Annotated in this window: 44 protein-coding genes and 1 pseudogene (1 of these 45 only partly in view); 15 read left to right on the forward strand and 30 right to left on the reverse strand. The window is 73.8% G+C overall.

The annotated features are described in order from the left end of the window. Positions 1 to 126, forward strand: the 3' portion of a protein-coding gene (locus ABZ719_RS15725; RefSeq protein ID WP_037860557.1) for a DUF5925 domain-containing protein. Its footprint begins 969 nt before the window's first position; only the last 126 of its 1,095 coding nucleotides appear in the window; its start codon lies off the left edge, out of view; its stop codon occupies positions 124 to 126. A gap of 65 nt (positions 127 to 191) precedes the next feature. After that, positions 192 to 974: a DUF72 domain-containing protein gene (locus tag ABZ719_RS15730; protein WP_366725726.1), complete on the forward strand. Its 783-nt coding sequence runs from the start codon at positions 192 to 194 to the stop codon at positions 972 to 974. Positions 975 to 1,241: 267 nt separating this feature from the next. On the opposite strand, the gene ABZ719_RS15735 is transcribed toward ABZ719_RS15730, so the two are convergent. Next, positions 1,242 to 1,613 (reverse strand): GntR family transcriptional regulator, encoded by a 372-nt coding sequence (locus ABZ719_RS15735; protein ID WP_366725727.1) that lies wholly within the window; start codon positions 1,611 to 1,613, stop codon positions 1,242 to 1,244. Positions 1,614 to 1,724: 111 nt separating this feature from the next. On the opposite strand from ABZ719_RS15735, the gene ABZ719_RS15740 reads away from it, so the two are divergent. Together ABZ719_RS15740 and ABZ719_RS15745 are read left to right on the forward strand one after the other, a co-directional pair. Further along, a complete protein-coding gene (locus ABZ719_RS15740; protein ID WP_366725728.1) occupies positions 1,725 to 2,654 on the forward strand; it encodes a GNAT family N-acetyltransferase in 930 nt (309 codons plus the stop codon). Next, entirely contained in the window at positions 2,635 to 3,135 is a 501-nt protein-coding gene (locus ABZ719_RS15745; RefSeq protein WP_366725729.1) for a DUF402 domain-containing protein, read from the forward strand. The genes ABZ719_RS15740 and ABZ719_RS15745 overlap by 20 nt, the downstream gene beginning before the upstream one ends. Before the next feature lie 5 nt (positions 3,136 to 3,140). Here the strand turns inward: ABZ719_RS15745 and ABZ719_RS15750 are convergent, their stop codons facing one another. Continuing rightward, positions 3,141 to 3,782 carry a class I SAM-dependent methyltransferase gene (locus ABZ719_RS15750; RefSeq protein ID WP_366725730.1) on the reverse strand — a complete coding sequence of 214 codons (642 nt, stop codon included), beginning with the start codon at positions 3,780 to 3,782 and terminating at the stop codon, positions 3,141 to 3,143. A 139-nt stretch (positions 3,783 to 3,921) separates the two neighbouring features. On the opposite strand from ABZ719_RS15750, the gene ABZ719_RS15755 reads away from it, so the two are divergent. Beyond that, on the forward strand, positions 3,922 to 4,059 hold the full coding sequence (locus ABZ719_RS15755) for a hypothetical protein (RefSeq protein ID WP_107474362.1): 138 nt from the start codon (positions 3,922 to 3,924) through the stop codon (positions 4,057 to 4,059). A 351-nt stretch (positions 4,060 to 4,410) separates the two neighbouring features. Here ABZ719_RS15755 and ABZ719_RS15760 read toward each other — a convergent pair whose 3' ends face one another. The 3 genes from ABZ719_RS15760 to dnaE all read right to left on the reverse strand — a co-directional run bounded on the left by ABZ719_RS15760 (position 4,411) and on the right by dnaE (position 10,456). Further along, entirely contained in the window at positions 4,411 to 5,283 is an 873-nt protein-coding gene (locus ABZ719_RS15760; protein WP_366725731.1) for an alpha/beta fold hydrolase, read from the reverse strand. 515 nt (positions 5,284 to 5,798) lie between these two features. Continuing rightward, positions 5,799 to 6,773 carry a hypothetical protein gene (locus ABZ719_RS15765; RefSeq protein WP_366725732.1) on the reverse strand — a complete coding sequence of 325 codons (975 nt, stop codon included), beginning with the start codon at positions 6,771 to 6,773 and terminating at the stop codon, positions 5,799 to 5,801. After that, positions 6,770 to 10,456, reverse strand: a complete 3,687-nt coding sequence (gene dnaE, locus ABZ719_RS15770) for a DNA polymerase III subunit alpha (protein WP_366725733.1) — start codon at positions 10,454 to 10,456, stop codon at positions 6,770 to 6,772. The genes ABZ719_RS15765 and dnaE overlap by 4 nt, the downstream gene beginning before the upstream one ends. Before the next feature lie 156 nt (positions 10,457 to 10,612). Between dnaE and ABZ719_RS15775 the strand changes: the two are divergent. Next, positions 10,613 to 11,617, forward strand: a pseudogene (locus tag ABZ719_RS15775) (DUF3533 domain-containing protein); the annotation flags it as partial. A 492-nt stretch (positions 11,618 to 12,109) separates the two neighbouring features. On the opposite strand, the gene ABZ719_RS15780 reads toward ABZ719_RS15775, so the two are convergent. From ABZ719_RS15780 to ABZ719_RS15810, 7 genes are all read right to left on the reverse strand, one after another. Next, the gene (locus ABZ719_RS15780; RefSeq protein WP_366725734.1) at positions 12,110 to 13,192 is read right to left on the reverse strand and encodes a S1 family peptidase; all 1,083 of its coding nucleotides are present in this window, start codon (positions 13,190 to 13,192) and stop codon (positions 12,110 to 12,112) included. 420 nt (positions 13,193 to 13,612) lie between these two features. Further along, positions 13,613 to 14,515 (reverse strand): S1 family peptidase, encoded by a 903-nt coding sequence (locus tag ABZ719_RS15785; protein WP_366725735.1) that lies wholly within the window; start codon positions 14,513 to 14,515, stop codon positions 13,613 to 13,615. Positions 14,516 to 14,766: 251 nt separating this feature from the next. Continuing rightward, positions 14,767 to 15,546: a DUF1684 domain-containing protein gene (locus tag ABZ719_RS15790; RefSeq protein ID WP_366725736.1), complete on the reverse strand. Its 780-nt coding sequence runs from the start codon at positions 15,544 to 15,546 to the stop codon at positions 14,767 to 14,769. 467 nt (positions 15,547 to 16,013) lie between these two features. Continuing rightward, positions 16,014 to 16,982 carry an LLM class flavin-dependent oxidoreductase gene (locus tag ABZ719_RS15795; RefSeq protein ID WP_366725768.1) on the reverse strand — a complete coding sequence of 323 codons (969 nt, stop codon included), beginning with the start codon at positions 16,980 to 16,982 and terminating at the stop codon, positions 16,014 to 16,016. 178 nt (positions 16,983 to 17,160) lie between these two features. Beyond that, a complete protein-coding gene (locus ABZ719_RS15800; protein WP_366725737.1) occupies positions 17,161 to 17,922 on the reverse strand; it encodes an amino acid ABC transporter ATP-binding protein in 762 nt (253 codons plus the stop codon). Between the two features lie 153 nt (positions 17,923 to 18,075). Next, positions 18,076 to 19,974, reverse strand: a complete 1,899-nt coding sequence (locus ABZ719_RS15805) for an FAD/NAD(P)-binding protein (protein ID WP_366725738.1) — start codon at positions 19,972 to 19,974, stop codon at positions 18,076 to 18,078. Then, the gene (locus ABZ719_RS15810; RefSeq protein ID WP_366725739.1) at positions 19,971 to 20,837 is read right to left on the reverse strand and encodes an amino acid ABC transporter permease; all 867 of its coding nucleotides are present in this window, start codon (positions 20,835 to 20,837) and stop codon (positions 19,971 to 19,973) included. The genes ABZ719_RS15805 and ABZ719_RS15810 overlap by 4 nt, the downstream gene beginning before the upstream one ends. Before the next feature lie 543 nt (positions 20,838 to 21,380). Between ABZ719_RS15810 and ABZ719_RS15815 the strand changes: the two genes are divergently transcribed. Further along, positions 21,381 to 22,340, forward strand: a complete 960-nt coding sequence (locus ABZ719_RS15815) for an ABC transporter substrate-binding protein (RefSeq protein WP_366725740.1) — start codon at positions 21,381 to 21,383, stop codon at positions 22,338 to 22,340. A 40-nt stretch (positions 22,341 to 22,380) separates the two neighbouring features. Here ABZ719_RS15815 and ABZ719_RS15820 read toward each other — a convergent pair whose 3' ends face one another. Beyond that, entirely contained in the window at positions 22,381 to 23,661 is a 1,281-nt protein-coding gene (locus ABZ719_RS15820; RefSeq protein ID WP_366725741.1) for a DUF5685 family protein, read from the reverse strand. 288 nt (positions 23,662 to 23,949) lie between these two features. On the opposite strand from ABZ719_RS15820, the gene ABZ719_RS15825 reads away from it, so the two are divergent. Then, positions 23,950 to 24,387, forward strand: coding sequence for a cell division protein SepF (locus tag ABZ719_RS15825; protein ID WP_037860600.1), 438 nt, complete (start codon positions 23,950 to 23,952; stop codon positions 24,385 to 24,387). Between the two features lie 61 nt (positions 24,388 to 24,448). Here ABZ719_RS15825 and ABZ719_RS15830 read toward each other — a convergent pair whose 3' ends face one another. Then, positions 24,449 to 25,648 carry an acyl-CoA dehydrogenase family protein gene (locus ABZ719_RS15830; RefSeq protein WP_366725742.1) on the reverse strand — a complete coding sequence of 400 codons (1,200 nt, stop codon included), beginning with the start codon at positions 25,646 to 25,648 and terminating at the stop codon, positions 24,449 to 24,451. 84 nt (positions 25,649 to 25,732) lie between these two features. Continuing rightward, positions 25,733 to 27,331 (reverse strand): MFS transporter, encoded by a 1,599-nt coding sequence (locus ABZ719_RS15835; protein ID WP_366725743.1) that lies wholly within the window; start codon positions 27,329 to 27,331, stop codon positions 25,733 to 25,735. A gap of 274 nt (positions 27,332 to 27,605) precedes the next feature. Between ABZ719_RS15835 and ABZ719_RS15840 the strand changes: the two genes are divergently transcribed. Both ABZ719_RS15840 and ABZ719_RS15845 read left to right on the forward strand, forming a co-directional pair. After that, on the forward strand, positions 27,606 to 28,829 hold the full coding sequence (locus tag ABZ719_RS15840) for a hypothetical protein (protein ID WP_366725744.1): 1,224 nt from the start codon (positions 27,606 to 27,608) through the stop codon (positions 28,827 to 28,829). Positions 28,830 to 29,121: 292 nt separating this feature from the next. Continuing rightward, entirely contained in the window at positions 29,122 to 30,156 is a 1,035-nt protein-coding gene (locus ABZ719_RS15845) for a phosphatase PAP2 family protein (RefSeq protein WP_366725745.1), read from the forward strand. A gap of 69 nt (positions 30,157 to 30,225) precedes the next feature. Here ABZ719_RS15845 and ABZ719_RS15850 read toward each other — a convergent pair whose 3' ends face one another. Then, positions 30,226 to 30,441, reverse strand: coding sequence for an I78 family peptidase inhibitor (locus ABZ719_RS15850; protein ID WP_366725746.1), 216 nt, complete (start codon positions 30,439 to 30,441; stop codon positions 30,226 to 30,228). 657 nt (positions 30,442 to 31,098) lie between these two features. Between ABZ719_RS15850 and ABZ719_RS15855 the strand changes: the two genes are divergently transcribed. Both ABZ719_RS15855 and ABZ719_RS15860 read left to right on the forward strand, forming a co-directional pair. Further along, the gene (locus ABZ719_RS15855; protein WP_366725747.1) at positions 31,099 to 31,935 is read left to right on the forward strand and encodes a hypothetical protein; all 837 of its coding nucleotides are present in this window, start codon (positions 31,099 to 31,101) and stop codon (positions 31,933 to 31,935) included. Positions 31,936 to 31,981: 46 nt separating this feature from the next. Beyond that, a complete protein-coding gene (locus ABZ719_RS15860; protein ID WP_366725748.1) occupies positions 31,982 to 32,353 on the forward strand; it encodes a hypothetical protein in 372 nt (123 codons plus the stop codon). A 286-nt stretch (positions 32,354 to 32,639) separates the two neighbouring features. Here the strand turns inward: ABZ719_RS15860 and der are convergent, their stop codons facing one another. The 5 genes from der to aroH all read right to left on the reverse strand — a co-directional run bounded on the left by der (position 32,640) and on the right by aroH (position 37,198). Continuing rightward, the gene (der, locus tag ABZ719_RS15865) at positions 32,640 to 34,124 is read right to left on the reverse strand and encodes a ribosome biogenesis GTPase Der (RefSeq protein WP_366725749.1); all 1,485 of its coding nucleotides are present in this window, start codon (positions 34,122 to 34,124) and stop codon (positions 32,640 to 32,642) included. Positions 34,125 to 34,201: 77 nt separating this feature from the next. Further along, positions 34,202 to 34,789: a lysophospholipid acyltransferase family protein gene (locus ABZ719_RS15870; RefSeq protein ID WP_366725769.1), complete on the reverse strand. Its 588-nt coding sequence runs from the start codon at positions 34,787 to 34,789 to the stop codon at positions 34,202 to 34,204. A 77-nt stretch (positions 34,790 to 34,866) separates the two neighbouring features. After that, positions 34,867 to 35,598: a (d)CMP kinase gene (gene cmk / locus ABZ719_RS15875; RefSeq protein WP_366725750.1), complete on the reverse strand. Its 732-nt coding sequence runs from the start codon at positions 35,596 to 35,598 to the stop codon at positions 34,867 to 34,869. Between the two features lie 155 nt (positions 35,599 to 35,753). Further along, a complete protein-coding gene (locus tag ABZ719_RS15880) occupies positions 35,754 to 36,839 on the reverse strand; it encodes a prephenate dehydrogenase (protein ID WP_366725751.1) in 1,086 nt (361 codons plus the stop codon). Continuing rightward, entirely contained in the window at positions 36,836 to 37,198 is a 363-nt protein-coding gene (aroH, locus tag ABZ719_RS15885; protein WP_037860616.1) for a chorismate mutase, read from the reverse strand. Before aroH ends, ABZ719_RS15880 begins: the two co-directional genes overlap by 4 nt. A 447-nt stretch (positions 37,199 to 37,645) precedes the next feature. On the opposite strand from aroH, the gene ABZ719_RS15890 reads away from it, so the two are divergent. Together ABZ719_RS15890 and ABZ719_RS15895 are read left to right on the forward strand one after the other, a co-directional pair. Continuing rightward, on the forward strand, positions 37,646 to 38,128 hold the full coding sequence (locus ABZ719_RS15890; RefSeq protein ID WP_366725752.1) for a Rieske (2Fe-2S) protein: 483 nt from the start codon (positions 37,646 to 37,648) through the stop codon (positions 38,126 to 38,128). A gap of 22 nt (positions 38,129 to 38,150) precedes the next feature. Further along, positions 38,151 to 38,855 (forward strand): nucleotidyltransferase domain-containing protein, encoded by a 705-nt coding sequence (locus tag ABZ719_RS15895; protein WP_366725753.1) that lies wholly within the window; start codon positions 38,151 to 38,153, stop codon positions 38,853 to 38,855. 188 nt (positions 38,856 to 39,043) lie between these two features. On the opposite strand, the gene ABZ719_RS15900 is transcribed toward ABZ719_RS15895, so the two are convergent. The 9 genes from ABZ719_RS15900 to ABZ719_RS15940 form a co-directional block, all read right to left on the reverse strand. Then, a complete protein-coding gene (locus ABZ719_RS15900; RefSeq protein WP_366725754.1) occupies positions 39,044 to 40,108 on the reverse strand; it encodes a pseudouridine synthase in 1,065 nt (354 codons plus the stop codon). Continuing rightward, complete coding sequence (gene scpB / locus ABZ719_RS15905; RefSeq protein WP_366725755.1) at positions 40,108 to 40,782, reverse strand: SMC-Scp complex subunit ScpB; 675 nt, start codon at positions 40,780 to 40,782, stop codon at positions 40,108 to 40,110. The genes ABZ719_RS15900 and scpB overlap by 1 nt, the downstream gene beginning before the upstream one ends. Continuing rightward, a complete protein-coding gene (locus ABZ719_RS15910) occupies positions 40,779 to 42,218 on the reverse strand; it encodes a segregation/condensation protein A (RefSeq protein WP_366725756.1) in 1,440 nt (479 codons plus the stop codon). The genes scpB and ABZ719_RS15910 overlap by 4 nt, the downstream gene beginning before the upstream one ends. A gap of 18 nt (positions 42,219 to 42,236) precedes the next feature. Then, positions 42,237 to 42,818 (reverse strand): hypothetical protein, encoded by a 582-nt coding sequence (locus ABZ719_RS15915; protein ID WP_366725757.1) that lies wholly within the window; start codon positions 42,816 to 42,818, stop codon positions 42,237 to 42,239. Then, a complete protein-coding gene (locus ABZ719_RS15920; protein ID WP_078884225.1) occupies positions 42,803 to 43,939 on the reverse strand; it encodes a ParA family protein in 1,137 nt (378 codons plus the stop codon). Before ABZ719_RS15920 ends, ABZ719_RS15915 begins: the two co-directional genes overlap by 16 nt. Positions 43,940 to 44,352: 413 nt before the next feature. Beyond that, a complete protein-coding gene (gene ald / locus ABZ719_RS15925) occupies positions 44,353 to 45,477 on the reverse strand; it encodes an alanine dehydrogenase (RefSeq protein WP_366725758.1) in 1,125 nt (374 codons plus the stop codon). A 134-nt stretch (positions 45,478 to 45,611) separates the two neighbouring features. Continuing rightward, positions 45,612 to 47,720 carry a tetratricopeptide repeat protein gene (locus tag ABZ719_RS15930; RefSeq protein ID WP_366725759.1) on the reverse strand — a complete coding sequence of 703 codons (2,109 nt, stop codon included), beginning with the start codon at positions 47,718 to 47,720 and terminating at the stop codon, positions 45,612 to 45,614. 441 nt (positions 47,721 to 48,161) lie between these two features. Next, on the reverse strand, positions 48,162 to 48,791 hold the full coding sequence (locus tag ABZ719_RS15935; protein WP_366725760.1) for an NUDIX hydrolase: 630 nt from the start codon (positions 48,789 to 48,791) through the stop codon (positions 48,162 to 48,164). Between the two features lie 89 nt (positions 48,792 to 48,880). Beyond that, on the reverse strand, positions 48,881 to 50,530 hold the full coding sequence (locus tag ABZ719_RS15940; RefSeq protein WP_366725761.1) for a CTP synthase: 1,650 nt from the start codon (positions 50,528 to 50,530) through the stop codon (positions 48,881 to 48,883). 514 nt (positions 50,531 to 51,044) lie between these two features. On the opposite strand from ABZ719_RS15940, the gene ABZ719_RS15945 reads away from it, so the two are divergent. Continuing rightward, positions 51,045 to 52,847, forward strand: a complete 1,803-nt coding sequence (locus tag ABZ719_RS15945) for a glycoside hydrolase family 15 protein (RefSeq protein ID WP_366725770.1) — start codon at positions 51,045 to 51,047, stop codon at positions 52,845 to 52,847. Positions 52,848 to 52,920: the final 73 nt, after the last annotated feature.

Raw genomic sequence — 52,920 nt, forward strand, 5'->3', positions numbered from 1 at the left:
GGCACGGAGGAGGGCGTGGGCCGCGAGGGGGCGACCCTGGCCGAGCTGTACGCGCTGCGCCGGGGCACCTCTCCGACGGCGCTTCCGGAGCCGCGGGAGGGCGCCGACGCGGGGCTGTACCTGTAGGACGCCGGCGCCCGGCCGGCGGCCCTTGGCCTGTGCCCCGCGGGCCGGGGTGTTCTCATGGGCGTATGACCCTGTTCGTCGGGACGTCGGGGTGGCAGTACAAGGACTGGCGGGGCGTGCTGTACCCGCAGGGGTGCCCGGTGCGCCGGTGGCTGGAGGAGTACGCCGCCGCGTTCGCCACGGTGGAGGTCAACAACGCCTTCTACCGGCTGCCGTCGCGGGAGACCTTCGAGGCGTGGCGGGAGCGGCTGCCGCCCGGCTTCGTGGTCACGGTCAAGGCGAGCCGCTTCCTGACCCACGTCAAGCGCCTCAAGGACCCCGAGGAGCCGGTGCACCGTCTGATGGCGCACGCCTCGGGGCTCGGCGACCGGCTCGGCCCGGTGCTGCTCCAGCTGCCGCCCACGCTGCGCGCCGATCCCGGCCTGCTGGACGCCTGCCTCGCGTGCTTCCCGCCGGGCACCCGGGTGGCGGTGGAGCCGCGGCACGAGTCGTGGTGGACGCCGCCGGTGCGGGCGGTGCTGGAGCTGCGGGGCGCCGCCCTGTGCTGGGCCGACGTCCTCGGCCGCCCGGTCACCCCGCTGTGGGTGACGGCCGGGTGGGGTTACGTCCGTTTCCACCAGGGCCGCGCCCGGGCGTGGCCGCACTACGGCCGCAGGTCCCTGGAGAGCTGGGCGGACCGCGTCGCCACGGCCTGGCCGGCCGTCCGGGACACCGACGTGTACGCGTACTTCAACAACGACCCGACGGGGGCGGCGGTGCAGGACGCGGTGGTGTTCGCACACGTGGCCCGGCGCGCGGGCCTGACGGTGACACGCACACCGGAGCGGGCGCCCGCGCGGCACCCCTGACGGGGGCGCGCACATCGACGGGGCGCGCACGTCTGACGTCGCACGCCCGGCCGGAGAGCGGGCGGGACCTGCTTCCCGTACCCCGGGGGGCGGGTCCTGCTTTCCGTGTCGCGCCGGCGGAGCCTGCTCCCCGGACTCCGGCCGGGGCGGGGCCCGCTTCCCGTACCGCAGCCGGCCGAGCCTGCTCCCCGGACTCCGGCCGGGGCGGGGCCTGCTCCCCGTACCCCGCGGGCGGGGCCGGCTTCCGGGAGTCCGGCCGGGCGAGGCCTACTGCTTCCCGTACGCCGCCCGCAGGGCGTCCCGTACGGCCGCGTGCGCCGTGTCCTCGTCCAGGCCCAGCCGCCGCACCCGTTCCGCGTAGGCCTGGGCGGCGGCGGCCGCCTCGCGGGCCGCAGCCGAGTCCGCGGCGGCCACGAACGTGCCGTTGCGCCCCCGCGTCTCGATCACCCCGTCCGCCTCCAGCGCGCGGTACGCCTTGGCGACCGTGTTCGCCGCGAGTCCGAGCGTCTCGGCCAGCCCGCGCACCGTCGGCAGCCGGTATCCCACCGGCAGCGCCCCCGACCGCGCCTGTTCGGAGATCTGTGCCCGCACCTGCTCGTAGGGCGGTGCGCCGTCGTCGACATGGATCCTCAAGGTCACGGAGTGATTGTCGCGCACCGGCGCACGGAGCGGCGGACCGGTCAGGCGCCGGGAGCGGCCGGCGGAAAATGGGAGGCGGGCGGCCTGTGCCGCCCCGTAGCGTGCGCGCCCATGACCGTGATCGTCCGTGAACTGCGCCCCGACGCGCCCGCCGACCTGGAGGGCTTCGCCCACGTGCGCAGGCAGGCGCTGCCCTTCATCCTGTTCACCCCCGAGTCCCTCACCCACACCCTCACCCGCATGCACCCCGACGCCCACTACCGTCCGCTGATAGCCGTGGCGGACGGCGAGGTGATCGGCACGGCGCAGGTCCACCTCGCCCACGAGAGCCCGGAACCCGGCCAGGGCAACATCAACGTGTACGTGCACCCCCAGCACACCGGACGCGGCGCGGGCTCCCTGCTCGTGCGCACCGCCGAGGAGTACCTGGCCGTCCACGGCGCGGTGCGGCTGCACTCCTGGGTGCTGGACGCGCCCGGCAACCGCGCCTTCGCCGAGCGGCACGGCTACCGCAGCAGCCGCTCCGCCCACTTCCTCCGCCTCGACCTGGCGGCCGGAACGCTCCCGCCGCTCCAGGACCCGCCGCCCGGCGTGGAGCTGCGCCGGGGCTCGGACTACGCGGCCGATCCGCGCCCGCTGTTCGAGCTGGACGCGGAGACGGTGGCCGACGAACCCAGCGACGTCGGCGCGGAGTTGACCGACTACGAGGCCTGGCTGGAGGAGACCTGGCGGCATCCGCTGCTGAACCGGGAGCTGACGTCCGTCGCGGTCGTCGAGGGCCGTCCGGCGGCCTTCACCCTCGCCTACACGGACGGCGGCACCCGTTACAGCACGGGCATGACCGGCGCCGGCCGCGCCTTCCGCGGCCGGGGCCTGGCCAAGCTCGCCAAGAACGACTCGCTGCACCGCGCCCGCGCGGCCGGCATCACGGAGGCGTTCACCGGAAACGACACCGGCAACGGGCCGATGATCGCGATCAACAAGTGGTTCGGGTACGAGGTCTGCGCGACGGAGGTGCGGTATGTCCGCGAACTCGCCTGAACCGCCCGGCACGGTGGACGTCGTCCTCGTCAAGGGCGGCCGGACGAAGATCCGTTACGCGGCCGTGCCCGTCGCGGACGACGGCGTGCGGATGGTGGTGCGCGCGCCCTGGGCGGGCGCGGGCGTACGCGACTTCGGCTTCGTGCGCTTCGAGCCGGGCGATGTCTTCACCGAGTACTACTGGCGGGACCGGTGGTACGCGGTGAAGGAGGTCCGCGACGGCGGCGGGCGGCTGAAGGGCTGGTACTGCGACATCACCCGCCCCGCCGTGCGCACGGGCACGGAACTGGTCGTGGAGGACCTGGACCTGGACCTGTGGCGCTCCGCCGACGGCACGGACGTACGCCGCCTGGACGAGGACGAGTTCGCGGCGAGCGGCCTGGCGCAGCGCGATCCTGCGGCGGCCGGCGCGGCGGTGGCGGCCCTCGGCGAACTGGAGTCACTGGCCCGCGAGGGCGGCTTCACGGCGCTGCTGGCCTGAGCCGGTCACGCCACCGTCGCCACCACGGCGTACCGCTCGTCGGTCACCGCCTTGCCCCAGAGCCGGGCGTCATCCGACAGGTGTTCGACCCGAGTGTGGTGTACGAGGGGCGTGAGGAGAGTGAGGAGCCGCTCGGTGGGTATGCCGACGGGCGTGACCGTGCCCCAGACGCCCTCGACGAGGACCAGCCGCCCGGCGGGCCGCAGCAGCTCCCGCCACTGCCGCAGGGCACCGGCGGGATCCGGCAGCGCCCACAGCACGTGGCGGACCAGGACGGTGTCGAAGCGCCGCGGGCCCACCGGCGGGCTCGCCGCGTCACCGACGTGGAAGGCGGCGTCCCGGCCGGTGAGCTTGGCGCGGGCCAGGGCCACCATGGCCGGGGAGCTGTCGACGCCGGTGACCCGGTGTCCCTGTTCGGCCGCCAGGAGCGAGAGGCTGCCGGTGCCGCAGCCGAGGTCGAGGAGGTCGGCGGGGTGCTCCGGCAGCCAGTCGCGCAGCCGCCGCGCCCAGGCGGCACGCACCTGCGGATCGCGCAGCCCGTGATCGGGCTCGTCGTCGAAGACGGGCGCCTGCGCGTCCCAGTCCACCGCCGCTGGAGCCGGGCTCCGGCCGGCCGCGTCACCATCGGTCGTCGTGTGTGCACTCATGGCCCCAAGAGTGACACCCACCACTGACACCCGGATCGTGACAGCCGCCACAGACAGACCCGCACCGATGAGCAACTCTCGCCCGAAAGGTCTACCTCCGTGAGAACACGGAACCCGGTAGACGTCGAAGGAGGCCCCGATGCGCCGTGTGACAGTGCAGAAGCCCCTGATGAGGAAGACGGACTCCCGCCGGATCCGCGAGGAGCCCGACGAGCGTCCCGCCGGCCGGCCCGAGGTCCGCAAGGACATCGCGCGCACCTGGTGGCCGGAGGGATGACCGCCCGCAGACGTCCCGGACGCGCCGCGGACCCCCTTCCGCCCGCCCCCGCGGCGGCCCACGCGCACCCCTGCCGCACCCCCTGTCCGAGCGCAGTCTCAGCGCTCCCTTAGAGCCGGGCGCCCCTTTCGTTCGCAGCTCTTAGAGCTGCGAGTGGAACGGCGCCCGGACCGGCGACGTGAACGGCCGGCACCCGGCCCGATCCCGGGCGGCAACCGAACCCTCCGCGGCGCTGCTGCTCTCCGTGCGGCGGCGCACCGCCGCCGCACGGCACGGCCGCTGAGGCGCGGGCGCGCGTACCGGGGCCCGTCCGGCGGCCTCCACCGGACGGGCCCCGGCGTGCGCGGCGTGTCAGCTGAACACGGACGCGCAGGTGGTGGCGGTGGCGTGGGCGGGGTCGAGCGCGTTGGCCACCTCGTGGAAGGCGATGCGGTCGGTCGTGCCGATGGCCACGTGCTCGGACAGGTCGAGCGGGCAGAGGTCCTGGAGCAGGACGTTGCGGACGTCGGAACCGGTGAGGTACTGGGTCCGCCAGGGGGTGGCCACCTCGTCGTACCGGGTGGCGATCACCGTGTAGTGCACGCCGGGCACGGTGTCGCCGCCCGCGTTGAGCCGGGTGAGGAAGGCGGACCCGGCGATCTGGTCGGCGAGGCCGGGGGTGGCCGCGGAGAGCAGGTCGCTCGCGCCGGGGAAGTACGGCAGCAGGTGGGTGAGGCCGCTGAGGGTGGTGCCGTGGCTGTCGGGCGCGACACCGACGAGGGCGTTCACCTTGGCCGCGCCGCCCAGGAACTTCAGGTAGTAGCGGGGCATCATGCCGCCCTGCGAGTGGCCGACCAGGTCGGCCTTGGCGGCGCCGGTGGCGGCGAGCACCTTGTCGACGAAGGCGGACAGCTGCCCGGCCGACTCGTCGATGGGGCCGAGGCCGTTGAAGACCGGGACGCCGGGCAGTTGCCCGTAGTCGAGGGAGAAGACGCAGTACCCGCGGCTCTCCAGGTACGGGGCGAGGGTGAGCCAGTTGTCGACGGAGTTGCCGAAGGTCCCGTGGACCAGGACGACCGGGCGGGGGTGGGCGGCCGAGGGCTTGCAGGCGTAGTCGTTCCAGCCGGTGCTCGGGGCGGCGGCGGTGCCGGACGCGGCGTGGGCCGTGGCGGCGGGGACGGTGGCGACGGCCGTGGCCAGCAGCAGGGCTGCGAGGTGTCTCAGGGCGCGCCTGAAGGGCAGCATCGTGTGGTCTCCTTGCGGCTCGAGGGGAGTGCGACGGCACTGAGCGCTGTGATCCGGATCACGAGATGCTGTTCACTCGTCAAGTTACGGACGAGTAGACCAAGGGGGAAGTTACACGTCAGTAAAGAATTCTCATGGCACACGACCGGGCAACGGTCGCACGGGGCAAGAGATCTGACTCCTCGTCATCGAAAGGGCGAATCGGACCGTGCGGCGCGATTCGCGGCGGCCGCTCCCCCGGGCGCGCACCAACGTCCTCGCCGGGACACCTCGGTCCTCTCTCGCACGGCCTCCGGGCCGGCTCCTCCCCCGCACGGCCTCCACGGCCGGCTTTGGCGCCGCACGCCTGCGGGCCCGGCCCCGAGCGGTCAGCGGGACCGGCCGGGCGCGCGCCCCCGAGCGGGGCGGCGCGCGGCGTACCCCTTGCGCGGGAGCGCGAGCCGCCTGACGGACGGCCCCGCGCTCCCCCCACCGCGGGCCGGCTCGACCGCCCCTCACCTCTCAAGCCTCACCCCTCACGCGGCCAGCGTCCCCGGGATCACCGCCCGGGGACCGAACCTGGCCCGCGCGCGGTCCGCGACCTCCTCGATACGGCGGAGCTTCTCGTCGGCGGGGTCGAAGGTGAGCTGGTGGGAGGCCTGTCCGGCGGGGGCCAGGCCCTCGGCGCGCAGGGCGAGCGCGCGGACCCGGGCGCGCTGGAGTCCCAGGGTCTTGTAGAGGCCGTAGGCGGCCCCGGTCAGCGTCGCCGAGTGGGCGGTGGGTTCCGCCAGCGTGCGCGTGCGGACGATCGCGGAGCGGTCGGCGTGGCGCACGGTGAGGGTCAGGGTGCGGCACACCTTGTCGAGGGCGCGCAGCCGGGCACCCAGGTCCCCGGCGGCCGACAGCAGCGCGGCGCGGTGCCGGCCGGGGTCGAGTTCGTCACGGTCGAAGAGGCGTTCGGCGGCCAGGGACCGGGAGACGGCGTTGGGGACGACCCGGCCGCGGTCCACGCCGCTCGCCCTCTCGCGCAGTTCGCGGCCCGCCTTGGCGCCGATCAGCCGCTGGAGCGTCGACAGGGGCGCGGCGGCGACCAGGCCCAGGGTGTCCAGGCCGTACTCGCCCAGGGTGCGGGCGGTCGCCGCGCCGACGCCGGGCAGCGCGGTGACGGGCAGACCGGCGAGGAACTCCGCGACGGCGGCCGGTTCGGCGGGGACCGCGCAGGTCAGTCCCGGCCGGGCGGCGCGCAGGGCCACGCGGGCCAGCATCGGGCCCGGCCCGGCGCCGATCACGCAGTCCACGCCGAACCGCGCCAGCGCGCGGACCCGGATCACCGACGCCAGCTCGACCGCGTCGCGCCCGAAGTAGCGTTCGGCGCCCCGCAGGTCGGCCAGCGCCCCGTCGGGCGGCAGCGCCTCGACCACCGGGGTGAACTCCTCCAGCAGCCCGAGCAGCCCGGGCAGGGCCGCCTCGTACATCGGTGGCAGCTGGAAACGTACGCAGAGAATGGTCATCCCGCGCTCCCTGGACTCTGGTGCCACAACTTCCTTCCGCTCGCGGGCCCTTCGCCCGCCGGGCGCAGATCCGCCCATGGGTTCATCTCGTAGCCGGTGGACATCCGGATACGGCGGTCGCGGGCGGCCTCCAGCGGGTCCGGCGCCGCGGACCCGGCGGGCGCGGGCCGGCCGTCCGAGCCGGCGAGCCGGGCCCGCCGCGTACCGTCACCGCCGCCCCGCCCCCTGCCATCACCGTCTTCCGGGGCGCCGCCGGCCGGGCCGCCGGGACCGGCCAGCCGGGCCGCCACCTGGTCCAGGCCGCCCTCGGCGCGCAGTTCGGCCAGTTCGGCGAGGTTCCAGGCGGCGGCGCCCACCACGCTGAGGCTGTGCGGGCCGCGCCGCTGCACCACTCCGCGCACCAGCAGCAGCCAGGAGTGGAAGACGGTGTGCGCGCAGGCGTCGTGGGAGTCGTCGAAGAAGGCGAGGTCGACCAGGCCGGTGCCGTCGTCCAGCGTGGTGAAGATGACCCGCCTGCCGGACCGGACCGGCGGAGTCTGGGTGGCGGCCTTGGCGCCCGCCACCAGCACCGTCTCGCCGTGCCGTGCCGTGCGCAGCCGGCGCGCGCAGACCACGCCCAGTTCGTCGAGGAACGTCCGGTGGTCGTCCATGAGGTTGCGCGAGGCGTCCATGGACAGCACGCCCAGTTCGGCGCTGAGCTTCTCGGCCTCGGACAGGTCGGGCAGTCCGGCCGCGGCCGTCTTCCGGCCGCCGGACAGGGGCAGTTGGCCCCCGCCCGCGCCCCGGGCGCCGCGGTGCAGCTCGGTCAGGTGCAGTTGCAGGTCGCGGCGGTTGGCGCCGAACGCGTCGAGCGCGCCCACCTGGGCGAGCCGGGCGGCGACCGGACGGCTCGGCCGGGCCCGTTCCCAGAAGTCGAGCAGGGAGGCGTACGGCTGCCCGTCCGCGATCCGCGCCGCCTCGGCCTCGCTGATGCCGTGGACGTCGGACAGCGCCAGCCGCAGCCCCCACGTCCCGGGGCCGGAGGGCGCCCCGGATCCCTTCGACTCAGACACCAGTTCGATACGGTGGGCGACTCCCGACCGGTTCACGTCCAGCGGCAGGATCGGCACCCCGCGCCGCCGCGCGTCCGCCAGCAGCAGCCGTTTCGGGTACATCCCGGGATCATGGGTGAACAACCCGGCGTAGAAGGCGGCGGGGTGGTGGGCCTTCAGCCACGCCGACTGGTACGTCGGCACGGCGAAGGCCACCGCGTGCGCCTTGCAGAAGCCGTACGACCCGAACGCCTCGACGATCTCCCAGGTGCGCTGAATCGTTTCTGCGTCGTACCCCTTCGCCGCCGCGTGCTGCGCGAACCACACCCGGATCCGGCCCTGCGACTCCGGGTCGGACAGCCCGCGCCGCACCCGGTCCGCCTCGTCGCGCCCGCAGCCGGTCATGAGGTGCACGATGTGGATGATCTGCTCGTGGAAGACGACGACCCCGTACGTCTCCCGCAACGGCTCCGCCAGGTCGGCGTGCGGATAGCGGGCGGGCGCCCGCCCGTGCCGCGCCTCGATGAACGGCCGCACCATGTCGGCGGCGACCGGACCGGGCCGGAAGAGCGAGATGTCGACCACGAGATCGTGGAAGGTGGCCGGCTGGAGCCGCCCCACCAGGTCGCGCTGGCCCGGGGACTCGATCTGGAAGCAGCCCAGCGTCTCGGCGGAGCGGATGAGCCGGTACGTCGCCGGGTCACCCTGCGGCACGGAGTCCAGGTCGACCCGCTCCCCCGTCGCCCGCTCCACCTCCGCGACCGCGTGCGCCATCGCCGACTGCATCCGCACACCCAGCACGTCCAGCTTGAGCAGCCCGAGGTCCTCCACGTCGTCCTTGTCGAACTGGGACATGGGCAGGCCCTCGCCGCTGGTCGGCACGACCGGCGTACGGGCGAGCAGGGAGGCGTCCGACAGCAGCACCCCGCACGGGTGCATGGCGACCCCGCGCGGCAGGGCGTCCAGGGCCTCGACCAGCTCCCACAGCCTGCCGTACTTCTCCTTCTCCCCCGCCAGCGCCCTCAGCTCGGGCAGTTCCGCCAGGGCCGCGCGGGCGTCGCGGGCGCGGATGTGCGGGAAGGACTTGGCGACGCGGTCGATCTCGGCGGGGTCCAGGGACAGGGCCGCGCCCACGTCCCGGATCGCATGCCGGACACGGTACGTCTCCGGCATGGCGACGGTCGCCACCCGCTCGGTGCCGAACCGGCCGATGATCTGCCGGTAGACCTCCAGCCGGCGCGCGGACTCCACGTCGATGTCGATGTCGGGCAGGACGAACCGCCGCCTGGACAGGAAGCGCTCCATCAGCAGCCCGTGTTCGACCGGGTCGGCGTGGGCGATGCCGAGCAGGTGGTTGACGAGGGAGCCCGCGCCGGAGCCGCGCGCGGCGACCCTGATGCCCGCCTTCCTCACGTCGTCGACCACTTGGGCGACGGTGAGGAAGTAGGAGGCGAAGCCGTGGTGGGCGATGACGTCCAGCTCTTCGTGCATCCGCTCCCAGTACGCGCGCCGGCCGGCGTAGCCGCGCAGCACCATGCCGGCCGCCGCCCGGGAGGCCAGCGTGCGCTGGGCGGTGCGGCGGGCGGCGCCGACCAGGCCCGGCTCGGGGAAGTGGACGGTGCCCATGCCGAGGTCGTCCTCCGGGTCCACCAGGCACTCGGCGGCCGTGGCCCGCGTCTGCTCCAGCAGCCGGTGGGCCGCCTCGCGCCGGAAGCCCGCGGCCTCGACGATCCGCTCGGCCGCGCGCAGCATCGCGCCGGGATCCTTCAGCCAGGCCTCACCCGAGTCCAGTTCCCCGGTGGCGCCGACGGGGACCAGCCGGCGGGCCGCGTCCAGGACGTCGGCGACCGGGCCCTGCCCGGGGTCGGCGTAGCGGACGGCGTTGCTGAGCACGGGCCGGACCCGCTGCTCGGCGGCGAAGCCGACGGTGCGGGCGGCCAGCCGCAGGGAGCCGGGGCCGGTGCCCGTGCGGCCGTGCCAGACGGCTTCCAGGCGCAGGGCGTCGCCGTAGACCTCGCGCCAGGGGACGAGGAGGCGCGCGGCCCGGTCGGGGCGGCCCGCGGCCAGCGCCCGGCCGACGTCGGAGTCGGGGCCGAGCAGTACGGTCAGGCCGTCGGCGTGGTTGTCGGGCCAGGGCAGGACCGGGGTGCCGGGGCGGGTGTGGGCGGCGGTGACCAGGCGGCACAGGTCGGCCCAGCCGCGGGCGCCGTCCCGGGCGAGGAAGGTGACGCGCGGGGTCGACTCGTCGATGAAGGCACCGCCGCGCACCGGCGTGCGGCGCCGCTGCGGCCGCTCGGGCCCGCCGTCGCGTGCGAGCCCTCCGTCCCGTACGGACCCGTCGCCCCGTACGGGGCCGCCGCCCCGCTCGACGCCCTCGCCCCGCGCCGTGAAGGCGCCGGAGTGCGCGCGGGGGCGGTCCGGGCGGACGCGCTCGGGTTCGGCCACCGCCAGGTCCGTGCCGAACAGCGGGCGGATGCCCGCCGCCGCACAGGCCTTGGCGAAGCGGACGGTACCGGCGAGGGTGTCGCGGTCGGTGAGGGCGAGCGCGTCCATGCCCCGCTCGGCGGCGCGCTCGGCCAGCCGCTCCGGGTGCGAGGCGCCGTAGCGCAGGGAGAACCCGGAGACGGTGTGCAGATGCGTGAAGCCCGGCACACGCACCTCCCGCACTCGTGAGCCCGCACGAACAGGCTCTCGAACATCAGTTCACTACTCTCCCCCCCACCATAAACCAATTTCCGAACGTGTGTGCGACATCCGTTCGGACGCCTCCCACCTGCGCAAACGCCCGCCGCCACGCAGCGTGAGGACATGACCCACCCGCACGCCCGCCGGCACCCGCGCCCCTTCCTCCAGGAGGTCAAGGACGCCGTCACCCCCCGGGCCACGCTGCTCGTCATCGGCGTGGTGGCGCTGCAGCTGCTGTTCATCGCCTCCTACGTGGGCGCGCTGCACCACCCGGAACCCAAGGACGTGCCCTTCGCCGTCGCGGCGCCCCCGGCAGCGGCCGGGCAGACGGTGGCCGGGCTGCGGCGGCTGCCCGGCTCCCCCCTGGACGCGCACGCGGTGGCGGACGAGGCGGCGGCCCGCCGGCAGATCCTGAACCGGGACGTCGACGGCGCCCTGGTCGTCTCCCCGGCCGGCACCGCCGACACCCTCCTGGTCGCCTCCGGCGGCGGCACCATCCTCGCCACCTCCCTGGAGCGGATCGTCGGCTCCGCGGAGCAGAGCCGGCAGCGGACCGTGCGGACGGTGGACGTGGCCCCGGCCTCCGCCGGCGACTTCAACGGTCTGTCGTCCTTCTACCTGGTCGTGGGCTGGTCCGTCGGCGGCTACCTGTGCGCCTCGATCCTCGCCATCAGCGCGGGAGCCCGGCCCGCCGACCCGCGGCGCGCGGCGATCCGGCTGGGTGCCATGGCGCTCGTCGCGGCCGTCGGCGGGCTCGGCGGCGCGGTCGTCGTGGGGCCGGTCCTGGGCGCGCTGCCGGGCGGCGTCGCCGCTCTGTGGGGGCTCGGGGCGCTGGTGACCTTCGCCGTGGGCGCCGCCACCCTCGCCCTTCAGGGGATCTTCGGCGTCATCGGCATCGGCCTGGCGATCCTGCTGGTGGTGATCGCGGGCAACCCGAGCGCGGGCGGTGCCTTCCCGCTGCCGCTGCTGCCGCCGTTCTGGAAGGCGATCGGGCCCGCTCTGCCGCCGGGCGCGGGAACCTGGTCGGCCCGCTCGATCGCGTACTTCCACGGCAACGCCATGACGTCCGCGCTGCTGGTACTGGCGGCGTGGGCGGCCGCGGGGGTGGTGATCACCCTGCTGGCCTCCGGGCAGCGGCGCAGGCGCGCGGGCGCGGCGGAGGGTGCGAAAGACCCCGCGGACCGTGCCACCGGAACGGAGTGGAAGGACGACCCGCACACGGCGGACACCGCCGGGACGGCCGGGCACGGCACCACCGCAGAGAGGGGCACGCACGGCACCACCGCCACACAGACCGGCACACACGGCACCACCGCACAGACGGGCAGGCACAACACCCCCGCACAGACCGGCACGCACGGCACCACCACCGAGACGGACGGCGCCGCCCGCGCCGCGCCCGCGCCACCCCCCGACGACACCTTCACCGACCCGGGCCCCGGCACCTCCACGGGCCCGCACCCCGGGACCGACCCCGGTCCCGGCCCGGGTCCCGGCCCGGGGACGGTCCCCGGCACCCACACGTGACAGCCCCGCCCTCGCAGGGGCGAGGACGGGGCTCCCACCGGTCCCGCGGGGTCGCCGGGGACCGGTCCCGTGGGGGGCCGTGGGGCCGGCCGGTCAGCCGATCGTGGTGCCGGTCGCCGACAGCGCCTCGGTGACCGGCTGGAAGAACGTCTCGCCGCCGGAGGTGCAGTCGCCGCTGCCGCCGGAGGTCAGACCGAGCGCGGTGCCGCCGTCGAACAGCGAGCCGCCGCTGTCGCCGGGCTCGGCGCACACATCGGTCTGGATGAGTCCTTCGACCGTGCCCTCGGAGTAGTTCACGGTGGCGTTCAGACCGGTGACCGTGCCGGTGTGCACGTGGGTCGTCGAGCCGCTGCGGGTCACCTTCTCTCCGACGGTCGCCTCACCCGCCCCGGTGAACGGCTGCGTGGATCCGTCGTAGAGATCGACCGCGCTCGGGTGGTCGACGGACGCCGTGTACTTCACCAGGCCGAAGTCGTCCCCGGGGAAGCTGGAGCGCTCGTTGCTGCCGATCACGGTGCCGTCGGCGTCCGACCAGGTGGAGATGGCCTCGGTGCAGTGGCCCGCGGTCAGGAAGTAGGGCTGCCCGTCCTTGACCACGTTGAAGCCGAGCGAGCAGCGGCCGCCCGAGCCGGTGATGGCGTCACCGCCCGCGACGAAGGGTTTGAACTCCCCCTTCGAGCGCCTGAGTCCGGCCTTGCCCCCCAGGTCCCGGACGACCTCGGAGAGCCTGGTCCAGGCGGCTTCGGAGACCGTTCTGTCGGCGGTGACCACGACCTTGTCGGTGACCGGGTCGGTCGCCCACGAGGTCCCGGGTATGGCCGCGTCCTTCGCGAGCCGGTCCCGGGCGCCGTCCAGTTCGGCGAGGGTGTTCTCCACGAATCTGGCCCTCGCCCCCGCCCGCTCGACCGTGCGCGCGGCGGCCCGGTCGAGCACGTTGACCACGAGGTGGCCCGATCCCGCGTCGTAGTACGCGCCGGCCGTGCTGCCGGTGCCGAGGTCCCCGAGCAGGGCCGAGGCGAGTTTTCCGGCCGCCGGGGCGGACAGCGTGCGGGCCGTGGGGGCCGTGCCGGGCTCGCTGGCGTTCGCACTCTGGAAAGTGACTCCCGTGGCGACGAGTGCGGCGACGCCCGCGGCCGCCACGGCCGTCCGGCGCCGGGGTGTGCGTCGGTGCTTCAACTGACGTCCTCCTGTGGGGGGAACGGCCCAGGAGGTTGTGGGGACCTCGCGGGGCCGAAGGATGGGTGTCCCCTGCTCGAGCGAAGCCGAGAGCCGAAGGGGAACCGGCGCCTACTATTCCGAGGCCCGCAGGGAGCACACAAGGTCGAGTTCTGGACGCGCGTACGGCAACGGGTGTGCGCCCCCCGCCGCTTGGGCGCCCGAGGTCGCACCACCCCCGTTCGCTCAGCAAATACTACGAGCGGGTAACCCGTCGACACCGCGTGAGGTCTACTCCTGTCCGGTTTTCGACCCCCGGGCCGGGCCGGGCAGTTGCCGCCCGCCCTGCGCAGGAGCGAGCCCCCGCACACGGGTCGTGTGCGGGGGCTCGCCCACCGCCGGACGCGGTCGGACCGGGACCGCGCCGGAGGAGGGGCCGGGTCAGTAGACGTGGACCCCGTACGCGCTCAGGGCCTCGGTGACCGGCTGGAAGAACGTCGTGCCGCCGGAGGTGCAGTCGCCGCTGCCGCCGGAGGTCAGGCCGTAGGCCGTGCTGCCGCCGTACAGCGGGCCGCCGGAGTCGCCGGGCTCGGCGCAGACGGTGGTCTGGATCAGACCGGAGACGATGTCGCCGCTGCCGTAGTTGACCGTCGCGTTGAGGGCCGTGACGCGGCCGCTGTGCGTGCCGGTCGTGGAGCCGCGGCGGTAGACGGTCGTGCCTACGGAGGGCGTCGCGGCGCTCGTGATGTCCTGGCTGCCCACGGCACCCGACTTGGTCACCGAGCTGTTGGTGTAGCGCACGATGCCGTAGTCGTTGCCGGGGAAGGAGGAGCCGGCGGTGGTGCCGAGCGTGGTGCTGTGCGAGGAGTTCGACCACCAGGTGCCCGCGCCGTCGGTGCAGTGACCGGCGGTCAGGAAGTAGTAGTTGCCGCTGGAGTCCTGGACGTTGAAGCCCAGCGAGCAGCGCCAGCTGCTCGCGTAGATGGCGTCGCCGCCGGAGATCAGCTTGTTGAACCTGCCCGGGGTGTGCTTGATCGTCAGGGCCCCGGAGTCGGTCCCGGCCTGCTGTTTGATCTTGTTGATGTCGGCCTGCGAGACCGTGCTGTCGACGGTGACGACGACCCGGTTGGTCTTGCTGTCGACGGCCCACGCGGTGCCCGGGACGTCCGCCTTGAGCACCGAGTCGCTCGCCTTGGTGAGCTGGGCGGTGCTGAAGGTGCTGGTGTCGGCCGCGTGCGCGCTGGGGACCGCGAACGCGGCGGTGGCCACGAGCCCGGCGGCGAGGGCGACCAGCCGGGTCTGTCTCGTGATGACGGGGCGGGGGGAAGTGCGCTTGATCCTCACTTTTCGTTCCTCCACAAAGGAAGTCGGGGGCCCGCGTGGGGTCGGGGCCCGTGAGGCGCAGAGCCAGGGGAGGAGTCCGGGTTCCAGACACGTTGTGCCCCTGACAAGCGCTGTGGGGGAGTATTCGGCCGAACGGCCGGTCGGCGCAAGAGTGCCTTTCGGCCGTGCGACTGTGTGCGGTTCGAGTGGACCGTGTGCGGTCCGGGTGGGTTTGACGGTGGGTCAGGGGGCGGGCGGCGGGCGCCGGGGGCTCAGCGCAGGGTGCGCTCCCCCGCGGGTATCGCGAGGTCCAGGGTGTTGCCCGGCGGCGGGAACGGGCAGATGAAGTGGTCGGCGAACGCGCACGGCGGCAGCACGGCACGGTTGAAGTCGACCGTGGTGCGGCCCTCGGCGTCCGGAGCCTCGGGATGCAGGAAACGGAAGCGGAAGCTGCTGTCCCCGCTGGTGGTGTCGGCGAACACCGCCCACAGGCCGCCGTCCGGCTGCCGGGCCGCCTGGAGTGTCAGGTCCCGGCCCTGGAGCGTGAACGCCAGTTCCCCGGCGAGAGCCAGACCGCGCTCGCGTCCGTCCGCGTTCGGCACGCGCACGGTGCGGCTCTCCCCGTACGGGGTGAAGCGCCCCGGTACCGACCAGCGCGGGTCGTACGCGGTGGCCGCGATACCGCGGAACGCCCGGCGGGCCGCGGACGCCGGGTCGAAGTCCCGTACGCCCCACGCCCCTTCGCGTACCAGCACGACCAGCCGGCGTTCGCCCAGCGCGACCCGCGCGTCCGCCGCCGGCGCCGTATCGGCGCCGAGCCGCACCCGTCCGGCGAGGGGCCGGCCGTCGACGGTCAGACCGTCCGCCTCGGCGGCGGTGAGCACGACCGTGTCGCCGTCGGCCGCCCACCTCCCGGGAACGCCCGGCAGCAGACCCTCCGGGTGGTCCTCGAGCCAGTGGGTGCCGGTCAGCGCGAGCGGCCCGTAGGGTGCCGACACCGTCGCGGTGCGGTCCTCGTGCCACTGCTTCCACCGGTCGGATGCGTCCGTCATGTGATCAACCCTTCCATGTGCGGCCGTGCGGCCAAACCGAGGCGGGGCGCGGCGTGGCGCCCTGGAGCGGATACGGGAGAACGAAGCCGGCGCCGGCGTCCTGGCGTACGGACGCGGGGGCACGGAGCGCCGGAGGAGGTGAGGGGCGGCGGGAGCCCCCGGCCCGGGCGACGGGGCGGCGGCCGGACCCTGGTCACCTGCACCCTCGCCCCGGGCCCGCCCACACCGCCCGCGGATCCGGCCGACCCGCCGACGGACCCCACGCCGGCCGGTGACGGCCCGGCACCCGCCCGGGACGGGCGCGACGGCCGTCGCCGGAAAGGGCCCGCGGCTCCGGCGCCCGGCCGAATCCCCCGCCCGGACGACGACCGGATGGCCCCGGGACGGACACGGCCCGCCGGCCGCCGCCGGGCCGTGGAGGGCGGGGCGCCGGCGGCCCCGCGGAGCGGAAGCCGGCGACGAGGCGGTCACGCCACACCTCCCGCCCCGGCCCGCCGGCCGGCGGGCCGTTCGGCGCCGCGACCGGCGGTCCGGCCGGTGCGGCCGCCGGCGGGCCAGGTCAGGCCCAGGTGCTCGCGCAGCGTGGTGCCCGGGTAGAAGGTGCGGAACAGTCCGCGGTGCTGAAGCAGCGTCACGGTGCCGTTGACCAGCCGCTCCAGGTCGCGGCGCGGGTCGGACGGCACGAGGTGGAAGCCGTCGACGGCGCCCTCGCGATGCCAGGAGGCGATCAGTTCGGCGAGGTCGACGGGGCCGCCCCGGTACAGCGGGCCCCGGGCGGTCCGCCGGACGCCTCCCCCGCTCCCGGATCCCCGGCCGTGCCCTGAGCGGGGGAACTCCCAGGCCCGTTCCGCCGCGTACTCGCCGTCGCCGAGGTCGACGGCGAGGTCCGCCAGGACCCGCAGGGCGGCGGGGTCGCGGCCGCACCGGGCGGCCTCCTCGTGCAGCCGGTCCCGTACGGCCGCGGCCTGCTCCGGGTGCGTCGCGCTCACCAGCACCACGTCGGCGTGGCGTGCGGCCGTGCAGCGCACGGCGTCCTCGGTGGCGGCGGCCACCCGGACGGGGTGCCCCTGCGGGGACCGGGGCGCGCCCGGCGAACCGCGGTCCGGACGGCCCCCCGGGCACGCGGCGCCGTCGTCGGCCCCGTCCGCGGCCAGGCCGGCCGGGGCCGTGATCCGCCATCCGGCCCGGCCCTGGCTGACCCGGTCGAGGGCCGCCACCGCGGCGGGGACGGCGCGCGGTCCGGTGTGCGTGCTCGGGACGGCGGGCACCAGGCCCACGCGGCGGGTGGCGGCCGCCACCCGGGACAGCACGGCGAACACGTCCGGGCCGGGGTGCGCCGGGCCGCCGTCGAGCGTCACGAAGTCCAGGCCCCCGCTCTCGGCCAGTCGCGCGGATTCCACGAAGGGCTCCGAGAACGGCTCCGGGAACGGCTCCATGAAGGGCTCCGCGAGGGGCCCCTCGCGGGACGTGGCGTCGTGCGCCGGCTGCCGGTCGAGTGCGGCGGCCAGGCAGAGCCTCGGGCCGGGCGGCGGGGCGGTCATCGCACGGACTCCTCTCCGTCACGGGCCGGGCGGGGAAAGGCCGGCGGCGGTCGCCGTCCCGGCGGGGCGCCGGTCACAGGACCTTGGAGAGGAAGGCGCGGGTCCGTTCGTGCCGCGGCCGGTCGAGCACCTCGCCCGGCGGCCCCTGCTCGACGATCCGGCCGGCGTCCATGAACACCACCATGTCGGCGACCTCCCGCGCGAAGGCGATCTCGTGGGTCACGACGATCATGGTCGTGCCCTGCCGGGCCAGGTCCTTGATGACGTCGAGGACTTCGCCGACCAGCTCCGGGTCGAGCGCCGAGGTGGGTTCGTCGAAGAGCAGCAGGCGGGGCTCCAGGGCGAGCGCGCGGGCGATGGCGACCCGCTGCTGCTGCCCGCCGGAGAGCCGGCCGGGGTATTCGCCGGCCTTGTCGGCGAGACCGACCCGTTCCAGCAGCAGCCGCGCGGACTCCACGGCCTTCGCGCGGGGCCGCTTCAGCACGGCGACGGGCGCCTCGACGAGGTTCTCCAGCACGGTCAGGTGCGGGAAGAGGCGGAAGTCCTGGAAGACGAAGCCGATCCGGGTGCGCTGTCCGCGGACTGCGCGCTCGGGCAGCTCGTGCAGGGTGTCGCCGGCCCTGCGGTAGCCGACGAGGGTGCCGTCCACGCTGATCGCGCCCCGGTCCACCTTCTCCAGGTGGTTGACGGTGCGCAGCAGCGTCGACTTGCCCGAGCCGGACGGGCCGAGGATCACGGCGACCTGGCCGGTGTTCACCTGGAGGTCGATGCCCTTGAGGACCTCCTGTGAACCGAAGCTCTTGTGGACGGACCTGATGTCGACCATGACGCTCATGGTGGGTTCCTTCGGTGCGGTGGGGCGGGAAGAGGGGAAGCGCGGGGGCCGGCCGTCGCCGGGACTCACCCCCGACGGCGTGCGGGGCGGCCGGGCTCCCCGGTGGCCTGCGGGACGGCCGGGCTCACCCGGCGGCGTGCGGGACCGCCAGGCTCACCCGGTGGCCTGCGGGAGCGGCATCGGAGCCAGGACGGAGGCCTGCGCCCGGGCCGGAACGGAGGCCGCTGCCGGAGCCGGGGCGGCAACCTCCGCCGGAGCCGGGGCGGCGACTTCCGCCGGAGCCGGGGCGGAAGCCGCCGCGGGCCCCGGTTCAGGAGCCGTCCCGCTCAGGAAACCCAGCACCGCGCGGGCGGTCGCGTCGTTCTGCCGGAACGCCGGGCCGCCGGTGCGCGGCCGGGTGAAGGCGCCGGGCGTGCGGCCGTCGGTGAACGGGCCGAGCGCGAAGCGCCGGGGGTGCGGGCGGCCGTCGCGGTCCAGGATCCTGCCGTCGGCGCGGTCGACCCGCAGCAGCCCGTCGGGGGTCTCGGCGGCTCCCTCGGCGTGCAGGGCGCGCAGCAGCCGGTCGCGGGTGCGCCGGACGGTGGGTCCGGGCAGCCGCGCCTCCACCAGCGCCCGTGCCTCGACCGTCGCGCCGGGCACGGTCGGGCTCGACGCCCGGAACACCCCGTCCTCGGCGGTGACGGTCATGTCGGCGCCGACGAACCGCAGGACGCCCGCCCGGGACAGGGCGAGCATCTGCCGCAGCCGGGGTCCGGGCGGCCCGGAGGCGAGGGAGCTGAAGAAGCCGTGCCACCAGGGTCCGGTGTCGCCGAGCCGCGCCAACTGGCCGTAGACGGACAGCAGTCCGAGGAAGAGACCGAGGTCGGCGCTGTGGGCGGGGTCGTGCCGCCGGCGCAGATCGGCCTCGATGTGTCCGCGCAGCGCCTCCTGGAGGTCCTCGGGCGTCTCGTGCCGGACGCCGTGCAGCGGGCGGTCGAGGGCGGCGAGGTCGAGCCGGTCGGCGGGGTCGGGCACGGCGGCGGCGACCAGGGCCCGGCGCCCGGCCCGGTCCGCGGCCGCGTACGCCCGCTCGAAGTCCGCCCAGGCCATGGCGGTCCGCTCGGGGTGGGCGGCGAACAGCCGGTGGTAGTGGGCGAATCCGAGTTCCTTCTCGGCCCACGGCCACAGATCGCGCCGGAAGTCGAACCCTCCGGGGCGGGCCGACAGCGCCCGGATCTCGGCCGGCCCGAGGAAGCGGGGCAGCGGCGGGCGTTCGCCGGTGAGGCCGTAGCCGATCTTCGAGTGGTACGGCACCCCGCGCCGCGATCCGACGTACAGCACGGGTTCCCGTCCCGACGGCCGGTAGGTGTCCTGCTCGTGGCGGCCGCCGCGGCCCTCGGTGAGCAGCACCATCAGGTCGACGAAGGCGAGTCCGAAGCCGCGGACGATGACCGGGGCGCCCGCGGGGAGTGCGGACAGGTCGCTGTCGGCGGTGAAGTCCGGTGGCAGGTGGACCAGACCGTGGTCGCGGGCGTAGGCGGCCAGGCGGGTCTGTTCGTCGTCGGGTTCGGCGTCCAGGTGGCCGAGGGCGAGCACCACCAGGTCGGCGGACAGGGGCCGCGGGCGGCCCTCCAGCCACACCTGCTGGCGGCCCCCGCGCGGCCCGCCGACCCGGAGCGCGCGCCGCCGGTGGTGGTGGACGGTGACGCCCGGCGGCAGCGCGGCCACCGCCTCGTCGTACACCCAGCGCAGGTAGGAGCCCTGGACGCGGCGCTCGGCGAAGGTGCGGCCGGGCAGGGCCGCCCACTGGTGCAGGGTGGGGCCGGGTCGCACCGGCCCCGCCATGTCGACCGTCTCGTCGGTGAACATGGTGACGTCCTCGGCGTGCGAGTTCATCCACAGCAGCGGTGACTGCGCGGCGCGCCAGACGCGTCCGGCGCCGGGCGGGTACGGGTCGACCACGTGGATGTCGAGGCCCTGGCCGGCGTACAGGCCGGGTGCGTTGGCGGCGAGGCGTTCGAGCAGGCCGGTCGCCCGCGGTCCGGCGCCGACGATGACGAGCGAGGACCTCATCGGGTGCGCTCCGTGCCGCGCGCGTAGTGCTTCTCCACGTAGTGCTGGCCGATGCTCAGCACCGAGGTGACGGCGGTGTACCAGAGGGTGGCGACCATCAGCAGCGGGATGACCTGGTAGGTCTGGTGGTAGACGAGCTGGGCCGAGTACAGCAGGTCCTGGACGGCGATGACGCTGACGATGGAGGTGCCCTTGAGGGTGCCGATCAGCATGTTCCCGGCGGGCGGCACGATGGAGCGCATCGCCTGCGGGAGGACGATCCGCCGCAGGCGCCGCCACTGGCTCAGGCCGAGCGCCTGGGCGGCCTCGCTCTGGCCGCGGTCGACGGAGAGGATGCCGCCGCGGACCACCTCGGCGGCGTAGGCGGCCTCGTGCAGGGTGAGGCCGACGACGGCGACGGTGACCGGCCCGAGCAGGTCGACCGTCCTGACGCCGAGGACGTGCGGGTACAGCGCCCCGATGTTGAACCACAGCAGCAGCTGCACGAGGATCGGGATCGACCGGAACAGCCAGACGTAGCCCCGGCTGACCGCGCGCAGCACCGGGTTGCCGGAGAGCCGCAGGACGGCGAGCAGGGTGCCGAGGGCGAAGCCGAGCGCCATGACGACGGCGGTCAGCCACAGGGTGAGCCAGAGTCCGCGCAGGACCGAGTCGGAGGTGAAGTAGTCGGCGACGACGTCCCATTGGAACGCCTTGTTGCGCACGACGGAGGTCAGGGCGAGTCCGAGCAGGGCGAGGACGACGGCGGCGGCCGTCCACTGACCGGGCCGGCGGCGCGGCACGACGCGCAGGGCGTCGGCCGGTTCGGGTGTGCCGGGGCTGCCGGGTTCGGCGGGTGCGGTGGCGAGGGTGCCGGAAGACATGCGAAGACTCCGTGACGTAGGTCGAACACGGGTGGTGCCTTCACACGGGAGCGCCGGGGGCGCTGGCGGCCGAGCCCCTCAGCAGGGCCGTTCCCCCGAGAGTACGGGCGGTTTTCCCCTCGCTGTCAAGCACGTCCAGCATATGAGCCGGTCGTCTCAAGGTGGTTGACGGGAAACCGGATGCCTGTTCCACTTGGCCCATGCATCCGCAGCAGTGGCTGGTCACGCGCTCCCACATCGACTTCGGTCGAGTGTGGTCCTGTTCTTGTTGAGCTGAGCCGACCCCCTGCGCGCCCTCACGCTTCCGGGCGCTCACGGCGTTCTTCCGTTCCCCCTTTCAGGTACTTCGCGCCCGTCGCGCCTTTCGCACCCGTAGCGCCTTTCGCTGCCGGTCGCGCCTTCCCCGTCCGTCGTGCCTTCCCGTCCGTCGCACCCCATCGCATCGTTCGCGTCCTCGCGTCCTCGCGTCCTGGTCATCGCCTTCACACGCGCCCCTCCCCTCGCGCCGCCTGACACCCCTTTCCTTCCAGGAGACCGCACCCCATGCGCACGTCCCCGCACACCCGTAAACGGCATCTCATCCCCTTCGCCCTGATCAGTTCGGCGGCGCTGCTGCTCTCCGCGTGCGGCTCCGGTGCCGGCGGCACCGGTTCCGGCGGGTCCGTCGCGGGCGCCGCCAGGGCCGCCGCAAAGATCCCGACCGCGGACGTCGTCTCCGGGGTCCGCGAGGACCCGGCCGCCGCCCGCCTGCTGCCGCCGGGCGTGCGGAGCCTGACGGTCGCCTACGCCGTCGGCGGCGCCCCGCCGGGCACCTCCTACCTCGGTGACGGCAAGACCCTCGCCGGTCAGGACGTCGACTTCGCCCAGGCCGTCGCCAAGGTGCTGGGCATCGGACTGAAGACGCGGCAGGCCTCGTTCGAGGCGATCCTGCCCGCCCTGGACAGCGGCAAGTACGACCTCGGCGCGGGCAACTTCGGGGTGACCGACGAGCGCCGCCGGACCATCGACTTCGTCACCTACATCAACGACGGCCAGGGCTTCGCCGCCCGCGAGGACAGCAAGCTGGGCAAGGTCACCGACCTCACCCAGCTGTGCGGTCTGAACATCGCGACCGGCGCCGGAACCACCTTCGAGGCGACGCTGGAGCAGAACGCGCACCGCTGCGCGGACGCGGGCGAGAAGCCGTACAAGGTGCAGACCTACAGCGAGTCCGGCGCGCTGTGGTCCTCGCTCCAGCAGGGCCGCAGCGATGTGGTGATGTCCACGATCAACGGTCTGAGGTACGCGGTCGCCCAGCAGCCGGGCCTGAAGTTCCTCGACGAGTTCCACCGCCTCGACGTCGGCTTCGCCTTCAAGAAGGGCACGAAGCTGGCGCCGGCCTTCCGGGCCGCGGTGAACCGGCTGATCTCCGACGGGACGTACGCGAAGATCCTGGCCAAGTGGGGCACGACGGCGTCGGCGATCCGCACCTCGCGGATCTCACCGCCGGAACTGAGGTCCTGACGCGCCGGCAGCGGCCGTGCCGCGGGCCGGTGTCTGCTTCCTAGCAGTCGCAGCCGCAGTCGCAGCCGTCGCAACTGCAGCAGTTCCCGCAGCAGTCACAGCAGTCGCCGCAGCCGCTGCAATCGGGGCAGTCGCAGTCGCAGTTGCTGCACCAGCCTTCGCGCCGCTTCCGTGACCACGGGCCCTCGAACTCGTCGGCGCAGCAGGCCTTGCAGGTGCAGCACAGGCCGACGGCGACCGCGCACCCGGTGAACAAGCCCCGCTTGCCGGGGCGCGGCGGCTCACCGCCGAAGGGGTTGCCGCCGCCGTGGTGCGGGTGGCCGGGGTCGTGCGGGGCCCGCGGGTGCTGCGGGGCGTACGGCCCCTGCGGCGGCCCGAAGGCGCCGTGCGGCGCGGCGGACCGGGCGCTCCGTCCGGGGTGCGCGGAATCCGGTGCGTGTCCGCAGGTCGCGGAGCCGAAGGCACGGTCCACCGACCGCGGCAGTTCGTGGACGAGCAGCAGGTGCGCGAGCCGTCCGTCCGTGAACTCGGCTTCCTTCAGGGCGAGCCGGATGCCGTGCACCGCGTCGTCCGCGAGCCGGCGGGCCTCGGTGAGCGGCGTGCCGGTCGCGGTCAGCGGGTTCCAGGCGCCCGACGCGGCGTCGGCGTCGCGGTCCTCGACGGCGTCCAGGAGGTGCGCGAGCCGCCCGAACAGGCGCCCCGCCTCGGCGAGGGGTCCGGCGTTGCCCGGCCGTCCGGCGAGGACCGCGGTGTGCGCGAAGGCCGCGGCGGTCGCGGTCTCGGTCGGTTCGGTGACGGTCAGGACCGGCGTGCCGGGCCCGGCCAGCGCCTCGATGCCGGCCTGCCGGTCCACCGCGTCGACGAGGACGGCCGTGTCGAAACCGACGTCGGCCCCGGTGCGGGCGCCCGCACGCCCCCAGCTGTCGGCGACCTTGCGCGCGGCGAGCGCCACCGGCCTGCGGGCCAGCAGCCCGTCGCCGTCGGTGACGTGGTCGCGCACCTTGGCCGAGGCGAGGACCAGCGAGACGGCCGCGGCGAGCCGTGCGCCCTCGCCCTGGGCGACGGAGGCGGTGCGCATCCCGCGCAGCGGGCAGGGTCCGGCCGTGCGCCGCCCCGTCCCCGCCCTGCCGCCCCTGCGGCCGTGTTCGGCCTGAGCCTCCGTCAGAACCGATATGAGCAGCCCGTCGTAGTTCGTCACGACCCGGGCGAACTGACCGTGGTCGCCGCGCAGGGCCAGACAGAGCCCGCACAAGTGGGCCGTCCACTGGGCTTTGAGATGTTCACCGAGCCGGTGGCTGCAGGGTCTGACGATTCCGAACACGACGATCCCCCGTGGTGTCTGCGACGTTGAGCTGCCGCATCGTACCGACGGGCCCGTTCACCCGTACGCACCACCGCTCACCCGAGTGCCGTCGACCATCATATTTCACTTCCGGTCAGCATCGGTGTACGGCATGACCCTTGGGGCACAAGGCCCTCGACGGATCCGCTGTGCACCAGTACCGTCACAAACCCCCCGTGCGGCGTCTATCCACTTGGCGCGCTGTCAGCATCATGGATGACCATAGGGATGCGAGAAGCAGAAAGACCGCTGTGAGAGGAGGCGTCCATGGGATCGGTACGCAAGGCGAGTGCGTGGCTCGGCCTCGTCGACGACAACGAAGACGAGCGCTATTACGACGACGACTATTCCGAGGGGACCGAGTCCGGCGACGCCTGGGTCACCGACCCCCGGGTGAAGGTCGCCGCGGACACGGCCGAGGACAAGGGGCGTCGGATCGGCACGGTGACACCGGACAGCTTCCGGGACGCCCGCGCCATCGGCGAGCTGTTCCGTGAGGGCGTGCCCGTCATCGTCAACCTCACCGCGATGGAGGCGGCCGACGCCAAGCGCGTGGTCGACTTCGCGGCCGGGCTCGTCTTCGGCCTGCGCGGCTCGATCGACCGGGTGTCCACGCGGGTGTTCCTGCTCTCCCCCGCCGACACGGAGATCGTCAGCGGCGACCCGGGCGGCCATCGCTCGGACGGGTTCTTCAACCAGAGCTGAGGCAGGGCCGTACGCCGGCCCTGCCCCCGCCCGCCCGGGCCTTGCCGCAAGGCCCGACGGCTCACCGGAAGGCGTCGATCCCGGTGAGCGCCTTGCCCAGCACGAGCTGGTGCATCTCGACGGTGCCCTCGTAGGTGAGCACCGACTCGAGGTTGGTCGCGTGCCGCATCACGGGGTATTCGAGGGAGATCCCGTTGGCGCCGAGGATCGTGCGCGCCGTGCGGCAGATCCCGATCGCCTCCCGTACGTTGTTGAGCTTGCCGAAGCTGACCTGCTCGGGGCGCAGGCGGCCGGCGTCCATGCGCCGCCCCAGGTGGTGGGCGAGCAGGATCCCCTTGTGCAGTTCGAGCGCCATGTCGGCGAGCTTGGCCTGGGTGAGCTGGAAGCCGCCGAGGGGCCGGCCGAACTGTTCACGCGACTTCGCGTAGTCCACGGCGCTCTGGAAACAGGAGCGGGCCGCGCCCATGGCACCCCAGACGATGCCGTAGCGGGCGTGGGACAGACAGCTGAGCGGGCCGCGCAGTCCGGTGACCTCGGGGAGCACGGCGTCCGCGGGCAGCCGTACGTCGTCCAGGACGAGTTCGCTGGTGACCGAGGCGCGCAGCGACCACTTGTGCTTGATCTCGGGGGCCGAGAAGCCGGGCGCGTCGGTGGGGACGACGAAGCCGCGGATGCCGTCGTCGGTCTGCGCCCACACGACGGCGACGGCGGCGACGGAGCCGTTGGTGATCCACATCTTGCGCCCGCTGAGCACCCAGTCCCCGCCGTCGCGCTTGGCGTGGGTGCGCATCGAGGCGGGGTCGGAACCGTGGTCGGGCTCGGTGAGCCCGAAGCAGCCGATCGCCTCGCCCGCCGCCATGCGGGGCAGCCACTGCCGTTTCTGCTCCTCGCTGCCGAAGCGGTGGATCGCGTACATGGCGAGGGAGCCCTGGACACTGACCAGGGAGCGGATGCCCGAGTCGGCGGCCTCCAGCTCCAGGCAGGCGAGCCCGTACTGGACGGCGCTGGCGCCCGCGCATCCGTAGCCCGTCAGGGACATGCCGAGCGCGCCGAGGGAGCCCAGCTCCCGGGCGAGTTCCCGGACCGCGGGCAGTTCACCGCTCTCGTACCACTCGGCGATGTGCGGCAGTACCCGGTCGGCGGCCCAGTCGCGCACGGTGGCGCGGACGGCGAGGTCCTCCGGTTCCAGCAGGTCGTCGATCCCCAGGGGGTCGACGGGGTCGAACGGGGGCAGCGACGGTTTCGGCGACGACGCCGGCATGGGCACCTCCGACTCAGCAAACTAGCAGCGCTAGTCACACGGCTCCGGCCCGACGTTACGACGCGCCGTGATCCGCGTCCAGCGTCACGCGGAGACGCGGGAGCGCTCGACCTCGCGCTGCGCGGGCAGCTCCACCGCCTCCTCGCACTGCATCACCCGGGGCAGGCGCAGCGCGGCCGCCGCGCCGAGCAGCAGCAGCCCCGCGCTCACCACCAGCGTCACGTGCAGCCCGTGCACGAAGGAGTCCCGGGCCGCCCTCCGCAGGGCCGCGCCGGCCGGCCCGCCGAGCCGGCCGGCGACCTCGTAGGCCTCGCCCAGCGAGTGCGACGCCCGCCCCGACGCTCCGGCCGGCACCCCCGGCACCCGGGCGACCCCGGGCGTGTACGCCGCGTTCATCACCGTGCCGAGCAGGGCGATGCCCATGCCCGCCCCCAGCTGGTACGAGGTCTCGCCGATGGCGGCGGCCCCGCCCGCCCGGTCCGCCGGCGCCTCGCTGAGCATCGACTCGTACGCGCCGAAGAGCGTCGTCTCCAGGCCGAGGCCGAGCAGCACGAACCCGGCCAGCAGCAGCCCGGCGTCGTCCGCGCCGCCCATCGCGGTCAGCAGCACCACCGCGGCCGCCGTCACACAGAAGCCCGCGCACACCATGCGCCGCGGCCCGAACCGGCGCAGGACGCGGGCGCCCGCCAGCCCCGCCGCCATCGCCGCGAAGGTCAGTGGCAGCAGCCGCAGCCCGGTGCCCAGCGGTGACAGTCCGAGCACGAGCTGCAGGTACTGGGCCGCGATCAGCTCCAGGCCGACCAGCGCGAGCATCGCCAGCACGATGCAGCCCACGGCCGTGCTGAAGGCGGGGCGGGCGAACATCCCGAGGTCGACCAGCGGGTGCGTGCGGCGCCGCTGCCGCCGTACGAAGGCCACCAGCAGCACCACGCCCAGCAGCAGCGGTCCCAGGGTCACCGCGCTGAGCACCGGCTCACCGCCGCCGAGCCGCTTGACGCCGAACACGGTGCCGAACAGACCGGCCGCCGCCATCAGCGCCCCGGCCACGTCCCACGGTCCCTCGCGGTCGCCCCTCGACTCGGGCAGCAGCAGCCGCCCCACCGGCAGGCTGACGAGCATCAGCGGAATGTTGACGAGGAAGACCGACCCCCACCAGAAGTGTTCGAGGAGGAAGCCGCCGAGCAGCGGTCCGACCGCGGCGCCCACCGCCGCGACCGCGCTCCAGACACCGATGGCCAGCGCGCGCTCGCGCCGGTCGGGGAAGACCTGGCGCAGGATCGACAGCGTGGCCGGCATGATCATCGCGCCGCCGACGCCGAGCAGCGCGCGGGCGAGGATCAGCGTCTGGGGATGGTGGGCGAAGGCCGCGACGGCCGAGGCGACCCCGAAGAGCGCGTAGCCGAGCAGCAGGATCCGTCTGCGGCCCACCCGGTCGCCCAGGGTGCCGAAGAGGATCAGCAGCGAGGCGCAGACGAGGGGATAGGCGTCGACGATCCAGAGCAGTTCGATGGCGCCGGGCCGCAGGTCCTCGGTGACGGCGGGCACCGCCACGTGCAGCACGGTGGCGTCGACCGCCACCAGCAGCAGGCTGACGCAGAGCACGACCAGGACGACCCAGCGGCCCGCACCGTCCCCGGCCGCCCGGCGGCGCTGCCCGAGGGCCGCCGCGGTCGTACCGGACATGCCGGACATGTACGTACCTCCCAGATGAACCCTCGCCTCGGCGGACCCGCGGAGTGGGGACGTTCCGCGACAGGGCCTGGGCCGGGAAGGAGCGGTGGTCCCCGGCCCGCGCAACGAGGTGCGAGTGACACGGCAGCCTACGCGAGTCCTCCGCCGGGGAGCGTGGCCCATCTCTCACACTCCGGACGGAACCCGTGTGGCGTACGCCACTCGCCTGTCCGGCCGGGCCGCCCGGCTGTCCGTCCGCTGCCCCGCCCGGTCGATAATCGAGCCCGTGACCGATCTTGCGACGCGCGTGGTGACGGCCCGCCGGACAGCCCTGCGCCGGGCCGCCCCGGCCCTGTGCGGGTACGCGGCCGTGCGCGCCCTGGGCCTGGTGCTCCTGGCCGGATGGAGCGCCGCGCGCGGCAAGAGCGCCTACACGCTGCTGACCGCGCGCTGGGACTCCCTCTGGTACGCCAGGGTCGCCGCCGGCGGCTACGGCTACCAGGTGCGCCTGCCGAACGGGGACGTCCACTCCGACCTGGCGTTCTTCCCGCTGCTGCCCTGGCTGGAGCGGCTGGGTGCCGCGGTGGGCCCGCTGTCGTACGCCGACGCGGGCTTCGCGGTCGCCCTGCTCGCCTCGCTCGCGGCGGCCTGGGGGATCTTCGCGGTGGCCGACCACGTGTACGGCCGCCGCGCCGGGGTCTGCGCGGTGCTGCTGTGGGCGGTGCTGCCGGTCGGGATCGTGCAGTCGATGGCGTACAGCGAGTCGCTGTTCACGGCGCTCGCCGCCTGGGCGCTGTACTGCGTGCTGACCGGCCGCTGGGCGAGCGCCGGCGCGCTGGCGCTGGCGGCCGGGCTGACCCGGCCGGTCGGGCTCGCCGTGGCCGCCGCCGTGTGGACGGCGGCCGTCGTCTCCCTCGTCCGCGAGCGGCGCGCCACGGCGGGACTCGTCCGCGACCGGCGCGCGACCGCACCCGCCGCCGCGCCCGCCCGCCCCCTGCTCCCCGCCGCCGGACCGGGCCGCCGCCTCCTCGGCATGCTGCTGGCCCCGCTCGGCGCCGCGGGCTACGTCCTGTGGGTCGGCCACCGCACCGGCGGCGGCCTCTTCGGCTACCTCGACGTCCAGGCGGGCTGGCGCAACGGCTTCGACGGCGGGTACGCGTTCGCGCGCTTCGTCGGCGACAAGCTGACCTCCTTCCCCTCGGCCCTGGCCGGAGTGGGGCTGATCATCGGGGTGGCGCTGGTGGTCTGGCTCTACGTCATTGGCGTACGCCAGGGCCAGCCGCCCGCGCTGCTGGTGTACTCGGGCGTCGTCACCGTGCTCGCCCTGTGCGCGTCGAGCTACTTCGGCTCCAAGCCGCGCCTGCTGCTGCCCGCCTTCCCCCTGCTGCTGCCGCTCGCCCTCGCGCTCGCCCGGCTCCGCCCCTCCCGGGCGGCGCTGGTGACCGGCGCCGTCGCCCTGGCCTCGGCCGTCTACGGGGCGTTCTGGCTCAACGGCTCCGGACCGCCCTGACCGGAAGGGCGACCACCAGGCCGTTCAAGATCATTCCTCATGCGCCCCCGCGCCCTCCGCCCGGAGCGTGCCGTGTACGAACGGTGAATTCCACCGGAGCGTTCCGCCAGCGTATTCATAAGCAGCCGATAAGGACGACCGGAATGATCAAAGGAAATGCAGGCCGGTGGCCGTCCTCATTTGCGAAATCCGGGGAAATCAGGCCTCGTTGAGAGCAATCCCACATCACATCGTCATCACAAACCACGTGATTCGTCCGGGAACTGCGCTCACTCGCTGTAACGTCGATTAGGTGCGTACCGAAGGAACCCTCACCCGCCTGGACCGGGTGTTCGCCAGGCTGGACCGTGAGCCACAGCGGCCGGCGCACATCGACATGCCGAGAATGAGCAGGCACCGGATGGTGCTGTTCTCGGCGACCCTGGCCTTCTACCTGGCGATCGTCTGGGCCGTGGTGACCACCTCCTGGCTGGTCCGGCTGGACTGGCAGGTCATGTTCTTCCGGCCGTACCAGCAGTGGCCGCAGATCCACGCGTTCCTCGACTACTACGTGGTCCTGGGCCAGCGCGGCCCCACCGCCGTGATGGTCGCCTCCTGGCTGGGCTGGCGTTCCTGGCGGCAGCACACACTGCGCCCGCTGCTCACCCTCGCCGCCTCGCTGCTGCTGCTGAACATCACCGTCGGCGCCGCGAAGTACGGCATGGGCCGGCTCGGCCCGCACTACGCGACCGTCATCGGCTCCAACGAGATGGGCCTGGGCGGCGATATATTTCCCAGCGGCCACACCGCCAACGCCGTGGTGACCTGGGGCATCCTGGCCTATCTGGCGTCCACCCCGACCGCGCGGCGCTGGCTGTCGGCGCTGTCGGCCCTCACCTCGCTCGGCGTCGGCCTCACCACCGTCTACCTGGGGACGCACTGGCTCAGCGACGTGGTGCTCGGCTGGGCCGCGGGACTGCTGATCCTGCTCGCGCTGCCGTGGTGCGAGCCGCTGATCGCCCGCACCGAGAACGCCCTCTTCGACCTGCGCGACCGCTGGCGCGCCCGTCGCGGCCTGCCCGTCCCCGTGCCCGGACCGGCCCTGCCCGTCGGCACGCCCGTGGTGCACAAGCAGCGCACCCCCGCGCCGGAGGAGACTCCGGCGGCCCACGGCACGGTCGGCGCGTCCCTCACGGGCCGCCCGCCCGCCCACCTCGCCCCGGGTCCGCGCTCGGCCCGCGCCGAGCGCAGCCCGGCCACTGCGGCCGGCAGCCGCAGGCCGCCGCACCCGGAGCCCTCGCAGCGGGCCCCGCACGACGCGGCACCGGCCCCAGCGACCCGCTCCTGACCGGCGCTCACGCCGCCCCCCGACAGCCGCCGCTGCCGGCGGGCGCTGCCGCCGATCCCCTGCGGGCCCTCAGCCCTTCCAGGCCCGGGCCACCCGGTCGCCCCTGACCTCGAAGTTGAGCCGGCCGACCCGGTACTCCATGGTGATGATCGCGCCCGGCGGCAGCGAACGGACCGTGGACCAGCCCTGTTCGCGCGCCAGCCGCTCGGCCTGCCCGGCCTCCAGGCCGACGTACCGTTCGGGACTGTCCTGGGGCTCCGCGGGCGGAGTGGGGATCGGTGCCATGCTCCCCACGGTAGGCCCTGCCGCCCCCTCGCCGACGGTCCCGGCCGCCCTTCGCTCAGCGGGCGCACCCCTCCCTCCGTAGTCACATCAGCTGATATGCGCCTCTCCTGTCACGTTTACATCACAAGATCACCACGACGGGAGGCGCCGAACTCCGTCACCCCCGCGAGCGCTTCCGTCCCCCTTCCGCACTCATTCGAACGCAATTCCCCGACGCCGGGGACGCACCCCGGAAATGCCCGCGCGGAAAGACCGGGGGAAGAAGGGAGAGGATGAGCGGAGAGCGGGGAAAACGCCGCCGGACCCGGTTCGGGGCCCGCCCTGATCCGCATTCCGCTTCCCGTCGGCGCGGCCCCCGCGGGCGCCGCTGCGCACAGGAATTCCACTGGTTCGGGAGGGGCCCCGCGCTCCCCCGCCGCGCGGCCGGATCCCCCGTACCCGCCCCGCGAAGATCCACTGCCACCCGGCGAGTTGACGATGTGTAAGCGTTCGCGAACCCAGTGTGACCGGACGCGGAGGAGGCCGGATTCCGTGTGCCGCAGGGCGTGACTCCCCCCGCGGATCGCCCGTTGTCTTCTTCATGAGCCGGGGGCCCTCCCGGTTCATGGGCCGGGAGCCACCCGGTCCCGCCACGCACCGCATCCCGAGGAGCCACCCGTGCCGCGCATGCTCGACGTCAGCGACGCCGTACGCGCCGAGATCGGCGACGAAGAAGCCGACCGGCTGCTCGCCGGAGAGAACGCCCCGGGCAGTTACGACTGCACGTCCTGCCGCACCCCCGGCGACTCCGAACAGGAGCGCACCAGCACCGTCCTCTTCGTCGGGGACGAGACCGCCGTCCTCGCCTTCGCCCACGCCACCTGCCTGCCCTCCCAGGTGGTCCAGGTCACCGAGGAGCAACTGCGCGGCGCGGTCCGCTCCATCAACGCGGACACGGGCGGCCAGAGCGCCGCCGGGGGGCCCGCCCAGGGCGTGCCGCAGCAGGCCGCTCCGGAGGCCGCCGCCCGGCAGGGGGCCCAGGAGCCGGCCGTGCTCGGTGTGACCAGCGGTCTCGTCCTGGTCGCCGGGGAGCTGCATCCCGCGCTGGTCGTCGAACCGACCGCGCCCATCGTGCGACCGGGCTCGACCGGCCCCGGCGACGAGTTCCTGACACTCCTGACCGAGCAGGGCTACACGCCCGTGGCCGGCCTCGAATCCGTCCCGCCCGTCCTGCACGGCTGGTCGGTGCTGCTGGCCATGGGGCAGCTGCACGCCGTTCTCCAGCCCGGGGCCGAGGGCGGCCGGCCGGCGGCCTGGTGGCAGGCGCACCAGCCCCTCCAGGTCACCGAGGGCTGGCGGGCGGCGGCCAACAAGCACCAGCAGGTGCTGATGTTCGCGGCGCCGGTCGGCTCCATCGGCCGCCAGCCGCGCGAGGACCTGCTGCGCAACGCGCTGGACAAGGCGGCGGCGCAGGGCAGGCTGGTCGCTGCGACGCTGCCGCTCGCCGGGACCTGAGCCGTCACAGCCGCATCCCTTCCGGTTCGGGGTCGTTTGGACATACGTGCACGCATATGACGTTCCCCGCCGCCAGCCCTACCAGCCGATCCGGTCCGCACGGCCGGCCCAGGATCCGGCCGGCCCGTCCACCACGCCGATCTACGACGCGCTCTACGCCGAGTACGTCAAGTCCTACCGGACGCTGCCGGGCGACCGGAGCGGTGAGGAGGACCTGGGCTTCGTCGCGTTCGGGGACCTCGGCGCGGGGGCGAACGCGTACATCGCCTACGGCGCGGGCGCCTACAGCACCCGGCACAGCACGGGGCAGCAGCAGACGCAGTGGCAGCGCGTCGGGACGCTGGAGCGGCAGGAGAACGGCACCGGGATGCAGCACGTCCCGGCGGCGCTGCCGCCCGCCCCGCGCCGCGCCACCTGACGGCCGTCGGCGCAGGGGCGGCGCGGTCTGCGAGCGCGGGACGTCCGCGCGTGGATCGCCCGCGGGACGGCTCGCGCACGGCCACGGAGGCGTACAGGCCGCGCAACGGCGGCCCGCGGGCGCCTGCGGAAGGGCGCGCGGACGACCGCGGACAGCGCGCCCCGGCAGCGGCCACGGGCAGCGCGGAAGGCGGGGGCGGCGTACGCACGGTGTACGGACAGGGAAAGGGCGGTCCCCGGTGCGGGGACCGCCCTCTCACGTCGCGCGCGTCATCCGCGCGCCCGCGTCACTTCTTCTTCGCGCCGCGCTTCTCGCGCACCCGCACCGAGATGTGGATCGGGGTGCCCTCGAAACCGAACTCCTCGCGCAGCCGGCGCTCGATGAAACGCCGGTAGCCCGCCTCGATGAAGCCGGAGGCGAACAGGACGAACCGCGGCGGCTTGGTGCCCGCCTGCGTGCCGAAGAGGATACGCGGCTGCTTGCCGCCCCGGATCGGGTGCGGGTGGGCGGAGACCAGCTCGCCCAGGAAGGCGTTGAGGCGGCCGGTGGGCACCCGGGTCTCCCAGCCGGCCAGCGCGGTCTCGATCGCCGGGACCAGCTTCTCCATGTGCCGGCCGGTGCGGGCCGAGACGTTCACGCGCGGGGCCCAGGCGACCTGGCCCAGCTCCGTCTCGATCTCCCGCTCCAGGTAGTAGCGGCGCTCCTCGTCGAGGGTGTCCCACTTGTTGAAGGCGAGGACGATCGCGCGGCCCGCCTCGACGGCCATGGTGACGATCCGCTGGTCCTGCACGGAGATGGACTCGGAGCCGTCGATCAGGATGACGGCGACCTCGGCCTTCTCCACGGCGGCGGCGGTGCGCAGGGAGGCGTAGTAGTCGGCGCCCTGCTGGAGGTGGACCCGCTTGCGGATACCGGCGGTGTCGACGAACTTCCAGGTGACGCCGCCCAGTTCGATCAGCTCGTCGACCGGGTCGCGGGTGGTGCCCGCCAGCTCGTTGACGACGACGCGCTCCTCGCCGGCCACCTTGTTCAGCAGGGACGACTTGCCCACGTTGGGGCGGCCGATCAGGGCGATGCGGCGCGGGCCGCCGACGCCGGTGCCGCCGAAGCTCTCGCGCGGCGCCTCGGGCAGCGCCTCCAGGACCCGGTCCAGCATGTCGCCGGTGCCCCGGCCGTGCAGCGCCGAGACCGGGTGCGGCTCACCGAGGCCGAGGGACCACAGGTAGGAGGCGTCGGCCTCGCCGCTGGGGCCGTCGACCTTGTTGGCGCACAGCACCACCGGCTTGCCGGCCTTGCGCAGCAGCCGGACGACGGCCTCGTCGGTGTCGGTGGCGCCGACCTTGGCGTCGACGACGAAGACGACCGCGTCGGCGGCCTCGATGGCGTACTCGGCCTGGGCGGCGACGGAGGCGTCGATGCCGAGGACGTCCTGCTCCCAGCCGCCGGTGTCGACGACCTTGAAGCGGCGGCCCGCCCACTCGGCCTCGTAGGTGACGCGGTCGCGGGTGACGCCGGGCTTGTCCTCGACGACCGCCTCACGGCGGCCGATGATCCGGTTCACCAGGGTCGACTTGCCGACATTGGGGCGGCCGACGACGGCGAGCACGGGCAGCGGGCCGTGTCCGGCGGCCTCGATGGCGCCCTCCACGTCCTCCGGGTCGAAGCCCTCTTCGGCGGCCAGCTCCATGAACTCCGCGTACTCGGCGTCACCGAGCGCCCCGTGCTCGTACTCGTGCTCGGCCGAGCCGTCGGGCTGGATGTCGTCGTTCATGAAGTCCGTACCTCGTAGTTCATCGTGGTGGTCGGTGGAACACAGCCGTTCGCGGTGATCCACTACTCGAGTGTCGCTCAGCGCCCGGTGCGGCGCCTGGCGTTTTCCAGGTGGTCGGCGAGCTGCTTCTGGATGTGCTCGGTGGCCGTGTCCAGCGCCCGCCGGGTGCGCCTGCCGCTGCCGTCGCCGGCCTCGAAGGGCTCGCCGAAGACCACGTCCACGCGCGAGCGCAGCGGAGGCAGCCCCTTTATCAACCGTCCCCGCCGCTCGGAACTTCCCAGGACGGCGACCGGGACGATCGGCGCCCCGCTGCGGACGGCGAAGTAGGCCAGGCCCGCGCGCAGCGAGGCGAAGTCGCCCTCGCCGCGGGTGCCCTCGGGGAAGATTCCGAGGGCGCCGCCCTGCTCCAGGACGCCCAGCGCCCGCGTGATCGCCGTGCGGTCGGCGCTGTGCCGGTCCACCGGGAGCTGGCCGATGCCGGTCAGGAAGGATCCGAGGGGGCCGACGAACGCTTCCTTCTTGATCAGGAAGTGCACCGGCCGGGGCGCCACGCCCATGACCATCGGGCCGTCGACGTTGTGCGAGTGGTTGACGGCGAAGATCAGCGGGCCGCTCGCCGGCACCTGCCAGGCGCCCAGCACCCGCGGGCGCCACAGCCCGTACATCAGCCCGACGCCGATACGGCGGCCGACGTCCGCGCCGCGCTCCGACGGCACGGCCGCCGACCGCTTGGACGGAAGACTCACAGTGCCGCCCGCTTCTCCTCGGCGGCCCGCGCCTGCCCGGCGCCCCGCTTCTCCTCGACGAGGGTGACGACGCACTCGATGACCTGGGCCAGCGTGAGGTCGGTGGTGTCGACCTCGACCGCGTCGTCCGCCTTGGCCAGCGGGGAGGTGCTGCGGCTGGAGTCGGCCGCGTCCCGCTTGATCAGGGCCTCGCGGGTGGCGTGCACGTCGGTGTTCTTCAGCTCGCCGCTGCGGCGGGCGGCACGGGCCTCGGGCGAGGCGGTGAGGAAGATCTTCAGGTCGGCGTCCGGCAGCACCGTCGTGCCGATGTCGCGGCCCTCGACGACGATGCCGTGCTCGGCGCCGCCGGCCAGGGAGCGCTGCAGCTCGGTGATGACGGTCCGCACCTCCGGCACGGCGCTGACGGCGCTGACCTTGGAGGTGACCTCCTGGGTGCGGATCGGGCCGGCGACGTCCACGCCGTCGACGGTGATCGTCGGGTGCGCCGGGTCGGTGCCGGAGACGATCACGGGCTTGCCGGCCACGGCGGCGACGGCGGTCGGGTCTTCTATGTCGATCCCGTTGGTCACCATCCACCAGGTGATCGCCCGGTACTGGGCGCCGGTGTCCAGGTAGCTCAGGCCGAGCTGCGCGGCCACGGCCTTCGACGTGCTCGACTTGCCCGTGCCGGAGGGGCCGTCGATGGCGACAATCACGGGCTGGGCGGTCCGGGCGGCGCCGTGTTCCACAGCGGGGCACCTTCCTGGTGAAGGGTGGCGGGCGGGTGTGCGGGACCCAGGGGCCCCCGCACAAGGTTACTGGCTGCCCGGGCGCCCTCCGACTGCCGGAGGGTGCGGCCCCCGCGCAGCGGGGTCCGGCCCCGCCGCCGCGTGGGCCCCGGTCCTCACTGCCGCAGCGCCCAGCCCCGTTCCCGCAGGGCCGCCGTCAGCACGGGGACCGCCTTCGGCTCGACCATCAGCTGCACCAGGCCGGCCTGCTGCCCGGTGGCGTGCTCGATGCGGACGTCCTCGATGTTGACGCCGGCCGTCCCGGCGTCGGCGAAGATGCGGGCCAGCTGTCCCGGCTGGTCGTCGATGAGCACGGCGACGACCTCGTACGCCCGGGGCGCGGAGCCGTGCTTGCCGGGCACCCGGACCCGTCCGGCGTTGCCCCGCCGCAGCACGTCCTCGACACCGGCACCGCCCTCCAGTCGCTTGGCCTCGTCGGAGGACTGCAGTGCCCGCAGGGCCCGCACCGTCTCGTCCAGGTCGGCGGCGACGTCGGCGAGCAGGTCGGCGACCGGGCCCGGGTTCGCCGAGAGGATGTCGATCCACATCTGCGGCTCGGAGGCGGCGATCCGCGTGACGTCCCGGATGCCCTGCCCGCACAGCCGCACGGCCGCCTCCTCGGCGTGCTCCAGACGCGCGGCGACCGTGCTGGAGACCAGCTGGGGCATGTGGGAGACGAGGGCCACCGCGCGGTCGTGGGCGTCGGCGTCCATGACGACCGGGACCGCATGGCAGTGGGAGACCAGCTCCAGGGCGAGGTTGAGGACCTCGGTGTCGGTGTCGCGGGTGGGGGTGAGCACCCAGGGGCGGCCCTCGAAGAGGTCGGCGGTCGCGGCCAGCGGGCCGGACTTCTCCCGGCCCGACATGGGGTGGGTGCCGATGTAGCCGCTGAGGTCCAGGCCGAGCGACTCCAGCTCGCGGCGCGGGCCGCCCTTGACGCTGGCCACGTCCAGGTAGCCGCGGGCCACGCCCCGGCGCATGGCGTCCGCGAGCACCCCGGCGACGTGCGCGGGCGGGGCGGCCACGATCGCCAGGTCGACGGCTCCTTCGGGCGCCTCGCCCGTGCCGGCGCCGAGCGCGACGGCGGTACGGACCTGCTCGGGGTCCCGGTCGGCCAGGTGCACGTTCACCCCGCGCCGGACGAGCGCCAGGGCGGCCGAGGTGCCGATCAGGCCGGTGCCGATGACGAGTGCGTTCCTCACTGGGCGATGTCCTTGCGCAGGGCGGCCGCCGCCCCGAGGTAGACGTGGGCGATCTCGGCGCGCGGCCGGTCGGTCTCGATGTGCGCGAGGACACGGACCACGCGGGGCATCGCGCCCTCGATGTCCAGCTCCTGCGCGCAGATCAACGGTACGTCGACGATGCCGAGCCGGCGGGCGGCGACGGCGGGGAAGTCGCTGTGCAGGTCGGGGGTGGCCGTGAACCAGATGCTGATCAGGTCGTCGGGGGTCAGGCCGTTGCGCTCCAGGACGGCCCTCAGCAGGGCCCCGACCTGCTCGCTCATGTGACCGGCGTCGTCCTGTTCCAGCTGGACGGCCCCCCGGACCGCTCGTACCGCCACGGCGCTGCTCCTCGCTGACGTGTGTACCGGTTGTCGTGCACCGGTGTACCGGCTCGTGGCCGACCAGCCTAGTCAGGCGGCGGGCGCGTCCCGCGCGGCGCCCGCCCGCTGAGACGGGAGGAGGCGAAGCCACCGGGGCGGGGGCGGCTTCCCGCTGGAGGCGGGTACGGGCCGGGACGGGACGGTTACGGGCCAGGGCGGGGCGGTCCGGGCCAGGGCGGGGCGAGTAACGCGCCGGGGCCGGGGGCGAGTACACGCGTGGACGGAGGGGCGGGTACGCCCTGGAGCCAGGGGCGAGTACGCGTCCGGCCGCGAGCAGGCGCACAGCGCTGCACCATTTGCACCACTCGACGCCGATTTACTTCGACTTGGGAGTCTTCGGTGCGAAGATGCTTCCGCTCCGATCGGAGCGGCTCCCCCCACCTCGGCACCCCTCGGAGTGACGGCATGACTCAGGGATCGACCCGGCGCACGGTTCTCGCAACGGGCGCCGCGGCGGCACTCGCCGCCGGCTGCAGCGACTCGAACTCGGGCGGCGGCAGTTCGTCCGCCGCGGACGCCGCCTCGGCGGCACCGCGGACCCCGTCCACGGCCCCGCCGACCACGGCCGCCGCCGCGTCCCCGTCGCACAGCACGGTCGCCGGCGAGGAACTGACGCGGACCAGTGACGTCCCGGTCGGCGGCGGAAAGATCATCAAGGAGCACGGGGTCGTCGTCACCCAGCCGGTGAAGGGCCAGTTCAAGGCCTTCTCCGCGATCTGCACCCACCAGGGCTGCACGGTCGCGTCGGTGGAGAACGGCACCATCGCCTGCCCCTGCCACGGCAGCATGTTCCATGCCGCGGACGGCTCGGTGGCCCACGGCCCGGCGGCCCGCCCGCTGGCCCCCAAGGAGATCAAGGTGGAGGGAAATTCCATCCACCTGGCCTGACGGTCCGCGTACGCTCCCGGGCATGCAGCCCGAGGACCTGGTACGCGACCACACGATCTACGCCTGTGTGATGGGCTCGCGGGCTTTCGGGCTGGCGACGGAGAGCAGTGACACGGACCGTCGTGGTGTCTTCGTCGCCCCCGCCCCGCTCTTCTGGCGCTTCGAGAAGCCTCCGACCCACGTGGACGGGCCTCGGCCCGAACAGTTCAGCTGGGAACTGGAGCGTTTCTGCGCACTGGCGCTGCGCGGCAATCCGAACATCCTGGAGTGCCTGCACTCCCCGCTCGTGGAGCACGCCGACGGCACCGGCCGGGAACTGCTCGCCCTGCGTGAGGCGTTCCTGTCCCGCAGGGTGTACGCCACCTTCATCGGTTACGCCCGCGACCAGCGCCGCAGGCTCGACGCCGACGTACGCGCGCACGGCGCCCCGCGCTGGAAGCACGCGATGCATCTGCTGCGGCTGCTGGCGGGCGCCCGGGACCTGCTGCGCACGGGGCGCCTGGCCCTCGACGTCGGCGACGCGCGGCCCCGTCTGCTGGCCGTGAAGCGCGGCGAGGTCTCCTGGTCCGAGGTGGAGTCCTGGGCGGGCCGCCTGGCCGACGAGGCCGAGCGGGCGTGCCGGCGCACCCCGCTCCCCGCGGAACCCGACCAGCGGCGCGTGGAGGACTTCCTGTTCCGTGTCCGCCACGCCTCGGCCCTCGCCCACCACCCGCCCGGTCCCGCCTAGACGGACCCGGGCGGCCGGGACGGACCCAGACCGGCGGCGGCACGGTCCGCCCTTCTGCGCACACCGGCCCGGGCGCGGGCCCCGGGCGGAGGCGCGGCACCGTCGGCCCGTCCGCGCACACCGGCCGCCGGGCCCGGCCGGAGTTCCGGTCCCGCGCCCGGAACCGGCCCCGGGCCGGGGCGTACGGCCTACAGGTCGACTTCCTTCATCAGCATGCCGACCTCGGTGTTGGACAGGCGGCGCAGCCAGCCCGACTTCTGGTCGCCCAGGGTGATGGGGCCGAACGCGGTGCGGACCAGCTTGTCGACCGGGAAACCGGCCTCGGCGAGCATGCGCCGCACGATGTGCTTGCGGCCCTCGTGCAGGGTGACCTCGACGAGGTAGTTCTTGCCGGTCTGCTCGACGACCCGGAAGTGGTCCGCGCGCGCGTAGCCGTCCTCGAGCTGGATGCCGTCCTTGAGGCGCTTGCCCAGGTCGCGCGGGATCGGGCCGACGATGTGCGCGAGGTAGGTCTTGCGCACGCCGTACTTGGGGTGGGTCAGGCGGTGCGCCAGCTCACCGTGGTTGGTGAGCAGGATGACACCCTCGGTCTCGGTGTCGAGCCGGCCGACGTGGAACAGGCGCGTCTCGCGGTTGGTGACGTAGTCGCCGAGGCACTGCCGGCCCTCGGGGTCCTCCATGGTGGAGACGACACCGGCGGGCTTGTTCAGCGAGAAGAACTGGTACGACTGCGTGGCCACGGTCAGACCGTCGACCTTGACCTCGTCCTTCTCCGGGTCGACCCGGCGGCCCTGCTCCAGGACGATCTCGCCGTTGACCTCGACCCTGGCCTGCTCGATCAGCTCCTCGCAGGCGCGCCGCGAACCGTATCCGGCGCGGGCGAGCACCTTCTGCAGCCGCTCGCCCTCCTGCTCGGCGCCCGGGAAGGTCTTGGGCAGCTTGACTTCCTTCTTGCCCGCGTAGCGCTCGCGATTGCGCTCCTCGGCGCGCGCCTCGTACTCACGGGAGCGCGCGGGCGCCGACCGCCCGCGCTGGGCCTCGGCCTTCTTCGGGCCGCCCTTGGCACCGCCCCGGGCCGCGCCGCCGCGCCCCGCCTTCGGGCCGTCCTTGGTGGCGCCGGGGCCCACGTCGTAGCGGCGCTCCTCGGGGCGGGGCTTGCGGGGGCGGCCCTGCCCCTGCTTCTGGTCCCTGTCGTTGCCGGCGCCGCGGTGGTTACCGCGCCCGCCGTTCTTGCCGCTGCCGCTGCTTCGCATCAAAGTTCCGTCGTCGTCGTGTCAGTCATGTGCGTCCCGTGACCCTCGTCGGGGTCCGGGGCGTCCGGGTCGAACGACGGTACGGCTTCCTGGGTCTCGGCCTCGATCGCCTCCGCCTCCGGGAGGAAGGGCGCCAGCTCCGGGAGCTCGTCCAGACCGCGCAGGCCCATCCGCTCCAGGAAGTAGTTCGTCGTCCTGTACAGGATCGCACCTGTTTCGGGTTCCGCGCCCGCCTCCTCGACCAGTCCGCGCTGGAGGAGGGTGCGCATCACGCCGTCGCAGTTGACTCCGCGGACGGCGGAGACCCTGCTGCGGCTGACCGGCTGGCGGTAGGCGACCACCGCCAGGGTCTCCAGCGCGGCCTGGGTGAGCCGGGCCTGCTGCCCGTCCAGGACGAAGCCCTCGACGGCGGCGGCGTACTCGGGGCGGGTGTAGAAGCGCCAGCCGCCGGCGACCCGCCGCAGTTCGAAGCCGCGCCCCTGCACGGTGTACTCGTCGGCCAGCTCCCGCAGCGCGTCCGCGACCTGCCGCCGGGGCCGCTGGAGCGTCTTCGCCAGCAGTTCCTCCGTGGCGGGTTCGTCCACGACCATCAGGACGGCCTCCAGGGCGGGCTTGAGGCCGAGGCCGGCGACGCCGCGCAGGCCCGCGGGCAGTTCGGTGGTCTCCTCGCTCACGCCTTCTCCTCCTCTTCTCCCCGGGGCTCACTCATGCCGGGCTCGTCCTGTCCGGGGCCGGCCGGTCCGGGCCCGTCCGCCGCGGGGTCGTCCGCCCCTGGTTCGGCGGGTGCTTCGCGCGGCCGGTCGAACTCGTCGGTCACCATGGTCCGCGCGTCGCCGTCCCCGCCGGTCCAGCGCACGAGCAGGTCGCCGAGCGCCGTCTCCTGGTCGAGCGCCACGGCCTTCTCGCGGTACAGCTCCAGCAGCGCGAGGAACCGCGCCACGACGGTCAGGGTGTCGTCGGTGTCCTCGACCAGCGCGCGGAAGCTGGCCTCCCCCAGTTCCCGCAGCCGCGCGACGACGATCCCCGCCTGTTCCTGCACGCTGACCAGCGGTGCGTGGATGTGGTCCACGTACACCTGCGGTTTCGGCTTGGGCTGCATCGCCTTGACGGCGAGCCGCGCGAACCCCTCCGGGCCGATGCTGATGACGACCTCGGGCAGCAGCTCCGCGTGGTGCGGTTCGAGCCCGACGGTACGGGGGTGGCGCCGGGCCTCCTCGTCGAGCCGCCCGTTGAAGATGTCGGCGATCTGCTTGTACGCGCGGTACTGGAGCAGGCGGGCGAAGAGCAGGTCCCGGGCCTCCAGGAGGGCGAGGTCGGCCTCGTCCTCCACCTCGGCGGCGGGCAGCAGCCGGGCCGCCTTCAGGTCGAGCAGCGTGGCCGCCACCACCAGGAACTCGGTCGTCCGGTCCAGGTCGCCGTCGGGTCCCATGGCGCGCAGGTGCGCCATGAACTCGTCGGTCACCTTCGACAGGGCGATCTCGGTGACGTCGAGCTTGTGCCGGGAGATCAGCTGGAGCAGCAGGTCGAAGGGCCCCTCGAAGTTGGCGAGGCGGACCTTGAAGACGCCGTCGTCGCTCGCGGCCGTCCCGGCGCTCGCGCCGCCGTCCGCACCCCCGGCACCACCGGCACCGTCAGCGCCATGGATGCCGCCCGCACCTTCGGTGCCGGCGGTGTCGTCAGCTCCCTCCGCACCACCGGCCCCCGGCGCGCCCTCGGCAACCGCGGTGCCGTCCGCGCCACCGGTCCCGTCCGCGCCCGCGGCGCCGTCCGCGCCCACCGGGCTGCCGGGCCCGCCGCGGCGGGGAGCCCGCTCGTCGGGCGGACCGGCCGGTTCCGCCGGGGCGACGCCCGCTCCGGCGGGGGCAGCAGGCTTCGCGGGCGCCTCCGGCTCCGCGCGCGCCTCGGGCGCGGGCCGCCGGGCCGGCGGAACCGGGCCGGCGGGATCCGGTGTCACGACGGGCACCGGCGGTGCGTCGGGCGCCGTCGGCGGGGCAGGTGCCGCGGGCGGGGCGGGCTCCGGCAGCGGAGCGTTCGTCCCCGGCCCCCTCCCCAGCGCACGCCTGCGGGCGGCGGGGCCCGGGCCTGCGGGCGGAACGTCGTTCGAGGTCATAGCCTCCGCAGGCTACCGTTACCGTCCGCGCAGCCGGCGGACGAGGATGCTCGCGTCCCCGCGGGACTCCAGATCGGCCAGGACCACGGCGACCGCCTCGCGCACGATGCGGCCCCGGTCCACGGCCAGGCCGTGCTCGCCCCTGAGCACCAGGCGCGCGTGCTCCAGGTCCATGAGTTCCTCGGCGGAGACGTACACCGTGATCTTCTCGTCGTGCCGTTCGCGCCCGCTGGGGCGGCGCGCCGCCGCCCTCCCGCGCTTGCGGGCCGCTCCCGCGGCGCCCGCCGCGGAACCTTCCGGCGCCGCCTGGCGCCGCCCGCCGCGCTCCGCGCCCGCGGCGCCGCGGCTGCGGGACTCCCCCGCCTCGGCCCCTTCGGCGTCGGCCGCCGCGTGCTCGGCGCCCTCGCCGTCACCGCCCTGCGCGGGCACCGCCTGCGGCGCGTCCTCCGCCGGGACGGCCGTGGCGTCGCTCTCGCCCGCCGGAGCGGGCACCCGGGCCTCGCCGCCCGGCTGACGCCGGGGAGTGGACGCCTGGAGCGCGGTCCCCCCTGTCGTACGGAACAGTTCGTCGGCCCCCGGCAGACTCACTCGGCGTGACACCGGGCGAGCACCTCCCTGGCGAGCTGGCGGTAGGCGGCGGCACCGACGGAGTTGGAGGCGTACGTGGTGATCGGCTCACCGGCGACCGTGGTCTCCGGGAAGCGGACCGTGCGCCCGATGACCGTGTGGTAGACGTGGTCGTCGAACGCCTCGACGACACGCGCGAGCACCTCACGGCTGTGCACGGTGCGCGAGTCGTACATCGTGGCGAGGATGCCGTCCAGCTCCAGGTCGGGGTTGAGGCGCTCCTGGACCTTCTCGATCGTCTCGGTCAGCAGCGCGACACCGCGCAGCGCGAAGAACTCGCACTCCAGCGGCACGATCACCTTGTGCGCGGCCGTCAGGGCGTTCACGGTGAGCAGGCCGAGCGAGGGCTGGCAGTCGATGACGATGTAGTCGTAGTCGTCCATCAGCGGCTTGAGCGCCCGCTGGAGCGTGGACTCGCGCGCGACCTCGGAGACCAGCTGCACCTCGGCGGCCGACAGGTCGATGTTGCTGGGCAGCAGGTCCATGTTGGGGACCGCGGTCTTCAGCAGGACCTCGTCCGCGGACATGCCCCGCTCCATGAGCAGGTTGTAGACGGTGAGGTCCAGCTCCATGGGGTTGACGCCGAGACCCACCGACAGCGCGCCCTGCGGGTCGAAGTCCACGAGCAGGACCCGGCGTCCGTACTCCGCGAGCGCGGCACCCAGGTTGATGGTCGACGTCGTCTTGCCGACGCCGCCCTTCTGGTTGCACATCGCGATGATCTTCGCGGGACCGTGGTCGGTCAGCGGACCGGGGATCGGGAAGTACGGCAGCGGGCGTCCGGTCGGACCGATGCGCTCACGGCGCTGGCGGGCCGCGTCGGGCGCGAGTGTGGCCGCGTACTCGGGATCGGGCTCGTACTCGGCGTCGGGGTCGTAGAAGTGCCCCTCGGGCAGTTCGTCGTAGTCGGCGAAGTGGTTGTGGGGCGCGCCACTTCCGTCGCCGGCCATGGCGTTCACGTGATGGCCATCCATGCTCTGGTGTCCTGGCTGGGTCACCAGCGGGAACCGGTGACCCTGGTGGGCTGCGAAGGTGCGCACAGCGACGGAGCCGACAGCCTCGAGCCCCGCGGGGCTCTGGCCCCGCGCAGGCATTCCTGGTTGACCACCCCCGGGAGAAAATGTCGACTCATTCACAAGTCGTCTTACCTCCTTGGTGACCAGGGAACTTCTAGACAGGTCAGCGTGGCACCATGCCGACGGTTGGCGACTCTATGGCGTGTCGGGCGTCCGCAGCAACACAATCCGCCGGACCCGGCCCGATGTGTCGGCAATGAAACATCCCTCTGTCAAGGGCGTACGACCGTCGCACAGCAGGTTTCACCGGTGCGTGAATCGGTCGAATGGTTGCGTTCGAGGCGAGTTGGCCGTGTGCGGCGAAGTGACCATACACACATCCGGCCGGACCTTGTGGGGCAAGGTCCGGCCGGGTGCGTGGCGTTGACGACACGAGTTGACGTATCGCCTTTTTCCGTCGGGTGACTTGGTCGACTCCTCGACGCCGGGGCTCAGCCGAGCAGCGTCTCCAGCTCGACGTGGTCCAGGCCGTGCGCCTCGGCGACCTCCCGGTAGACCACCTTGCCGTCATGGGTGTTGAGACCCTTGGCGAGCGCGGCGTCGCGGCGCAGCGCCTCGACCCAGCCGCGGTTGGCGAGTTCGACGATGTACGGCAGCGTCGCGTTGGTCAGCGCGTAGGTCGAGGTGTTGGGGACCGCGCCGGGCATGTTGGCGACGCAGTAGAACACGGACTCGTGGACCTTGAAGGTCGGCTCGGCGTGCGTGGTCGGGTGGGAGTCCTCGAAGCAGCCGCCCTGGTCGATCGCGATGTCGACAAGGACACTGCCGGCCTTCATCCGCGACACCAGCTCGTTGGTGACCAGCTTCGGGGCCTTGGCGCCCGGGATGAGGACGGCACCGACCACGAGGTCGGCGTCCAGGCAGGCCTTCTCCAGCTCGAAGGCGTTGGAGACGACGGTCTGGATCTTCGTGCCGAAGATCTTGTCGGCTTCCTTGAGCTTGTTGATGTCCTTGTCGAGCAGGGTCACGTGGAAGCCCAGGCCGATGGCGATCTGCGCGGCGTTCCAGCCGGAGACGCCGCCGCCGATGATGACGGCCTTGCCGGCCGGCACGCCCGGGACGCCGCCCGGCAGCACGCCGCGGCCGCCGGCCGCGCGCATCAGGTGGTAGGCGCCGACCTGCGGGGCGAGACGGCCCGCGACCTCGGACATCGGGGCGAGCAGCGGCAGCGCGCGGCTGGGCAGCTCGACGGTCTCGTAGGCGATCGCCGTGGTGCCGGACTCCAGGAGGGCGTCCGTGCACTCCTTGGAAGCGGCCAGGTGCAGGTAGGTGAAGAGGATCTGGTCCTTGCGGAGGCGGTGGTACTCCTCCGCGATCGGCTCCTTGACCTTGAGCAGCAGGTCGGCGGCGGCCCAGACCTCGTCGGCGGTCCCGAGGATCTCGGCACCGGCCGTCACGTACTCCTCGTCCGGGATCGCGGAGCCGACGCCCGCGTTCCGCTCGACGACGACCTGGTGGCCGTTTCGCACCAGCTCGTGCACGCCGGCCGGGGTGATGGCCACCCGGAACTCGTTGTTCTTGACCTCGCGGGGGATGCCGACCTTCACGTCGATCACGGTCCTTGACTCAGGGAATGTGGGGCAATAAAGACGTACCCCGGCATGCGGGGGCATACCAGGAGACACCGCAGGAGAACGAGCGGCAGAGCCAGTTTAATGAAGGCGTTCTCGCTGTCTAGCCTTTCATTGCATCAATCTTCAGCGGATGTGCTGCGGATTTCGCAGGCCTCCCCGTCCTGTTCCTGTGATGTGTCGACTCGGGGGGCCTCCGCTCCGGCCGTGACGGGGGCCTGGCCGGGCCGGATCTCGCCCGCGAGCAGGCGTTCGGCGGCCCCCCGGTGCAGCTGCGCCGCCGCCGGATCGCCCAGCCGCTCCAGGGTGTCGCCGAGCCGCAGCTGGAGCGCGGCCTGCAGCCGTACGTCCTCGGCGCGGCGGGCCCACTCGACCGCCTCCTGGCAGGTGCGCAGGCACTCCTCGGGCCGTCCCGCGTACTCCTGGACCCGGGCCAGTTCGCTCAACGCCCGCGCGTGGGCGGCGACATCGCCCGTCCTGCGGTGCGCGGCGACGGCGGCCCGCCAGTTGCGCAGCGCCTCGCCGTAGTGGCCGGCGTAGGTGTGGGCGGCGGCGATCCGGCCGTAGAGCCGGGCGGCGTCGGCGTGCTCGCCGCGCGCCAGCCGCTGGGCCAGGGCGCGGCCGAACCAGTCGGCGGCCCGGTCGTGGTCGCCCAGCTCCTGGTGCGCGGCGCCTACGGATTCCATCGCGCGGCCGGTCGCGTACGGGTCGTTCGCCACGCGTCCGGCGTCCAGCGCGGCCCGGTAGCGGGCGAGCGCCTTCGCCGTGCGGCCGGTGCGGGCGTCCAGGTCGGCCAGGTTCAGCAGAGCCGCGGCCTGCTCGCGGGGCAGCCGCTGCCGCTCGGCGACGTCCAGGACCAGGCCGTGGATGCCGTAGAGGTCACCGGCCGCGGCCTGGGTGCCCAGGTGGGCGACCATGGCCCGCACCAGCTGGGACATCAGGCGGCGTGCCAGGGTGTCCAGCTCGCCGTCGGCGACCGCGAGCCGGGCGGCGGCGAGCAGGGCGGCCCTGCGGGACCGCAGCCACTGTCCGGCGGCCCGCGGGTCGGCGAAGCGCAGGGCGGGCGGCAGGTTCTTCAGCTTCTCCCGGGTCTGAGGGCTGTCGGTCTCGGTGACCGCCCGGCAGGACTGGAGCAGCCGTACGGTCCGCTCCAGCATCCGGGCCCGGGCCAGTTGCAGCTCGGCGGGGCGCTCCTCGCGCTCGGCGAGGGCCAGCAGCAGCGGGTGCAGGCAGCCGGGCACCTCGTAGCGGGGCAGTGGGGAGGGCACGGGGCGCAGCAGGCCCAGGGCGGCGAAGCGGTCGAGCAGGGGCCGGGCGCCGTCCAGGGAGGTGCCGGCGAGCGCGGAGGCGGTGTGCGGGTCGACGTCGCCGGCCGGGGCGAGGGCGAGCAGGCGCAGCATCCGGGCGGCGGACTTCGGCAGGTCCGCGTGGACGAGGTGCAGGACGCGGGCGAGCGGGGCGCTCTCCGCTGTGTCGGCGTGCAGCCGTTTGGCGAGGTCGGAGACGGTCTCCTCGGGATGGGCGGCGAGCAGGCCGCCGGCCAGGGTGAGCGCGGCGGGCTGGCCCTGGCAGACCTCGACCAGGTTCTCGGCGGCACGCGGGTCGACGGTGACGCGCACCGGGTCGATGTGCTGGGTGAGCAGGTCGAGGGCGGACTTGGTGTCGAGCCCGCCCAGGGTGCAGGGGCGGACGTCGGCGATGCCGGTGAGCGGGCCCTGGGCGACGGCGACGAGCAGGCAGTCGGCGTTGTCCGGCAGCAGCGCGTCGACCTGCTCGGCGCCGGCCGCGTCGTCGAGCAGGAGCAGGACGCGGCGCTCGGCCAGCGCGGTGCGCAGGGCGTCGGTCAGATCGTCCTCGGCGGCGCCCGGTGCGGCGGGCAGGCCGAGGGCTGTGAGCAGCTCGCCCGCGGTGCGGCCGACCGGGACCGGGGTGCCGTCGGGCTCGGTGAGCCGGGCCCGCAGCACACCGTCGGGGTAACGGTCCGCGACCTGCCGTACCAGTTCCTCGGCCAGCGCGGTGCGGCCGGATCCGGGCCTGCCGGCGACCAGCAGGACGCGGGCGCGGGGGGCCTTGCGGCCGGAGATGGTGTCGAGCCCGGCGCGCGCGATGTCGGCGCGCAGTTCCTTCAACTCCCGTGCACGGCCGAGGAAGTGGCGCTCGGGGGCCGCCGGCGACCGGTCGTCACCGGACGGGTTCGCGCCACCTGCGTCCACCGCCTGATCCGTCACGGGCCACACTCCCGTCCCACCGCACGCGCATACCCGCCGGGACTCCGGTACGGGCGTTTGAAGAGCCTAGTTCACGCTCTGCGACGTTCCGGGACGAGCGCGGCGCGAGGTCGCCCGATCGGATCAGCCGATGGTCACACCGGAGGGGAGTGCGGCCCGTCACGCCCGCTCAAGGGGCCGAGCGGCCCGCTCGGGAGCGGCCCACCCGGGAAACGGGCAGGCCACTCGGAGAGCGCCGGGCCGGCTGAGAGCGCGGCCGATTCAGGGAGCGAGGCGCCGGCCCGGCGAACGGGCGGCCGGCCGAGGAGGCAGGCGGCCCCCTCGGGGAGCGACGGCCTGCTCAGGGAGCGAGCGGCCGGCTCGGAGAGCGGGGCGCGGGCTCGGGGAGCCGACCGCCCGTCCAGGAGGCACGACCGCCCGTCCAGGAGGCCGGCGGCCCGTTCAGGAGGCGAAGGGGCGGGCCGGCCACGGGGCCTGTGCCGGACGCAGCGCGTCCAGGCCCTCACCGCTCTGCCGTGCCGCGACCAGCGCGAGGACACCCACCACGAGGCAGTTGTTGTGCAGCTCACCGGCGAGCACACCGCGCACCAGGTCCCCGACCGGCACCCGGTCGAGTTCCATGTCCGTCTCCTCGTGCTCGGCCTCGAAGCGCTCGCCCTCCGCCTCGGACAGGTCACGGGCGAGGAAGATCCGCACGGCTTCGTCGCAGCCGCCGGGCGTGGTGTAGACGTCGGTCAGCACCCGCCAGTCCTCCGCCTTGACGTGCGCCTCCTCGTACAGCTCGCGCCGGGCGGCGTGCAGGGGGTTCTCGCCGGGCACGTCGAGCAGTCCGGCCGGGATCTCCCACAGCCGCTGCCGCACCGGGTGGCGGTACTGCCGGATGACCAGGACGCGGTCCTGCTCGTCCAGGGCGAGCACGGCCACGGAGCCGGGGTGGACCTGGTAGTCGCGGGAGGACACCGAGCCGTCGGGCATGACCACCTCGTCGGTCCGCATCGAGGTCTTGGCCCCGGTGAACGGCGTCCGCGTCCCCCGGACCTCCCACTCCTCGGGGGTGTCCTTGATCGTCATGCCCTGTCCTCCCGCACCTTGCCGTACCTGTACGCAACCGGGGTGCCCACCGTCGCGGCGGGCACCCCGGCAACCGTACAACCGGTGCGTTACTTGCCGGTCTTCCGCTCGACGGCGGCCTTCACCAGCCCGGCGAACAGCGGGTGCGGGCGGGTCGGGCGCGAGCGCAGCTCCGGGTGGGCCTGGGTGGCGACCAGGTAGGGGTGGACCTCGCGCGGGTACTCGACGTACTCGACGAGCTTGCCGTCCGGGGAGGTGCCGGAGAAGACGATGCCGGCCTTCTTCTCCAGTTCGGCGCGGTAGGCGTTGTTCACCTCGTAGCGGTGGCGGTGGCGCTCCTCGACGTACTCCTTGCCGTCGTAGACCTCGCGCACGATGGAGCCTTCGGCCAGCTTGGCCGGGTACATGCCCAGCCGCATGGTGCCGCCCATGTCGCCCTCGCCGGCGACGATGTCCATCTGCTCGGCCATGGTGGAGATCACCGGGTGCGCGGTGGCCGGGTCGAACTCGGTGGAGTTGGCGTCCGAGATGTCGGCGAGGCTGCGCGCGGCCTCGATCACGATGCACTGCAGGCCCAGGCAGAGGCCGAGCAGCGGGATCTTGTTCTCGCGGGCGTAGCGGATCGCGCCGACCTTGCCGAGCACCCCCCGGTCGCCGAAGCCGCCGGGGATGCAGATGCCGTCGACGTCGGAGAGCTGGGCCTTGGCGCCGGCCGGGGTCCTGCAGTCGTCGGAGGTGACCCACTTGATCTTCACGCGGGCCTTGTTGGCGAAGCCGCCCGCGCGCAGCGCCTCGGTGACCGACAGATAGGCGTCGGGCAGGTCGATGTACTTGCCGACCAGGGCGAGGGTGATCTCGTGGTCGGGGTTGTGGACGCGGTCGAGCAGGTCGTCCCAGGTGGTCCAGTCCACGTCGCGGAAGGGCAGGTCGAGCTTGCGCACGACGTAGGCGTCCAGGCCCTCGGTGTGCACGACCTTCGGGATGTCGTAGATCGAGCGGGCGTCGGGGCAGGCCACCACGGCGTCCTCGTCGACGTCGCACATCAGCGAGATCTTCCGCTTGATCGCGGTCGGGACCTCGCGGTCGCAGCGCAGCACGATGGCGTCCGGCTGGATGCCGATGTTGCGCAGCGCGGCCACCGAGTGCTGGGTCGGCTTGGTCTTCAGCTCGCCGGAGGGGCCGATGTAGGGCAGCAGCGAGATGTGCACCACGAAGACGTTGTCCCGGCCGACCTCGTGGCGGACCTGGCGGACGGTCTCCAGGAACGGCAGCGACTCGATGTCACCGACCGTGCCGCCGACCTCGGTGATGACGACGTCCACCTCGTCGGTGGCCATGCGCCGGATGCGGTGCTTGATCTCGTTGGTGATGTGCGGGATGACCTGCACCGTGTCGCCGAGGTACTCGCCGCGCCGCTCCTTGGCGATCACCGTCGAGTACACCTGGCCGGTGGTGACGTTGGCCGAGCCGTCCAGGTCGCGGTCGAGGAAGCGCTCGTAGTGGCCGATGTCCAGGTCGGTCTCGGCGCCGTCGTTGGTGACGAAGACCTCACCGTGCTGGAAGGGGTTCATCGTGCCGGGGTCGACGTTCAGGTACGGGTCGAGCTTCTGCATCACGACGCGCAGGCCCCGGGCCTTGAGGAGCATGCCGAGGCTCGAGGCGGTGAGGCCCTTTCCGAGCGAGGAGGCGACACCCCCGGTGACGAAGATGTGCTTGGTCGTCGTTGATTTGGGCGGCATGGCCAAGAGGGGGCTCCCGTGGTCGCGGATTGTCGTGCGGTACGGCGGTCCGGCCCGGGGAACCCGGGTTGTCCGGCTGGGGTGCCGTCGCTGCGGTTCGGGGGTTTCGAGCCCACCGGTCCACGGGCTACCAGGGTATCAGCGCCGGACGGTGATGGCTTCCGGCCACGCTCCGCGCACGCGTCGGTACGGGTGCGCGACGGTCACGGATCCCTCACCCCTGGCTCACCCGTTCGGCGCATGCTGGTTGCCCGGAGCGGCACGCGGATCATCCACGTGCGTCGTATCCTGCTCGGACACTCGCTGCCGAGCCCGGCCGGAAAAAACGGCACCACCCCCGCCCGTACACACCGGAACAACGAGAGCTCGTCAGTTCGTTGAGCAAAGGTTGTCGTTCTGCCTCACGGCCGACCGGCGGTCTGCTGCACCGCTCGACGACGCATCACACCCCCCTTGACCGCACTAGCGACCGCCCCCATCGCGGGGTGACGTGGCCGTTCGACTGGAGTTGCACGTGGCCGGGCGCATCGAAGACTACGCACTCATCGGAGACATGCAGACCGCTGCCCTGGTCTGCCGGGACGGGACGGTCGACTGGCTGTGCCTGCCCCGCTTCGACTCGCATGCCATCTTCGCCGGCCTGCTGGGCACCGAGGAGCACGGCTTCTGGCGCCTCGGCCCCGCCTTCCCGGAGGGTGCCGAGCCGCCCACCGCCGACCGGCGCGGCTACCGCGGCGACTCGCTGATCCTGGAATCGGAGTGGGACACCCCGCACGGCACCGTCCGCGTGACCGATTTCATGCCCCCGCGAGACGGCGCCCCGCAGCTGATCCGCATCGTGGAGGGCGTCACCGGCCGGGTGCCGATGCGCTCCGCCCTGCGCATGCGCTTCTCCTACGGCCGGGTCGTGCCCTGGGTGCACCGCAACGAGGCCCGCACCGTCGCGGTCGCGGGCCCGGACTCCGTGTGGTTCGACACATCCGTGGAGACCTACGGCGAGTCGCTGACCACGTACGCGGACTTCACGGTCGCTCCCGGTGACCGGATCGCGTTCACCATCTCCTGGCAGCCCTCGCACAAGGAGGCGCCGCCGGAGCCCGAGCCCGAGCAGTCGCTGGAGGCGACCGAGGACTTCTGGCGCGAGTGGGTCGGACACTGCACGTACCACGGCCCCTACCGTGAGGCCGTGGTCCGCTCCCTGATCACGCTGAAGGCCCTGACCTACGCCCCCACCGGCGGCATCGTCGCCGCGCCCACCACCTCCCTGCCGGAGGACATCGGCGGCGTACGCAACTGGGACTACCGCTACACCTGGCTGCGGGACGCGGCGATCACCCTGTCCTCGCTGCTGCGCACCGGCTACCGCGAGGAGGCCCGCGCCTGGCGCGAGTGGCTGCTGCGCGCGGTCGCGGGCGACCCGGAGAACCTCCAGATCATGTACGGCATCGCCGGCGAGCGCGAACTCGGCGAGGCGGAGCTGGACTGGCTGCCCGGCTACGAGAACTCCGCCCCGGTCCGGGTCGGCAACGGCGCCGCGCACCAGCTCCAGCTCGACGTCTACGGCGAGGTCACCGAGGCCCTGCACCTGGCCCACATGACGGGCCTGGCCCGCAACGACTACGCCTCGCTGCTCCAGCTCAAGCTGATCCGCTACCTGGAGAAGCACTGGCAGGAGCCGGACGAGGGCATCTGGGAGGTGCGCGGGCCGCGCCGGCACTTCGTGCACTCCAAGGTCATGGCCTGGGTCGCCGTGGACCGCACGATCAAGCTGATGGAGTCCGGTGACGTCGAGGGCCCGCTGGACCGCTGGAAGGACCTGCGCGACGAGATCCACCGGGACGTCTGCGAGAAGGGCTACGACAAGGAGCGCAACACCTTCACCCAGTCCTACGGCTCGCGCGAGCTGGACGCCTCCCTGCTGCTGATCCCGCAGATGGGCTTCCTGCCGCCGGACGACAAGCGGGTCATCGGCACCATCGAGGCCATCCAGCGGGAGCTGTCCACCTCGGACGGCTTCATCCTGCGCTACCCCACCGACGGCGACCACGCGGGCGTCGACGGCCTCCCCGGCGACGAGGGCGCCTTCCTCGCCTGCTCGTTCTGGATGGCCGACGACCTGGCGATGATCGGCCGGGTCGACGAGGCGCGCAAGCTCTTCGAGAAGCTGCTGTCCCTGCGCAACGACCTCGGTCTGCTGGCGGAGGAGTGGGATCCCCGCCTGCAGCGCCAGGTCGGCAACTTCCCGCAGGCCTTCAGCCACGTCCCGCTGATCGACACGGCGCTGCGTCTGACGGCGAGCGGGGCGTACGGGGGCTGAGGCGGGCCGGGGCGGTGTCGCGGCGGCACGAGTTCGTGGCGGCGGTGAAGGAGGCCACGGACGTGGTGCTGGC

This window comes from Streptomyces sp. NPDC006743 (assembly GCF_040703815.1).
GTDB lineage: Bacteria > Actinomycetota > Actinomycetes > Streptomycetales > Streptomycetaceae > Streptomyces.

Coding starts and splice junctions, on each gene's coding strand:
- ABZ719_RS15730 (WP_366725726.1), top strand. CDS start 192: ATGACCCTGTTCGTCGGGACGTCGGGGTGGCAGTACAAGGACTGGCGG.
- ABZ719_RS15740 (WP_366725728.1), top strand. CDS start 1,725: ATGACCGTGATCGTCCGTGAACTGCGCCCCGACGCGCCCGCCGACCTG.
- ABZ719_RS15745 (WP_366725729.1), top strand. CDS start 2,635: ATGTCCGCGAACTCGCCTGAACCGCCCGGCACGGTGGACGTCGTCCTC.
- ABZ719_RS15750 (WP_366725730.1), bottom strand. CDS start 3,782: ATGAGTGCACACACGACGACCGATGGTGACGCGGCCGGCCGGAGCCCG.
- ABZ719_RS15755 (WP_107474362.1), top strand. CDS start 3,922: ATGCGCCGTGTGACAGTGCAGAAGCCCCTGATGAGGAAGACGGACTCC.
- ABZ719_RS15760 (WP_366725731.1), bottom strand. CDS start 5,283: ATGCTGCCCTTCAGGCGCGCCCTGAGACACCTCGCAGCCCTGCTGCTG.
- ABZ719_RS15765 (WP_366725732.1), bottom strand. CDS start 6,773: ATGACCATTCTCTGCGTACGTTTCCAGCTGCCACCGATGTACGAGGCG.
- ABZ719_RS15790 (WP_366725736.1), bottom strand. CDS start 15,546: ATGACGGACGCATCCGACCGGTGGAAGCAGTGGCACGAGGACCGCACC.
- ABZ719_RS15795 (WP_366725768.1), bottom strand. CDS start 16,982: ATGGAGCCGTTCCCGGAGCCGTTCTCGGAGCCCTTCGTGGAATCCGCG.
- ABZ719_RS15800 (WP_366725737.1), bottom strand. CDS start 17,922: ATGAGCGTCATGGTCGACATCAGGTCCGTCCACAAGAGCTTCGGTTCA.
- ABZ719_RS15805 (WP_366725738.1), bottom strand. CDS start 19,974: ATGAGGTCCTCGCTCGTCATCGTCGGCGCCGGACCGCGGGCGACCGGC.
- ABZ719_RS15810 (WP_366725739.1), bottom strand. CDS start 20,837: ATGTCTTCCGGCACCCTCGCCACCGCACCCGCCGAACCCGGCAGCCCC.
- ABZ719_RS15815 (WP_366725740.1), top strand. CDS start 21,381: ATGCGCACGTCCCCGCACACCCGTAAACGGCATCTCATCCCCTTCGCC.
- ABZ719_RS15825 (WP_037860600.1), top strand. CDS start 23,950: ATGGGATCGGTACGCAAGGCGAGTGCGTGGCTCGGCCTCGTCGACGAC.
- ABZ719_RS15830 (WP_366725742.1), bottom strand. CDS start 25,648: ATGCCGGCGTCGTCGCCGAAACCGTCGCTGCCCCCGTTCGACCCCGTC.
- ABZ719_RS15835 (WP_366725743.1), bottom strand. CDS start 27,331: ATGTCCGGTACGACCGCGGCGGCCCTCGGGCAGCGCCGCCGGGCGGCC.
- ABZ719_RS15850 (WP_366725746.1), bottom strand. CDS start 30,441: ATGGCACCGATCCCCACTCCGCCCGCGGAGCCCCAGGACAGTCCCGAA.
- der (WP_366725749.1), bottom strand. CDS start 34,124: ATGAACGACGACATCCAGCCCGACGGCTCGGCCGAGCACGAGTACGAG.
- ABZ719_RS15870 (WP_366725769.1), bottom strand. CDS start 34,789: ATGTACGGGCTGTGGCGCCCGCGGGTGCTGGGCGCCTGGCAGGTGCCG.
- ABZ719_RS15890 (WP_366725752.1), top strand. CDS start 37,646: ATGACTCAGGGATCGACCCGGCGCACGGTTCTCGCAACGGGCGCCGCG.
- ABZ719_RS15895 (WP_366725753.1), top strand. CDS start 38,151: ATGCAGCCCGAGGACCTGGTACGCGACCACACGATCTACGCCTGTGTG.
- ABZ719_RS15900 (WP_366725754.1), bottom strand. CDS start 40,108: ATGCGAAGCAGCGGCAGCGGCAAGAACGGCGGGCGCGGTAACCACCGC.
- ABZ719_RS15910 (WP_366725756.1), bottom strand. CDS start 42,218: ATGACCTCGAACGACGTTCCGCCCGCAGGCCCGGGCCCCGCCGCCCGC.
- ABZ719_RS15920 (WP_078884225.1), bottom strand. CDS start 43,939: ATGCCTGCGCGGGGCCAGAGCCCCGCGGGGCTCGAGGCTGTCGGCTCC.
- ABZ719_RS15935 (WP_366725760.1), bottom strand. CDS start 48,791: ATGACGATCAAGGACACCCCCGAGGAGTGGGAGGTCCGGGGGACGCGG.
- ABZ719_RS15940 (WP_366725761.1), bottom strand. CDS start 50,530: ATGCCGCCCAAATCAACGACGACCAAGCACATCTTCGTCACCGGGGGT.